This window comes from Vibrio sp. 1562, assembly GCF_033340155.1.
GTDB lineage: Bacteria > Pseudomonadota > Gammaproteobacteria > Enterobacterales > Vibrionaceae > Vibrio > Vibrio alginolyticus.
Genome location: NZ_JAWOVY010000019.1, coordinates 1 through 56062, shown reverse-complemented (window position 1 = coordinate 56062; position 56062 = coordinate 1). Strand labels below are relative to the sequence as shown.

Here is a 56062-nt window from a genome sequence, read left to right as displayed (position 1 = left end):
GCTTCTTCTAAATCAGAAATCAGGCCCATTTTTAACGCGCCATATGCGCGGATGGATTCGAACATCGCTAATGCTGTGTCATCGTTGTTGACATCGTCTTGCAGCTCGGTGCCCTGATATCCTATCGATTCAGCATCAATAAAAATGGTTGGTATGCCCGCGTTAATAAAGGTCGCGTTGAACGTACCCACATCCGGCACCACCAAATCATCAACTAAGTTGCCCGTTGGGAACATACTTCCTTCGCCATCGGAAGGATCAACAAAATCCACTTGAATCTCTGCCGCTGGAAACGTGACACCATCGAGTTCAAACTCTCCGGTTTCTTGGACGAAACCATTGACGATTGGCACGTGAATCAAAATCGTTTTGCTTATGTTCACTTGCCAAACACGCACCGTCACAATGCCATTGTCTGGAATACGGTCTTGTGGGATCAGACCAGCATGAATGGCGAAAGGACCGACAGCGGCAGACAAGTTGCCGCAGTTACCACTCCAATCGACGAATGGTTTGTCGATCGACACTTGGCCAAATAAGTAGTCAACATCGTGATCGGCTCTGCTGCTGCGCGAAACAATCACTGTTTTACTGGTGCTTGACGTCGCGCCCCCCATGCCATCAATTTGCTTCGCGTAAGGATCAGGGCTGCCAATAACGCGTAGCAACAGTTTGTCACGTGCGGCTCCAGCCACTTGCGCTTCTTGAGGTAAATCCTCTAGGTTGAAAAAGACACCTTTACTCGTGCCGCCACGCATGTACGTCGCGGGCACTTTTATTTGGCTTGTTTGATTCGGAGTATTATTTGACATACGCACTCCTTATTGTGCCAAGAAATCTTGCGCGAAACGCTGCAGAACACCGCCCGCGTTGTACACGTGAACTTCGTCAGCGGTATCTAAGCGACAAGTAACCGGAACATCGACTCTATCGCCGTTGCTGCGTGTGATAACCAGCGCTAAATCAGCGCCCGGCTTGATTTCTCCAACCACGTCGTAAAGTTCCGTACCATCCAGCTCTAGCGTATTGCGGTTAACGCCTGGCTTAAATTGCAGTGGTAGTACGCCCATGCCAACCAAGTTAGTACGGTGAATACGCTCAAAGCCTTCAGCAACAATGGCTTCTACGCCTGCCAGTCGAACGCCTTTTGCTGCCCAGTCACGGGATGACCCCTGACCATAGTCAGCACCTGCAACAACAATCAGTGGTTGCTTGCGGTTCATGTAGGTCTCAATCGCTTCCCACATGCGTACAACCTGACCTTCCGGCTCGATTCGCGCCAGAGAACCCTGAACCACTTCACCGTTCTCTTTCACCATTTCGTTAAATAGTTTCGGGTTAGCAAAGGTCGCGCGTTGCGCCGTTAAGTGGTCACCACGGTGAGTCGCGTAAGAGTTGAAATCTTCTTCTGGCACACCCATTTTCGCTAAGTATTCACCTGCTGCGCTGCTTGCGAGAATCGCGTTGGATGGTGATAAGTGATCAGTGGTGATGTTGTCGCCCAGAATCGCCAATGGACGCATACCAGACAATGTTCTTTCTCCCGCTAGCGCACCTTCCCAGTACGGTGGTCGGCGGATGTAGGTACTCATCGGACGCCAGTCGTACAGCGGGTTGGGATTTTGCTCTTGATCATTCAGCTTAAACATCTGAATGTAAACTTGCTTAAACTGCTCAGGTTTAACATGAGTACCGACAACTGCATCGATCTCTTCATCGCTTGGCCACAAATCATTGAGATAAATTGGTTTGCCGTTTTGGTCCGTGCCAAGCGCATCGCGCTCGATATCAAAACGAATTGTACCGGCTAGTGCATAAGCGACAACCAATGGTGGTGAAGCCAAGAAAGCTTGTTTGGCGTACGGATGGATTCGACCATCAAAGTTACGGTTACCAGAAAGCACCGCTGTCGCATATAAATCACGGTCGATGATCTCTTGTTGGATTTTTGGATCCAGCGCACCACTCATACCGTTACAAGTTGTACATGCGTAACCAACAATGCCAAAGCCAAGCTTCTCTAGCTCTGGTAATAAGCCCGCTTCTTCCAGATACAAGCGTGCAACTTTAGAACCCGGAGCAAAAGACGATTTCACCCACGGTTTACGTACAAGACCAAGTTCGTTGGCTTTCTTCGCCACAAGGCCAGCAGCAACCACGTTTCTTGGGTTACTGGTATTCGTACATGAGGTAATAGCAGCGATGATCACTGCACCATCTGGCAACTCGCCTTCTTTCTCTTCCCACGCTCCAGAAATGCCGCGCTGTGCCAACTCAGAAGTTGGTAAACGACGATGAGGGTTTGACGGACCAGCCAAGTTACGGCTAACTGATGATAAATCGAACTCTAGTACGCGCTCGTAAACGGCGCTATCAAGATCGTCTGCCCAAAGACCGGTTTGTTTTGCGTAATTTTCTACTAGAGCAACTTGTTCTTCATCTCGACCAGTTAGTTTCAAGTAATTGATGGTCTGCTCATCAATATAAAACATGCCAGCTGTTGCGCCGTATTCTGGTGTCATGTTTGAAATCGTTGCGCGGTCTCCGATCGTTAGATCACGTGCGCCTTCTCCGAAGAATTCAAGATATGAAGATACCACACGCTCATTACGCAGAAACTCAGTAATCGCGAGGACAATATCCGTTGCGGTAATGCCCGGTTGACGTTTACCCGTCAGTTTGACACCGACAATATCTGGTAGACGCATCATTGATGGTCGGCCAAGCATGACGGTTTCTGCTTCCAGACCACCGACACCTATCGCAATAACACCAAGAGCGTCTACGTGAGGCGTATGACTGTCCGTACCCACACAGGTGTCTGGGTAGGCAATGCCCTGCTTTGCTTGTACCACAGGAGACATTTTTTCCAAGTTGATTTGGTGCATGATGCCATTCCCAGCTGGAATCACGCTGACGTTTTCAAACGCTGTTTTACACCACTCGATAAAGTGGAATCGGTCTTCATTACGGCGCTCTTCAATCGCGCGGTTTTTGTCGAAGGCATCAGGGTCAAAGCCCGCATGTTCAACCGCTAAAGAGTGGTCAACGATCAATTGTGTCTCAACCACTGGGTTCACTTTTGCAGGATCGCCGCCCTGATCTGAAATGGCATCGCGCAGACCCGCTAAATCGACTAGAGCGGTCTGACCAAGAATGTCATGACAAACAACGCGTGCTGGATACCAAGGAAAATCAAGATCGCGTTTGCGTTCTATTAACTGTTTCAGGCTATCTTTCAATGTGTTCGGGTCACAGCGACGGACCAGTTGCTCAGCTAGCACGCGAGAGGTATAAGGGAGTGTTTCATAGGCTCCAGGAGAAATGGCATTGACGGCTTCGCGTGCATCAAAATAATCCAGTTGAGTTCCCGGAAGCGGCTTACGATATTGGGTATTAATATTTGTGTTCATGGTTTGCTTCCATTCAGTCTTTACATCTTGCCTTCATCAAGGTTTTCTATTGCTCCAGAAACACAGTGATGAGAGGTTCTCCTTCCTCTGTTAGAGAGAATGACAAAGGAAGGAGGTGGTCAACCAAAGCATATAATGCCCTCGTTGACCTTCGCGCTAGCGATTCTCGATAGGCACCCATTCTTGATGATCTGGGCCCGTATAATCGGCACTTGGGCGAATAATACGGTTATTGGCACGCTGTTCATAAACGTGTGCAGCCCAGCCCGTTAAACGACTCATCACAAAGATTGGGGTGAATAGTTTGGTTGGAATGTCCATGAAGTGGTAAGCCGATGCATGGAAGAAGTCCGCATTACAGAACAGACCTTTCTCTCGCTTCATCACTGATTCAACACGCTCAGAAACCGCATATAGATGTGTATCACCAACTTGTTTCGATAGCTCTTTGGACCAGCGTTTTATTAAGGCGTTGCGAGGGTCACTTTCACGATAAATCGCATGACCAAATCCCATTATCTTGTCTTTATTGGCTAGCATTTTCATGATGTTCGCTTCCGCCTCATCGGGCGTTTGCCAATCTTCAATCATTTCCATCGCCGCTTCGTTTGCGCCGCCGTGAAGTGGTCCACGAAGCGTACCGATTGCTGCCGTGATACAAGAATGGATGTCTGACAACGTTGATGCACAAACGCGTGCTGCGAATGTAGAAGCATTAAACTCATGTTCAGCATAAAGAATGAGCGAGCAATGCATCACTTGTTTGTGCAGCGCAGATGGCGCTTTGTCTGTAAGTAATCGCAAGAAGTAACCACCGATGCAATCTTCAGTCTGATCCTCGGTGTTGATACGCACGCCATCATGACTAAAGCGGTACCAGTAACAGATGATGGCAGGGAACAAGGCTAGCATACGTTCGGTTGCTTTCAGTTGCTCCTCGAAGCTCATTTCCTGCTCTAGGTTACCCAATACAGAACAACCCGTGCGCATTACGTCCATTGGGTGTGCGCTTGCAGGAATCAACTCTAAAGCTTGTTTTAGCTCGGCTGGCAAACCTCTAAGGCTGAGTAGGTATGTCTTGTACGCATCAAGTTCTTGTTGATTCGGCAAGTGACCGCGTAACAGAAGATGAGCCACTTCTTCAAACTGTGCGTTGTTCGCAAGATCAGTAATATCGTATCCACGATAAGTTAAACCAGTTCCCGTTTTTCCGACAGTACATAAAGCTGTGCTTCCTGCGCTTTGACCACGAAGGCCTGCGCCACCTAATTCTGCTTTCTTTTCTGCAGTTTGAGACATTGTTTGAACTCCTTTTCTGTCTGACTTTTCCCTCTCTGGGGTGTTTTTAGCCAAACGAATTTCACGTTATTAGATGAGATAAATTCCGATTATCTTTTTCTTGGGCTTCCGTCTATTTTTGCTTTTCCCCGCTATTTCCCTTCAGAGAATAACTGGTCAAGTTTGTCTTCGTAGTCGTGGTAATTCAGGTGCTGATACAACTCTTTACGTGTTTGCATCGAATCAACCAGTGCTTCCTGATTACCCACTTCTAGCAAATGTTTGTAGACCGTTTCAGCAGCTTTGTTCATGGCACGGAACGCACTTAATGGATAAAGCACCATGTCCACTTTTGCTTTCGCTAGCTCATCGCAGCCATACAGCGGTGTCGCGCCAAATTCTGTAATATTCGCTAGAATAGGAACGTGCTTTCCGGTCGCTTGCTCAAGCGCATTTGAGAACTGAAGGTACTGGTCCAGCTTGTTCATCGCTTCTGGGAAGATCATGTCTGCGCCAGCTTCCACACACGCAATCGCGCGCTCGATTGCGCTGTCCATGCCTTCAACAGCTAACGCGTCAGTACGAGCCATAATCACGAAACTTTCATCATTGCGTGCATCAACCGCGGCTTTTACACGATCAACCATCTCTTGCTGGCTGACTATTGCTTTGTTCGGACGATGACCACAACGTTTCTGTGCGACTTGGTCTTCCATGTGCACCGCTGCCGCGCCCGCTTTTTCCATCGCTTTGATCGTGCGAGCAATGTTAAATGCACCGCCAAAGCCCGTGTCGATATCAACCAAAAGAGGCAAATCACATGCGTTAGTAATACGGTCAACATCAACCAAAACGTCGTTTAATGTTGTGATACCGAGATCCGGCAATCCGTATGACGCATTTGCGATACCGCCACCAGACAAGTAAATCGCTTGGTGACCCAAGTTTTTTGCCATCATGGCGCAATACGGGTTTATAGTGCCGACAATTTGTAGTGGATTATTTTGTTCAATGGCGAGTCTGAATTTCGCTCCCGGTGTTAAGCTCATGACGAATTCCTTCTAGTCTTTGTCTAAACTTTCTGCATGTATAATTTGAGATTGGATGAGCTTTCGACTTCCTGATATGTGTCTTCTCATCAACATTTCTGCAAGCTCTTCATCGCGATTGCGAATGGCTTCCAAAATGAATTTGTGTTCGGTGAGCGCCTCATTCGGGCGAGATTGTGCACGTGGCGACTGGTAACGATACATCCGTAATAAGTGATAGAGTTCATCACACAGCAGAGATATTAACTTACTGTTTCTGCTCGCTTGGATGATGCGATAGTGAAAATCAAAGTCACCATGTTGATGGAAGTAAGACGCGCCTTCCATTTGGTCTATATGCTTGGAGTGTGTCGACAATAGCATTTCCAAGCTTAAGAGCTCTTCTTGCGTAATGTGTCGCGCAGCTAACCTTGCCGCCATGCCTTCCAATGCTTCTCGAACGGCATAAAGTTCTATCAGCTTTTCCGGAGAAAAAGTGGTCACTCTAGCCCCAACATGAGGAATTCGCTCGATGAGCCCTAGCCCCTCTAAGCGCATCAATGCTTCACGCAAAGGCCCACGACTGACTTGATATTTCTTTGCTAGCTCAGGCTCTGATATCTTATGGCCAGGCTTCACGTCGCCATTAACAATGACTTCAATGAGTGTTTCGGTCAGCGTTTCGGATTTGGTGTGTTCTTTCTCAGAACCCAGCACTTTATAACGAGCTTTCAACTCAGAGTTCATATTCAGATACTCTTGTTACCGACATCGAAATGTCTACAATTTCTTAACCTGAATATAAAGTAGTCGATCAAAGTGTCGACAATCAAGCAAATTGTCGACAATTTAGACTAAGGTCGTAATTTAAATTGGCCTAAAATGCCTATTAAGTGCCGTTTTTAGCAGAAATAAAGAATGGTGAGTTCACATTGTCGACAACTTATAAACCTTTAAGCTTATGATCTAAAAACTAAAAGCTCAGCTTTCGAACAATAATCGGATAAAAAACTATTCTTTAGGTACAAATTGATCAAAGACTTGTTGCGAAGTCATCTTTTGTGAAGCGGAATTGAGGTCATAATAAGCTGGCTTTTCATCGGTAAAAATCTCTAAAGTGAGTTTGAAATCTGGGTTATCGAACAAACCAGCGGAAAGAATGTACTCACCTGTCGGCAACAAATGATAGAAAAGGTTTGTGCCGCATTCGCCACAAAAACCTCTCACCGCCCAGTCTGACGACTGATAACGTTTAGGTTCGCCACCTTTAAACGTCACGTTAGGCCCACAATGCACCGCATGAAGTGCGCCACTCGACCATTTTCGACACATAGAGCAATGGCACAGGCTAACCTCATTTTTAACCTCAGCGATGACTTCAATTGCGCCGCACAAACACGTCCCTTTCATTCTATTTTCCTCGTTCATTTTCCGTCATTTTATTATGGCCTACCAAAGCGTAAAGCCGCGTGACCTAACACCAACTTCTCGCCGTGAACTTTATGAACAAAATAACCGAAATGCTCAATATTCTCTTTATATCTCTTTTACAGACAGATATTTAACACTTAATTAACCTTTACACCAAGTTCAGCTTTAACGCTTACAAGGCATGACAACTGAGCAAAAACAATAAGGCTCAACTAAATAGAGTCGCTAACATAAGGAACGTGAACATGTTAAAGGTACTCAAACCAACGCTCGTCGCTTCAATCATCGCAGCTTCATTTTCATTCAACGCTCTTGCTGCAGATATTGAAAAAATGCACTTTCTTATCCCTGGAGGTGCCGGTGGCGGTTGGGACATGACCGCCCGAGGTACTGGTGATGTATTAATAAAATCAGACATCGTCGAAACCGTATCATTTCAAAACCTATCTGGTGGTGGCGGTGGCAAAGCAATCGCACATTTGATTGAAACGGCTGATCGTCAAGAAGATACACTCATGGTGAACTCAACACCGATCGTCGTTCGCTCGCTCAGTGGGATCTTCCCACAATCTTTCCGCGACTTGACTCCTGTTGCCGCAACGGTTGCCGATTATGGCGCCATTGTTACATCAGCCGATTCTCCTTATAGCTCTTGGGAAGATGTCGTTAAAGCTTTTAAAGAAAACCCACGTAAGGTGAAGGTTGCTGGTGGCTCTGCTCGTGGTTCTATGGATCATTTGGTTATAGCAGCAGCTTTCAAAGGTGAAGGTTTTGATGCGCGTAAAGTTCGTTACATTGCCTATGATGCAGGTGGAAAAGCCATGGCAGCCCTACTTTCAGGCGAAACACAACTGCTCTCTACAGGGCTAGGTGAAGTACTCGAAATGTCTAAGTCTGGGCAAGTGAAAGTGTTAGCGATTACAGCACCAAAACGTTTAGAAGCTGCGCCTAATATTCCAACTCTCACCGAATATGGTAATGAAACTGTCTTTGCTAACTGGCGTGGATTCTTTGCAGCACCAGGCACAAGCCAAGAAAAGCTAGATGAATGGAATGCCGCATTTACTAAAATGTATAACACCGACGAATGGCAAGTCGTTCGAGACCGCAATGGTTGGATCGACAACTATAAAGCGGATAAAGCATTCTTCGCGTTTCTTGAAGATCAAGAGCAACAGATGGGTGACTTAATGCGCGAGTTAGGCTTCCTGAAGTAACAGTCGAATTGGGGTCCCTCAGATACCAACCTCAATGAACAACGTAGGTTGGTATTTCCCCATTGTATTTGCACTCTAAGTTTCACCGCATATGGACATTGTCGACAATCGGCATGCACACTCCTTTGTTTATATACCCAAAGCGGCTCGACTAGCAGCGAAATGCTTAATTGTTAATGGTTTAGTTTATTCATTGACGTCCATATGCGGTCTTTTTTACTTTTGTTAGGAGTTGAATATGCCTCGTTCAACCAACTTTTTCACCAAAGAGTATTTACTCTGTCGTGACCGCGTCGGCGCAATGATCTTTCTACTTTTCTGTCTTTGCTACGGTTATCAAACCTCACAAATTCCATTGTTTCCAGGTGATGAGTATGAACCATTCACCGCACGTACTCTGCCAACCATCCTGACTTACGTTGGTGTCGGCCTTTCTTTGCTATTGCTGGTGACAGGACAACCAGATAAACAAAGTGGCGCAGTGCTGACCTTCAATTGGAAGTTACTGATTGCCTTTTTAATTTTAATGGCGCTCTACGGCGTGGGCCTGACTTACTTAGGTTTTGTGATAGCTACTGGCTTCTTTTTATTGGCTGGCTTTTATCTGCTCGGGGAAAGACGTAAACCCGTTCTGTTTGGCGCGTCGTTTCCATTCGTGATCGCGTTCTACTTATTACTCACTCAAGGTTTGGACATCTATCTCGAACCGGGTTTGATTTTCACCATCTGGTAGTCAAAGAAAGGACTGAATTATGTTAGATGGAATTCTACAAGGTTTATCCACCGCAGTAATGCCAATGAACATTATGATGGTGATCGTTGGTTGCTTCGTCGGTACATTTATCGGCATGTTACCTGGACTTGGGCCGATCTCAGCCATTGCTTTGATGATCCCAATTACTTATGGCCTAGAGCCCTCCTCTGGCCTTATTTTAATGGCGGGTGTTTATTACGGTGCGGTATTTGGTGGATCTACATCGTCGATTTTAATTAACGCGCCGGGTTGTTCTTCAACCGTGGTCACAGCATTTGACGGCTACCCAATGGCCCAAAAAGGCCAAGCAGGTAAAGCATTAGCTTTGGCAGCTTATTCGTCTTTCACTGGCGGTACGCTATCTGCCATTATGTTGCTTGTTGCCGCACCAGCATTGGCTAGCGTCTCCCTTAGCTTCCAATCGTCGGACTATTTTGCGTTGATGCTACTTGGGTTATCAGCTGTCGCGGCTTTTGCGGGGAAAGGTCAGGTAATCAAAGCGTGGATGATGACCATTCTTGGTTTGATGCTATCTACAGTTGGAATCGATAAAGGCGTAGGCGTTGAACGCTTTACCTTCGGTTTAACGGATTTAATGGATGGCTTTAGCTTCTTGTTGCTTGCAATGGCGACATTCGCACTGGGTGAGACACTGATGGGCATCCTTAAACCATCAAAAGACACCAGCGATGAAGAACAAGAAAAGCTGAGCAACATTGGCTCAATGAAAGTGACCAAGGAAGAAATCAAAGATGTTGCGCCTGTTTCAATTCGCTCTTCAATATTAGGTTTCTTCACTGGCGTTCTTCCTGGCGCAGGGGCAACCATTGCTGCTTTTTTAAGCTATGGTATGGAGCGCAACCTCGCACCTAAAGAGAAAAAGGATGAGTTCGGTAAAGGCAGTATACGTGGTTTGGTTGCGCCAGAGTCTGCGAACAATGCAGCATCTAGTGGTTCATTTGTACCGCTATTAACGCTTGGTATTCCGGGCTCTGGTACAACAGCAATAATGCTCGGTGCGCTGATCGCTTATGGTATTCAACCTGGCCCTCGCCTGTTTGTTGAACACCCAGATGTGTTCTGGTCAGTGATCATTTCCATGTACTTCGGCAACATCGTACTTGTGATCCTGAACTTACCGTTGATTCCGTACATTTCAAAGCTTTTGGCGGTTCCAAGAACGGTGCTTCTACCGATGATTTTATTCTTCTCAATCACCGGGGTTTATTTGGTCTCCTTTAACACTATGGATGTGTTCGTGATGCTGATTGTTGCTATGGCTGCCATTGCACTTCGGCTCGCTAACTTCCCGCTCGCACCTTTATTGCTGGGCTTCATCCTTGGAGGATTAATGGAAGAGAACTTACGCCGCGCATTAATGATTTCAGATGGAGAACTGAGTTTCCTATGGGAGCGCCCTATTACCCTTACCTTTACTGTTTTAGCTGTATTGGTATTGGCAAGTCCACTAATCGTAAAGCTGATTCAAAAGTTTAAAGCACAGCCAGTCAGCGTTGAGCAGTAATCGCTGTCTCTTTCAACCTAGATAAAGCCATCCATCGTGATGGCTTTATCTTCCCCCTTCCAAATCGTTCGCTTGTTGTACAGATGGTATTGACAAATCAGTGTCGTTATATGAAGGTGATTGTATGAACACACACTTAGCGCAACTTAACCAACGAATTATCATCATTCCATAGGAATGGTGGGATTTTTTGATGCGCTCAGTATTTATCGAACCCACCCATAGCGGTGGGTTTTCTGTCTCTACCGTATGGGAAAAGCTCTCTTGGAGGCGGTCACAATGCAAAAAATAGCAGTTTTTGGTAAACCCGGCAGTGGAAAATCGACGGTAAGTAAAGTAATCGCGTCGGCTACCGGTCTTCCTCTTCATCAATTAGATTCAATAGTCTATAAACCAAACGGTGATCCCGTTGAGCGTAACGTTTTTGATGAAGCCCATAGCAATATACTAAGCTCAGATCGTTGGATTATAGATGGCCTTGGACCGATCAGCTCTTTCAACGCTCGTTTAGATGCAGCCGATACTCTCATTTATATTGATCTACCATACTCAGTAAGCTATTGGTTTGTGACGAAACGTCTCCTTAAAGGACTATTCATTAAACCTGAAGGTTGGCCTGATGGTAGTTCGGTACTGAAAGGAACGTTACAAAGCTACAAAGTTCTTCAGCAATGCCCCGCATTCTGGAATGATGACTTTATGTATCGCCTCGAAGGGTACTCTCAAAGTAAAGCCGTTCATGTCATCAAAAACGTTACAGAACTGAACAATTTTGTTTTAGAGCGGGTAAAGTAAACCTCATATCAGAACATTAGAGCATGTGGGTTAGAGCATCTGAAGCTCTAACAATGAAAAAGAACATAACAAGGATTGTTTATGCTTTTAGAACTCTCACTTTTATTCATTGCTGGCGTAATTGGTGGGATCATTAACTCCATAGCAGGAGGCGGAAGCTTTATTACTTTTCCGGCTCTATTGGCAGTAGGTGTTCCTCCTATTATGGCTAACGCAACAAACACGTATGCTTCATGTGCGGGTTACATTAGCGGAGCCGTCGGGTTCAGAGAAGAGATCATGAAGAACAAGCATGAACTGCTGTTCACAGTCTCATTCAGTTTAGTCGGCGGCGCTGTCGGAGCATATCTGTTGCTCAACACGCCAGAATCGCTATTTATGGAAGCTATCCCTTGGTTACTCTTATTTGCCACCGTGCTTTTTCTCACCGGTTCTCGTTTAACAATGCTAATCAAAACTGTCGCGAAAGAGCACAAACATGCTGGCATACTCGGAGCAATCGCGTTGGGTTTATTACTTGTTGGTGTCTCTGCTTACGGTGGTTTTTTCAACGCAGGTTTAGGGGTTATTGTTCTGAGCTATCTGGTAGTAGCGGGCCACCAAGACATTAATTTAATGAACGGTTTGAAATTGCTCGTATCTACGTGTGTTTCACTCATTGCTATCGTGATTTTTGTTGCCAATGGCTCCATTGACTGGCACACAGGTAGTGTTGTTTTGGTCGGTACGTTGGTAGGTGGGTATCTTGCAGCTCGTGTCTCTCGTCAACTGAATCCCAATCATGTTAAAGGGTTTGTTGCTCTTTCTTCTATTCTCATCACTATCTACTTTTTCATTGATGTTTATGTTTAAGCAAAACTTGTACAAGTGGATAACAATCCTACAAAAACACCAGCGCGAAAGATTAATGCAGATAGCTTAACGATTTTTTGTGTCACTCCAGCGAGGTTAGGAATCTAATAGCACTACACTGAGCGGCTAATGAAACCATTTTGATCACAAAGTGCTCGGATAGAAGATCCTGTATCACGCTCCTTCGTCGCTGTACAGGATGACGAGAAATAGAAATATGCCACTCGCGGTTAAACGAGTGGCATTGATCGAGAAAGATGGCGTTTTACATCAATAATAAGAGAAAGTAACGCTTACTTAATCAGCCCTACTTCTTTGTAGTATTTGAGCGCACCTGGGTGAAGAGGCGCAGATAAACCGTCTTTTACCATTTCCTCTTTCTTCAAGTTTGCAAACGCTGGGTGGAGACGGCGGAAATCATCGAAGTTTTCAAATACCGCTTTAACCACGTTATAAACCACATCTTCTGGTACCGCAGTAGAAGAAACAAACGTCGCGCCCACACCAAAGGTTTGAACATCACTATCTGTGCCACGATACATACCACCTGGGACATTTGCGACACGATAGAAGCTGTTGTCTGCAACCAGTTTTTCTACATTAGGTCCAGCTACCGTTACGATATTACTATCACACGACGTAGTGGCTTCTTTAATCGCTCCACTTGGGTGACCAACGGTATAAATCATCGCATCAATTTTGTTATCACAAAGTGCTTTTGATTGCTCTGCTGCTTTTAACTCAGAGACAAGCTTAAAGTCGTCGTTACTCCAACCATACTGGTTCATTAGCACTTCCATAGTACCTCGCTGACCAGAACCAGGATTACCAATGTTAACGCGCTTACCTTTCAAATCATCAAAAGTTTTGATGTTCGCGTCTTTACGTGCAACGACAGTAAACGGTTCTGGATGAACGGAGAATACGGCGCGTAGCTCTTTAAAAGGCCCGCTTTCTTCAAACTTACTGGTTCCTTTGTAAGCATGATACTGCCAGTCTGATTGCGCGATACCGAGGTCCAATTCGCCAGCACGAATAGTGTTGATGTTATAAATCGATCCCCCAGTACTTTCTACCGAACAACGGATACCGTGATCTTCTCGCGATTTGTTAACCAAGCGGCAAATAGCGCCACCAGTCGGATAATAAACCCCTGTTACGCCACCGGTACCAATCGTGACAAACGTTTCCTCCGCAGACGCAGAAAAGCCTGTTGTGAGTGCAGCCAAAGAAGCCGCAAGTGCGATTTGCTTAAACTTAAACATTGAACATCCCTTTTACTTGTGTTGATGACCGTTTAAGTATAGCAATCGTTAACAATTTGATAACGTTTAAGTTCTCATCCTTGGCGGTTAGCTTAGTAATCACCATTTTATCGGCATATTCTGCCGTTATATAATGGCTCTATATAAGCGTAAACCGTATAGTCTAGAAAATTAAATCTTTAGACTGATATGTCCATTCTAAATTATCTATTAAATAGAAATACTCAGGTCAAATTACTATAATCTTGTTAAATAACCTTTATTCTATATAAATATGATGAATTATAACTCCAGCCAAAAGACATGATGCACTTGAAATAAATAATACGAATGAGAGAACAAACAATCGTTGAATATGAACTGGAACCTTATCCCTCTTCTCTAACATTTTATATCGTTTCGCATGAAAAGTGCTCAGAAAAACAGTTCCATATTGTAGTACTCCGTGACCTGATAAGAATATATTCAGAGTGTAGTATCGAACTCCATTATCAAGAGCATCTTCAAGATACTTCAACCACTTGGATTTCAAATAAATAACAAACAAAACCCAAGTAAATATACCTAAAATTCCAACCGTAGTCAGATAAATCACTAAATCTGATGCTAAACTGATATCTTCCATCTTCGACTACTTATTAAGTTGAGTTTTATATAATTCTGTTCCCAAATACTCACCAGTCGAACCTCCATACTTTCCTCCTAAGTATCCCCCAGTGCCTCCTGCTACAACAGAGCACCAAAAAGCACTAGTTCCACCTGATGGTAATCCAAAAACTAAAGTACACACTCCCCATGTAGCAAGCATGCCTCCAGCAGTTCCTCCCGCAATACTCGCAGAAGCCTTGCCTATTTGCGAGTACTTGGTTTCAGTGCATTGTTTTTCGTCTTTTACAGTACACGCTTTCTCGATAGATGCCGCAGCTTCAACTCCAGTCAAAGCGATACTAACATAACCAACACGTTTTAAATTCCGTGACATTTTAGCAACTGCTGCATAGTTTTTGGCAAAATCAGGAATGGCAGTTACCGTGCCTTGCTGCTTTCCCCAGCGATGAAGAATACTCTTGCTACTTAAGCCCAAGTTTTTCTTAATATCACCGGCAAGTAAATTATCATTTATTGTTGGCTGTCCAAACCTTTTTAAAGCTGTATTTAAACGCTGAAATTGTATATTACGCTTAGAAAAAAATTGTTGGTTATTTAAATTTCCACTACGGTTAAAACTTGATATGTAAGTTTTTTCGATATCTTTTAGGATTGACTTAACCTGAGTTACGTGAGAATTCCACACATTATTACTAACCCCTAATAGCAAACCGTTATAGCTAGCAACATTAGATAAAAAATCATAGCGTTTTACGAGGATCTCACGCTCAGCTCGATCTAATTCCATAAGAGATTTATCTACTGCATTTGCAAGACTCAAAAACTGAGCTTCCTCTAGCGTACATTCGATTGAGTTAGCTGGAGATAGCAAAACAACTTGTCCAACTTTAACCATATTATCTTTCAAATGAGGGTTAACAGCTCTAAAGTGTTCGTAAACTATCTTATCTGGTGAGTTATACATGATCATTATTAGCCGATCTATTGACATCGTTTTTTCGACTATATGTATCGCCATATCCTTTTTGTGTGATGAAATATCCATTGTTACTCCTCAATGTTGCTGATCCATATCCACACTAGTAAGCTTGCCGTCTTAAAAAGAAATTAGTTGTGTCAAACAACCATCAGATTCGCAGTCATCATCCGACAGAAAAGAACATTTAAAACACTTTCTTCGTAAGTTCAATGGCATTCTAACCCAGCAGTATGCAACAAGACCAATATCAGATGGTAAACTTTGAGCTGAGTTCAACAAAAACAGTAACTTTTATGCAATGTAACTCACTACGTTATATTGCTTTACAAACAAATCACCCAGTAAATATCCGTATCTAGTTTAGATAGCTGAAATAAAAAAAGCGTTGTATAAACAACGCTTTGTAGTTAGTGAAACGGATGGTTACACCGTTGGGACTGACGCTCGCCACGCTTGGTTCTGGCTATCTGAGATAGATCGGAACAAGTCACGTAGCTCTTTCAATAAACCTTCTTGGAAACCAATGTTTTCATCGGCTTTCTGTTTGGCTGCTTGTGCGCGAGTCGCTTGTACTTCATCATCTTTGCTGCGCGCTTGCGCTTTGGTTTGCTCTACATTCGATGCTGAGTTTGCCATCTGGCCCAAAGCTTGAAGAATCGCGTTCTTCGCTTGGTTTGAGCTCATCAACTTATCGAACTTACGGCCACCACTTGTCAGCTGCGCTGTCGTGTCTGCGATATTGTCTTTCGCTAGTGAGTGCGCACGCTTAACCTGATCTTGCTGAGTTTTAGACAAGCTATTGTTATTTAATAACTCTTCTGCTTGATCGAAGCCAGCTTTTTGCGTTTTCAGTACATTATTGCTCGCCATTTCATTCTTGATTTCTTTCCCTGCTTTGAAAGAACCAAGGGCACCAATAATTGCGGTAGCTCCCGCTAATACACCCGAAACGACTGCCATCGCGATCATTGCGCTTGCCGAGTTGTTGAGTTCTGCCGCTTGGCTTTCTAAACTCGCGACGTTTGCTTCAACAGCAATTTCACGTTGTAGCACTTGCTGCTCACGGCTCAGCTTTGATACTTGATACAACAATGTTAATAGCGTCAACGATTGTGATACCGCATCTGATGGTGACTTGATCACCTCCTCACCGTTAAGCGCTTTCATCGTTGTGCTCATTAATGAGCTCACCGTCGGTGCAAGAGCGCTCATTAGGTTTGCAACAACTTGAGCTTGGTTACTCACTGTAGGAGCTTTAGGTGTCTCTAACTGGTAGCGTGCTGCACCAGAAACACCTGACTCACTTTGGCTTTTAACGGCGCCCGCTTCAAGCTTTGTTTCCGGCGCTTTTTCTGCTTTGTTGGTTTTTATGGTATCGCCTAAACCGTATAGTTCACCACGACCCGTTCCGCCTACTTTATCTAGCATAATAAACTCCTTATACCGTTGCAGGACGGCTTAACACCGTTTGCATAGTTTCACTTTTCGCTTGAATCATTTGCATGATGAGGCTCATCAACTCTTGGAAGTCTTCCATCAACTTACCAATCTCTTCTTTGAGCTTATCAATGACAGCCTGGCTTAACGTCATTTTGGCTCGAAGGTCTGTGATATCAGCCTGAATCTCTGTCACGTGAGCATTGTTAGCAGCATGGACACTGTCCGTTGCGCCTTTCCCCACATTGACGGCAAGATCGACGGTTTCTGCGCCATAACGAATCGCTTTCGCTGTTGTTGTCGCAGCTTTTGTGCCCATATCCGCCACTTTCGCCATGTTTGCAGCGGCTTTCGTAGCGATTTCCGTGACCTTTTGAGCTACCTTACCAGCACCTTTTGCTGCAAGTTTCGCGATACCGCCAGCTGCTGCACCACCAAACGTCACAACAGCTCCAATAACCGCGACGGCGATTTCTAATGCCATTACGACTTTGTTTAGCACATCGACATTTACGCCCGCTTCTTTTAGCGCATCTTGAACGGCTGGCTCTTGCAACGCCATGCTCACTGCTCCCATAACGCCACCAGCGATCATAAGTGCACCGGCTGCTGCACCAACACCCGTTGCCACCATTACGGCACCAACAACAATAGAAACCACCGCACTGATCCAACCAAAGATCTTCGCTGCTAAGCCTGATTTTTGGGCTTCTTTTGCAGCGGCTTCTGATTCTTTGATTTTGTCTTGGTTTTCCACCATCTCTTTTTCGTGCTTAGCTTTTGCGACCTTCACTTCCTGAATTTTCAGCTCGTTTTGAGTACTTTTCAGTTTATCCGTGATAGCAGCAAGCTCTACTTCAAAATCATCAGCAGATCCTGCGATGATTTTGACGGCAATCGAACCTGTTTGGTCTGCAACTGCATGGAGAGATTTTGCAATGGTATCGACGATCTTTTGCAGCTGTGCCATGGCTTTTAGCGTCAAATCATTCACTTTGTCACTAACAGCTGCGTTAGGTGCATCTAACTGAACTTTTACTTTTCCGGTGTTCAGTACATCTGCATCTTTACTCTTCACGTTTTCTACCGTCACAGAAGGCGTCGCTGTAGACACCGTTTTCTGCACGTTATCTAACGTGGCTTGGCCAGATTCAGGGCTATAAACCTGTGTCTGGATGCGGTCAAGTGCAATAGAACTCATAGTCTAATTACTCCTTTTTATTTCTCACCGCTTCTAACATGATGCCTGCACGCTCATGCAAATCTGCATATTGTGATTTTCCGGCAGACATCTCCTTCGCGCTATAAAACCCACTCTCTGCTTCTGTCAGTTGTTCCAGTTTCAGGTGACATTCAGCAGAGTGAAAAGGTGGGCGTGGATCATTTACGTCCACTAGCGCTGCGTAGCTGTAGGCGTCTATTGCCTGCAGATACTCACCCAACTCCTGACGAGCCGCGCCAAGGCCAATGAAAAATCGCGCCTGATAATGATCAAGCATGCTGAGTAATTGAAATACTTTCGCTGCTTGCTCAATCTTTCCCGATTGGAAAAAGTTGTAACCTACGGCATAAATATGTTCGATGGTGTCCTGAGACACATCGTGCAACATTTTTAGCGTGCCTCCCTCTTCCAAAAAAGACAGCAGTTCTTCTGCTTGCATTTGAGATGGATCGGTCGCGTTTGTTTTAGTCATGGTTGGTTATCCTTAAATGGCTCGTAGGATTTCTTGTAAAATACTGTGGTACTTCTGAACAAACTTGTTCATCGCTTCAACGGTCGAGTTGTATTGAGAACTGGTGTCGTTCAGCTCAGTGGTTTTGATTTGCACTTCATCGTTAAGCAACTTGGATTTAGCACTGACAGAACTAGAAAAATTAGACAGTTTTTTAGACTTCTCTTCGTCTTGGTACGACGCACCATCACCGATAGTAATACCTTGTGTTTGAAGGAAGTCTCGATGGTTTGTTATTTTATTATCCGTCAAATACTTGTACTCAGGTGAAGCTTCAAAATCCGTTTGATTGCTGTAGTTAAAGTCACTCGCTTTGAAGTTACTTTCTGGATATCCCGGTTTATAAACCCCATCAACACTTTGCGTAGAGTGAATTTTTGATTGCACAACACCAAAAACTTTAAGCTGTATTGTGAGATCCTCTAATGCCTCTTTCTGGTCATTACGTTTCTCTAAACGGTTAACACGACGCTCATTTAGTGCAAGCAGAACTTGCTCATCAAAACGGTCTCCAATGCTGGACTCAACAACGGCCAACAAATCACGAGCCGTTAGAGAGTGCTCTGCTCTCACCTCGCGATCCGCTTTCTCTTTATCGGTGATATTGAGTAGACGCTCTTTCAATGCCCCTAAGTTCTTGCGCAATGCCTCGTATCGCTCAGTAAATGAAGCCCCGGTAGATTCACCTTTTACTATTTTTTCAAACTGTAATCGGATATCTCGTTCGGTGTTTTCTTTGATCAAATTAACTTGAGCTGCCGTTATTTGTGTCTTTTGGACATCGGCTATCGCTCTGTCCTGGTAAAAGTCGTCGATTTCTATATTTGTTAAACTCACCGCGAAGTTGGCGAACAGACTAGAAAGGGTCAAAGGCTCAGTTCCACCAATGACAGTATTAAGTGCTGCTTTTAGATTGTTCGTTCCACTCGCCTCACCATAAGCTGCGCTATATTGGCCTTTCACTTGAGCGGCCATTTCATCTAACGCTTCTTTAAGCTGCTGTTTAGAAATACCAGGAGTCCAGGTAATTCTGCTAGCTAGCGCACTTGCGTCATCGGTGCTTAAAGTAATACCGATGCCTTGAAAACTACTTTTTAATTGAGCTGAGACTTGAAGAGCGAAACTCTCTTTAGTCAACAGGAAATCCGAGCTCTTCAGTTGCGCGAGATTAACGGAACCTAAGCTACTAAAGGCATTGCGAAGAAAAGAAATAGAAGCATCTCTCACTTCACGGGAGCTCATTTGATTAGCAAGCTCTGCAACAAAAAGAGAAATTTCTTTGGTGGCATTAGCCAGACCTGTCTCGGAGAGGTTGGCGATCTGCTCCGCTTGGTTACTCTGAGTCCCCAAATTGAATTGACTAACAAACTCAGTAGATAACGAGCTATCTACATTGTCCGTCAGTAACTGACTAAACCAAGCCTGAAACTGATTTGATAGCGTTTGGTTTGTTTGAGCATTAAACTCGGCTGCGGTTAATTCGCCATCTGAGTTAGCACTTTGTAGCGACTTTAGACAAACAGATGCGGTGTCGGTCAATGATATACCAGCAAACGCGTTATTTTTCGCTTTTAGGTTTTCAAGCGTATCAACATAAAGCGCGATGCTTTGTGATTCCGTTTGTCCCGAGATAGTTGGCAATGAAGAGACTATCGAGGCAAGTTGCAGAGTCTCTGCTTCACCCAGTACAGGGGTAAATGCCTCTATCAAGTTTTGTTGGAAAGTGGGTAATGGTGCACTACTCGCAGCTGTGTCTGTTGCTCCTGTCGTAGAGCCAGTCGTTTTCATATTCGTCATTTCCAAACCTCTAAATCATCATGCCGCGCATCACTGTGGGACGCTTTCTGCGTTTACCTGACGTACCTTGTAGCTGATTTTGTTGTTGCCGGCGGCGCTGGACTTCGTCTATTAGCTCTTGCTCTGCACGTTTCATGGTATCTACTGGTGCTTTTATGCCGCCAAGTAAAACATCACCCGCAACAGGACCAACACCTAAGCCTTCCAATAGCTCGTTAAAAATATCGGTTCTGTCTTCAGCTTTTCTAATGGCAAGCTCAGCGTTCTCAATCGCATCGGTAAACGGTTGCTTCATCTTGATTCCTATCTTAAAGCGGGTCATCTCATCGGTGCTGTCAGTAACAGTCGCGAGTTTTTACTTTTTCAACTTTTTCAAAGGTCTATAATCTGCTAGGCGTAAACAGTACCAGTCTTCTAGCTCATCATGGCTTGCACCGCATGCTTTTAGATAGAACTGTGCCAATCGCTGGCTGCTCATGTTGCTACCACGTAACACATCGACGTTGCCGCGAATGACCCAATCGGAGGGATAAAGTTGAATGGCATGTTCAGCCAAGAGAAATAAGCCGGCAAAGGGGTTACTCAACCCCAATTTTGGACGAACGCGTTTCAGAAGAACGATGATGATTTCACCGTCCTCCACCCGAAAAACGAGCTCTAAGCCTTCAACTTCAATTCGATAACCAAGTTGAATTTCACTTTGTTGCCAAAAGTATGGCGTCACTTCGATCCCCGCTTGCGCCAGCGAGAGTATTAGTTTTGTTTTCATTACATCCCCACCCTTCCAAGTGGCTGAATATTGATTTGCTGGGTTAGTTCTTGAAATGACAAAACGGGCAGATCGTAGTATTCCGATTCAATAAGCTTTCGCACATATCGGCGTACATCCATAGACACAACTAGCACAGGTTTATTCGGCATGCGGCTTAAGTCACCAATGGTTTGTTTCACATCACTGACAAATTGTTGCGTTACTGACGGGTCTAACGCCAAGTAACTCCCTGCTGAGGTTTGACGAATACCGCTGCGTATTGTGTCTTCGAGACTTTGATCCAATAAGTAAGCGGGCAACATGTTTTGTCCGCTCGCGTATTTGTAGCAAATGTAACGTTTTAAGCTGGAACGAATGTACTCCGTCAGCTGTACAACATCTTTCTCTTTTTGGCCCCACTCAACCATCGCTTCCAAGATCACGCGAAGGTTTCGGATAGAAATGTCTTCAGAAACCAAGCGTTGCAAGATTTCCGTCATTTTTTGCAACGGAACAATACGCTGGGCCTCTTTGACTAGCTCCGAATAACTGCCTTCCATCTGCTCCAACAGATAACGCGTCTCCTGAATACCAATAAAGTCTTGCGCGTACTCCTTAAGAACATGAGACAAGTGGTACGTTAAAATTCTGTCGGGTGTGAGAAAACCTACATGACTGGCTACGAGTTTTTGCTCATAACTCTGTGCCACCCAAATGCTAGAAATACCAGGTAGAAAATCTTCATCTTGCTCATAAGGCACGCCTAATAAATCGATCTGTTCATTCCCTTCTGTCACCAAGAGTTGATCTTTAACAATTCGTCCTCGTGCAACCGGGACTTCTTGTAACTGAATTAAGTACTCGCCATTTTGCATCCCCTCGTTAAAGCGCAGGTGGATGCCTGGGAAAGGCACGCCTAGGTCGAGATATAGTGCGCGTCTAACCCTTGCTAGCTCTTCATTTAATGCGACCGCTTCCAAGCTTTCCTGAAGGCTCGCGTCAAGATCGATCAAGAGTGGGACCGTCATGGCAAACTCTTCTTGCTCACCTAATTTGCCTTTACTGTTTCTAGATGGAGTGGGTTTGTTTGGCTTCGCTGCTGGCGAACCGGCCCCTTGCGAAACAAAGCTTGATAAGTCGGTGCTATCTGATTCCGCTTGTTTTTTCTGTTGATAGAAAAGGAAGAAACCACCACCACCAACCACGGCGGCCAAGACCAGAAAAGTGATTTTTGGAAACCCAGGGATGAGTGCGAACAGCACCAAAAGCACACCACCAATAAGAAGCGCACGTGGCTGAGCAATGACCTGCCCACCAATGTCCGACCCAAGATCAGAAGAATCTTCATGAGAAACACGCGTCACGATAATACCGGCGGTAATCGCGATAAAGAGTGCCGGGATCTGCGATACCAAACCATCGCCAACGGTCAAAATCGAAAACAATTCAAGTGCTTCAGAAGCACTCATGCCTTTTTGCGTTACCCCGATCGTGACGCCACCTAAGATGTTGACCACAATGATGACCAGACCCGCAATGGAGTCGCCTTTAACGAACTTCATCGCGCCATCCATCGAGCCATACATTTGGCTTTCTTTTTCAATCAGTGATCGTCGGTGCCTAGCTTCGTGTACGTCAATTACTCCGGCACGCATGTCACCGTCAATACTCATCTGCTTACCAGGCATCGCATCGAGTGAGAAGCGCGCACTAACTTCTGCTACCCTCTCTGAGCCTTTGGTGATCACCATAAACTGAACAATGGTAATGATCAGGAACACAACGATACCGACCACTAAGTTACCGCCCACAACGAAGTTACCGAATGTATAAACGATTTGACCAGCATCGCCTTGTAGCAAGATCAAACGGGTTGTCGTGATAGATAAAGACAGACGAAACAATGTCGTGATCAATAGCACTGCAGGAAATGCAGAGAACTCAAGTGGCGTGGTGATGTAAATCGCTAACATAAGCAGCACCACCGCAATGCTCATGTTGGTGCCAATCAGCACATCCACCAGTGCGGTAGGAAGTGGCAATATCATCATAAAGACGATCGCGAGTAACATCACCGCAAGCATGATGTCTTTGCGTTGCCCTACTTTGTTTAGAATATCGATCAAATTATTCATGTGATTCACTATTTAAAGATTGCAGATAGCGTCGGTGCGCTTGGCGTGCCCCATCGACGTCATTTTGTTTCCAACGCGCTTGGCTTAAACAAAACCAGAGTCCTGCCGAATCAGGATGAAGGTCGGATTTTAATAGGTGCTCACACACCTCAATCGCCCGGGTATATCGACCACTTTGTAAACACGCCACAGCAAGTGTTTGCATCGCCTCTTTGTGCTGCGGTTCTATTTCTAGAACCACATCGAGAATAGAAATGGCATGCTCTGGCTTTTGGTATTGAACTTGTAGCGCAGCGTGAACAAGTAAGAGTTCAATGTCTTTGGATCTCAACATGTTGGTTAGACCTGGATAAGGAGATTGAGCGCCATAGTGAGGTAACGCTGATCAAGTTGTGTACTTTGTAGCGTTTCAGATGCTTTGATAAAAGAAGCGGAGCCTGAATCCTGTGCAAGAACTTGCAGCTGAGCTAACGTTTCATCAAATTGTTGACGGTACTTTTCTGGACGCAACAACTCTGAGTGCAGCAGCTTGGGCTTAGTTAACGCGATGAGATATTGGTCTGAAGGCCGAAGGTCATAGAGCTTCTCTAAATGTGTAGCGACCGCCTGACCATCAGGAAGCAATTGAAATCGCTCTGGGAAATCGGCCTTAACTTCACTATGAGTAACATGCGTAAAGGCTTCGATGCCTACGTTTAAAGTGCTGACTCGAGTCATGAGCCTGCCACATCGTTATGTAGACGAGCCAAAAGCGTAAACGCTTGCTCTAAGGTCGGAAGTGTTACTTCTTCTCCTTTTAGCCTTGCTGAAAAAACCAGAGTTTGCTCATCTAACAAGCCGGTTTTAATTTCGAAAGGCCAGCCTTGATCGGCATGACACAAACACAGTGCACTTTGAATCATGTCACTGATTTGATGCCAAGATAACGCTCGAGACAACATCAAGAATAACTGCTCACCCTGTCGCTCAATATGCAGCGTACCACTTTGCTCAAAATCCAGCTGCACCCGTCCAGCTGATGAGAAATCGACGGCATCGAGCCCCATTCCTCGGCAAAATTCATCGACGGATGCATCAATCCAACTCATCTTCCCACGCTTCCTCTTCTTCTATATCAATGGCTTCGTCTAGCGCCTTTTGTACCGCTTGGATTAAATTCTGTCGTTGTTCTTCATCGGCGAATACGTCAATTGGGATTGCGCGAACTAACTTATGGAACTCTCGAAAAAAATCGATTTTTTGTTCTACAGCCGTCAATTCCATTGCGTTGGCGACTTTCCATATCTCATCACTGCTTACCCATCGCTGCTCTACCAACGCAATCACATCAGCCATCAAATTAGAAACTTGATAAGCCATAATTCGTCCTTTCCGGTTTAAACATTTGGAACAGCTGACTCACACGATCTTGCAACGTATTCAGAGTTTTGAGTTTTTGCATATCGGACATCAACCACTGCAACTTAACCGAATCGATACTGCTACCTTGAACACTAAGATCTGCACTCATGCCTTGCAGCATAAAGTCAACAGCAGTCGATACCTCCTGCTCACCAAAGCGCGCCACTACATCTTGATAAGCCGCGCCGAGCCCTTGATAACTATGAACGGTATCGCGGTAGAAGCCGCGCAGCTGATGCAAAGAGCTAAACTCTTGCTCTTGGCTGTATTCATCAGCAAAATTTGAGACACGGATTTCCGTATCAATTTGAGACCATGTATCTGGGTTTTGCTCGATTCTTAGAAGTGCTTGGTCAATCAGCGCTAGTAGGTGTTTACTTTCTGGACTCGCACTCAAAAACTTTTTCACGGCTTTTAGGGCGAGGTATTGATGGATTTTCTCCTCGGAAAACCCATTCAAGTAGGCTTGTAATTGCGCGATGGTCGAGATATTTCCTCCCGCCATTTTTGTAGCCAAATCTTTGATCTTTTGATTCTTTTCAAGATCAGGGACTTTTCTTAAATAGTCCGAAACGAGTTCATGTGCTTCATTAACTCGAACACCACTGTCTTTCACTTTGCGCTTAGTCAGATCTTTCTCTGCTTTTTCGGAACCGAGTGAAGTGAGTTCTTCCATCGCATCAAAAAGTGATTGTGTGGCATTGTGAACACGGACGGTTTCACCGCGATAATTGCCTTTTTGTGAAACGTCGGGACGAGACGATTCCAACCCGCTTTGGATAGACGCATCAAACTTTGGATTTGTTGCGATATGATTGTTGATAATACTCATTCACTTGCACTCCTTCCGCACAATACAGGCGAATTATAGGAAGTGCGCTTTTTTGAAGCTGTCAAAATCAGACGTGTTTTTTTAGTGCGCTTTCAGTTTTCTAAAAACTCCCGACTGATATTCACTATAAATTGATTCTTATACTTTCTATTCTCTCAGCATCAATCATTGCGCATATTTTTACCTTGAACGATTTCTCATACATCACTGATATCCAACAATCTGCGGTTAAACACACGCGTTTGATCCAAATTCGCGGGCGCGTTACACAAGTCACCGGCACCATTATCAAAGCTGTCGTCCCTGGCGTTCGTGTAGGTGAACTGTGTGAGTTGCGTAATCCCGATCAAACTCTGTCTTTGTTAGCGGAAGTGGTTGGCTTCCAGCAGCATCACGCTTTGCTCACCCCATTAGGAAATATGTTTGGGATTTCCTCAAATACAGAAGTAAGCCCAATGGGCAAAATGCACGAAGTGGGTGTTGGCGACCACCTGTTAGGTAAAACGCTTGACGGGCTTGGACGTCCTTTCGATGGTACGCAAAGTCAGGAACCAAGTGCTTGGTATCCTGTTTATCGCGATGCGCCACCACCAATGCAACGTAAACTAATTGAAAAGCCAATCTCTCTTGGCGTTCGATCCATTGATGGGCTACTGACCTGTGGTGAAGGTCAGCGCATGGGTATTTTTGCAGCGGCTGGCGGGGGTAAAAGTACCCTACTGGCAAAACTGATTCGCTCCGCAGAAGTTGACGTGACCGTTCTCGCCTTAATTGGTGAACGCGGACGCGAAGTGCGCGAGTTTATTGAGCATGACCTAGGCGAAGAAGGAATGGCCAAATCGGTTTTAGTGGTCGCTACCTCTGATCGCCCAGCAATGGAGCGTGCCAAAGCCGCTTTTGTTGCCACTTCTATCGCAGAATATTTTCGTGATCAAGGTAAACGCGTGCTACTGCTGATGGATTCTGTAACGCGTTTCGCCCGCGCACAGAGGGAGATTGGACTAGCCGCAGGCGAGCCACCAACACGACGTGGCTATCCGCCTTCTGTTTTTGCCGCTTTGCCAAAGCTGATGGAACGAGCTGGACAATCAGACAAAGGATCAATTACAGCACTGTACACCGTGTTGGTGGAAGGTGACGACATGACGGAGCCTGTCGCGGATGAAACTCGCTCAATTCTAGACGGGCACATCATTCTCTCGCGCAAACTTGCGGCAATGAACCATTATCCCGCCATTGATGTACTTCGCTCAGCAAGCCGAGTGATGAATCAAATCGTTGAATCCGATCATCAGGCGTCTGCTGCTCATATTCGCGAAATGTTAGCTAAGTATGAAGAAGTTGAACTGCTAATCAAAATTGGCGAATACCAACATGGCGCAGATAGTCGAGCGGATTTGGCCATTGCACAAAGTGATGATATACGCGCCTTTTTACGCCAAGGCACTCATGAACCAAGCGATCTTGATGGCGCTATCGCTCAACTTAAAGGGATGGCGAAACAATGATAGAACGCTTATTAGAAATCAAAAAAATTCGCGCTGAACGTGCGGATAAAGCCGTCAAGCGTCAAGAATACCGAGTGTCAAACGCCGCAGCACAGGTTCAAAAGGCCGAACGTTCTGTCGCGGACTATCACGTTTGGCGCCAGGAAGAAGAAGAGCGACGTTTTGCTAAAGCAAAACAACAAACGCTCGTTCTCAAAGAGCTAGAAACATTAAGACAAGAAGTCGCGTTGTTAAGAGAGAGAGAAGCCGAACTTAAACAACGTGTGGCCGAATCAAAAAAAGCGCTTGAAATCGAACGCTCGGCACTTAAAGAAAAGCAAAAAGAGGCGCGACAAGCCCATAAAACCAAAGAAAAATTCGTTCAGTTGCAGCAACAAGAAGTCGCGGAAAAATCGCGAGAAAGGCAATACCAAGAAGAACTCGAACAGGAAGAGTTTCGCACTGTCGACATTATCTAAAGGTTCACTATGCGCATTACCACAACAACTGAAACATCGAATACGCTGCACAAATCAACGCCAGAACAAGCGCCTCTCGAGAAGGAGGCCGAGCTTCAATCACAATTCGAGCATGCAATGACGAAGAAGCCTAGCAAGGGAAAGGAGTCTATCGTTGCGAATCCCCAAAAGAATCATACTGGCGAAGAAGACATACCGCTAAGGCATAAGACATCTCAAGGTCTAGATAAGAAACATAACCTATCGAACCAAGAAGCCAACGCTGACAAAAACATCTCCACTTTAAAAGGTAAAAGTGACGTCGTCACTAAGAGAGACGTAGAGAAATCGAAAGACGACGCAGCAAATAGCGAAGAAATAATTAGTGAAAACAATAAATTGCTTAAACATGATGGAAAAAGCGATGGCGACACAGTTCTAAGCTCCCCTTCTACCGAGCGTGTTGATTCTCACTTTCAAGCTCAAGCTCATTTGAAAGATGATAAACCGACGCCGATGGATAAACATACCTCACCGGATTGTCTCTCTACGCTTGAATCTGGCTTGCTCCCCCAAAGTGCGACAGCGACAGAGCTCGCTCAAGATGGGATTAACATTGTTGGCTTAACGAAAAAGCAAACTGAAACAGCGCACAATAAGCGTGCAACTCCGCCGCTACAGAATACAGGCAAACGATCAGACCAAACTGATGGCCTGCCTGAAACCAAGCCCCTTGAAAAAATCGAGACGAAAAGCGCACTAGTCGCCGTGAAAACGGATGAAGAAAAAGTACCTTCTCAACCCTTTGCAAGTGCGGTAACACAAGGCGATGTCATCCTAAAAAGTGTTGCTTCGCAGGCTCAACCAAGCCCAACGCGAGACGTAAACCAATTACTCCAGCAATTGGTGGATAAAATCTATGTTGCTCTGCCAACCGCATCGGACAACAAAGAGGTTCGGCTGTTTCTAAGTGAAGGACAATTAAAAGGTGGCGAAATCCACATCAAGTTGGACGCTCAAGGGTATAGCGTGACGATTCGACAAGAGCATGCCCTTTCCATTATTAGCCAGCAAGCTAGACAAGATCTTGCTGAACGGCTAAACCGATTCGGTGGTGAGCAGCCACTTCGCTTAGCGATCAGCGAACAAACTCAACAGCTCGATCAACAACAACATGAACAACAACACTCACGCCAACAACGCAGCGTGTATGAAGAATGGCAAGCGGAGAATGACCTATGACACCGTTAATAATACCCAAAGTGGATGCAGAAAGTATCGCGCTCAGCAATCAACTTTGTGCAAAACAGTGCCACTTCCAAGGGACTGATGGTCAGAGCGTATCGATTACTGTTGCTCAAATCCCTTCATTTGAAGGGTTCCGTTTAACCACGTTGATTGGAGGGCAAACCCTACAAGTAGACTTTTCTCGTGCGCAGCTCCAACATTGGCTGAAATCGACCTTAAATGCTACTGCGTTTGAGTCCCTGCCTAACTCCCTCCAGTTAGCACTTTTGAGCTCACAGATAGAACCGCATAGTGAGGCAATCAAAGCGCTATTTGGTCAGTTACCCATTCTTAGTCAACTACAGCCGTTAGAGGCGAGCCAGGCCCAAGAGCATACTTTAATGTTAACCCTCAATAAGCCTAACGGCTCTCTTTGTTTGTGGGTTAGCGAAGGATCAGACGTGTTGTTGGATGCGCTACCAAACAGCGCTGCTCTACAAGCTCGACACCTCGCTTTACCTGTGTGGTTAAGTCTTGGAAGGACCCATTTGACGTTAAGCGAATTTAATTCGCTCGAGCTGGGAGATGTCATCTTTTTTGACGATGGTTACATCGCCAAGCAACAAGCCATTTTTCAAGTATCTAACCAGAATCTCTGGCGCTGCCAACTGGATGACCAAACTCTTCACATTATGGAAAAAGAAACCAATATGAATGACGTAAACACTTCAGAAATGTTAACCGACCACCAGCAACTGCCTGTGGAACTCACGTTTGATATCGGCCATCAAACCATCACGCTAGAGCAGCTTAACCAGCTTCAGCCAGGGTACGTATTCGAGCTAAACCAGCCTGTATCTAAGCCGGTAACATTGCGTGCCAACGGCAAAATCATTGGTGAGTGTGAACTGGTTAATGTTAACGAACATTTAGGTGTGCGCGTACTGGAGCTGTTCGGTGGCACGCAGGAGCCAGCATGATCCAGTTACCCGACGAGCTCAATCTCATTGTCAGCTTAGCACTGCTGGCACTGATCCCATTTATCGCCATGATGGCGACGTCGTTTGTGAAACTGGCCGTTGTATTCTCACTGCTGCGTAACGCTCTCGGTGTACAGCAAATTCCGCCGAATATGGCGCTTTACGGATTGGCCATCATTCTGTCAATTTTCATCATGGCTCCCGTCGGGTTTGAAACCTACGACTACGTAAAGCAGCATGATATCTCCCTTGAAGATTCTGCAAGTGTAGAAGGCCTCATTGAAAGCGGTTTACAGCCTTATCGAGAATTTTTGAAAAAGCATATTCGGGAAACCGAAGCCATATTCTTCACTGATGCTGCACGCACATTGTGGCCACAGAAGTACGTAGACCGTTTAGAGTCGGACAGTTTATTGCTCTTACTGCCCGCATTTACCGTCAGCGAGCTTACTCGCGCTTTTGAAATTGGCTTTCTGTTGTACTTACCGTTCATCGCTATTGACCTAATTGTGTCGAATATCCTACTCGCAATGGGGATGATGATGGTATCGCCAATGACGATTTCCCTCCCCTTCAAATTGTTGCTTTTTGTCTTGCTTGACGGCTGGACAAAGCTCACCCACGGCTTAGTGTTGAGTTACGGTTAATCACGGAGAAAGTATGCATTCTGCTGAAATCATTCATTTCACGACTCAAGCATTAACCCTAGTGTTGTACTTGTCATTACCGCCGATTTTAGTCGCAGCATTGGTTGGTACATTGGTGTCGCTTATTCAGGCGTTAACTCAGGTCCAAGAACAAACGTTAGGCTTTGTGGTCAAGCTTATCGCGGTCATTATTACACTGTTCGTCACAACGCAATGGCTAGGGGCAGAGCTCCACGCCTTCGCCTCGCTTGCTATGGATAAAATTCCTCAAATACGATGAGTTATCACGACTTACACCAGGTTTTATTTTTGTACAGTCTGACGTTACCTCGGTTAATGGCATGCTTCATCTTTTTGCCTATTTTGAGCAAGCAAATTCTAGGCGGCACCATGGTGAGAAATGGTGTGCTTTGCTCACTCGCGCTGTTTATATTTCCGATGATTAATCAGCAAAGCTTGCCCGCAGAAACCGACGGCATTTGGCTGATAGTGATTTTGGGTAAGGAGGTATTAATTGGGCTATTGATAGGGTTTGTTGCTGCTATCCCCTTTTGGGCGATAGAAGCGGCCGGTTTTCTGGTCGACAACCAACGTGGTGCTGCCATGGCAAGTATGTTTAACCCAACGCTAGGCTCACAATCCACACCAACAGCCGTGTTGCTGACCCAAACGTTGATTACCCTGTTCTTCTCTGGCGGGGGCTTTGTCACTTTTATCTATGCGTTATTCAAAAGCTATACATCTTGGCCGATCGTGGACTTTTTCCCAACCGTTAGCGACGCATGGGTTAGCTTCTTCTACGCGCAATTTGAACAGCTTATGTGGCTTGGTGTGTTGATGTCCGCTCCACTAGTGTTGGCAATGTTTCTTGCTGAGTTTGGTCTGGCGCTTATCAGTCGTTTTGCACCGCAATTGAATGTTTTTTTCCTTGCCATGCCAATAAAAAGTGCAATCGCGAGTGTTTTACTGATCGTGTATCTCGGAATAATGATGGATCACTTTGAAGTACAGTTTTACGGCATTACCCGATTCGCAGAACAACTCAATACCATTTGGCAATAACGCTTAGGATTCTTTATGAGTGCAGAAAAAACTGAGCAACCCACCGCAAAAAAGTTACGCGATGCTCGACAGAAAGGTCAGGTTGCCAAAAGCCAAGAAATCGTATCGTCTGCATTAATTTTGGCGCTCATAATTGTACTGTTTGCGTTCGCCGATTATTACATGTCGCACATCTCAGCGCTTATTCTCCTACCAAGTAAGCTTGCTTATCAGGGTTTCCAAGATGCGCTAGTCGATGTCGCTATCGCCATCGCAAAAGAAATTGCCTATCTACTCGCTCCGATTATTCTGGTTGCTGCACTCGTCGCCATCTTTTCCAATATGGGGCAGTTCGGGTTCCTATTTAGTGGTGAATCCGTTAAACCCGACATCAAAAAGATCAATCCCGTCGAAGGTGCCAAACGCATTTTTTCCCTCAAGAGTGTGATTGAGTTTATCAAGTCGATCCTTAAAGTCTCTCTTCTTTCCTGCATTATCTGGGTGACATTACGCGGTAACATCAACGCTTTAATGCAAATTCCAACTTGTGGGCTAGAATGTGTCCCGACCATTACTGGCGTCATGATTAAACAATTAATGATTATCTCTTCGGTAGGCTTCATCGTCATCGCTGCCGCAGATTTTGCGTACCAGAAGTTTGATCACACGAAAAAGCTCAAAATGAGCAAGGACGAAGTGAAGCGCGAATACAAAGAGATGGAAGGCAGTCCAGAAATAAAAAGCAAACGTCGTCAGTTACACCAAGAGCTACAAGCCTCTAATCAACGTGAAAACGTTAAACGTTCTAATGTATTAGTTACAAACCCAACACATATCGCGGTTGGCCTTTATTACAAGAAAGGCGAAACGCCCCTGCCCGTCATCACTTTGATGGAAACCGATGCGGTAGCCAAACGTATGGTCGCAATCGCTAAAGAGGAAGGCGTGCCTGTGATGCAAAAAGTCCCTCTTGCTCGTGCACTATACGCCGACGGTAACGTCGACCAGTACATCCCAAGCGATCTTATTGAGGCAACTGCGGAAGTGCTTCGTTGGTTGGCTTCGTTAGAGTCCGAGGCGGACTAACAAACCACATCCCATTCAAGATCTGGGCTTACAACTGCCCAGCTTTCAACCTCGATACTTTCAACGCTATAATGCGGTATCCTTTAACTGTATGTTGTTTTTATGAAATCTAGCTTAAGCATTCGCTCCTACACGAAACGTATGAGCCGACATACTCATAGTGATTATCATCAACTGGTGCTTCCTCTCCAGGGCAACATACATATTGATATGGATAGCTATGTCGGAAAGGTGGCGGTTGGCGACTGCATAGTCATCCCCAAAAGTTGTGCTCACGGGTTTAATGCCGAAGAGTCATCACGCTTTATTGTTGCGGATATGACCACTTTGCCCACTCATTTGATGGATAATAGTGTGGCTGTGTTTTCGATTAGCCCGCCTCTACTGAGCTTTATCCAGTTTGTCGAAAAGCAACTTGAGTATCAGGTTAATGATGAAATTGAAAACTCAATGGTTGCAACCTTCTATCTGTTGCTGGAGCAGCAAAAGCGGTCTCGCTCCGTGGATTTGCGTATTCGAAATGTACAGGTTGTGATCGCGGAGCAGCTTGATCAGCCACTCACCATTGCCTCATTAGCGAATGCCGCTTGCTTGAGTCCGACGCAGTTTAAAAAGCTTTTTAAAGAGCAGCTAAAAGTGAGCGTCCATAAGTACATTACACTACAACGTATGGAAAAAGCCAAAGCACTACTGACTCATACAGACCTTCCAGTTCAGTTGATAGCTGAACGAGTTGGTTATAGTGACCTTTCCGCGTTTAGTCGACGGTTTTCAATGCATTTTGGTATGTCTCCTAGAGAGTTTTCCCGATAGTCACTAAAATAGTCTTCTGGAACAAGTATTCCGTCTTTTCAGCACAAAAATCTCTATCGCTTTCTTTTATTCTTTCTACCCTAAAACAGCCATTCACTAGGTAGAAATTACAGTGTTAAAAAAACATTTCACCGACTATCAATTAGGAACTTTATCCATACTTTTTGCTTCAACCCTGTGGGGAACGACGGGCACCGCTGCCAGCTTGGCACCGGATGTCAGTGCTCTCGCCATTGGCGCATTTTCTATGGGTATTGGTGGGTTTATGCAAGCATGTCTATCTGCGAAGTCACTGAAGAGAGATTTTCGAAAAGTCGTACATAAGAAGAAAACGTTACTGATTAGTATTATCGCCTTAGCCACCTACCCACTGGCTTTTTATTCATCAATGCGATTCGCTGGTGTGGCTATTGGTACGGTTATTTCTATCTCCACTGCTCCTTTCTTTTCTGCTTTGTTAGAGTGTCTCTTTAGCCGAAATCAGACCATAACCAAGCGCTGGATGATGAGTTTCGCAATCGGGGTCATTGGCATTACCTTGTTGCTGGCTTCTGAGTCATCCGCAAATAGCTTATTTGATCAGGATATGAAGCATTGGGGTGTATTACTTGGCCTATTGGCAGGTTTGACGTACGCCATTTACTCATGGGGAGTAAAGGCTATGATTGACCACGGCATTGAATCGCAAACGGCCATGGGAAGTGTTTTTGGTATTGGTGGAGTTTTGCTTCTACCAACACTTTTCATCACGGGTGATAATCTATTTGCATCGTCAACTAATACGGCGGTCATGCTCTACATGGCCTTGATTCCAATGGGGTTAGGTTACGTCGCTTTTGGGTTTGGGCTACGGTTTGTTACAGCCAGTGGAGCTAGCATACTCACGCTATTTGAACCTGTTATCGCAGCAGCACTAGCAGTTGCGATTGTTGGGGAAGAAATTTCTTTCATTGGTTGGGTTGGTATAACGTTGACACTTGTGTGTTTGTTTCTTCAGTCGAAAAGTTAAATTAAACCGATATTAGCCAGCCCCAAAAAGGAACGCTGACGGTAGATAAAGTAAGGAGCAGCACCTACTCCCTACTTTACCATTTGAAATTACACCCAGCCTTCTGCCAAGTACATCAATCGCAATTGACTTGGTGAGCCTAGTTTTTCTAGCGCATCTAATTGGACGTCACTCAGGTTTGGGCATTTATCAAGATAAACTCGTCCGTTTGCTGCATCTAGGGGGAGCTTGTAGGTTAGCTTTTCGTTTATTTTACTTGCTTCCCCTTTATCAATCGCTCGAACAGCTGGCATGAGCCAATCCCAATCTTCTCCTAACAGTTTTTTAAACGCCCCGTTAGCAATAGACTCGGTTTTACTTGGTGCATCCTCTGGGCTTAGCTTCAAGATAGAGTCTACGTCAGGAACCAAGTGCTCACTTGGTTCTGAACCCAACATCTTTTTCAGTGTTAATCGAGCGGCTTCCATCTCTTGTGCCTCTTTAGGCGCTTGAGGAGAAGTCATTTCAGTATTCTCCTTAGGACCAAGGTACGCCATTAATGCGCGGACAGAAGCCGGATCTTGCATACTAAAGGTAAAGTCTCCTTTGGCATTAGAAACTTCAAGCCTTGGTAAAACACCAGACATCTCACCTTGCATGAGTTGTTCTTTGACTTCTGTATTTAGTCCGTATGCTCCAGCTTGGTTCGCAACAAAACCACCACCACTCATGATAGCAGTCGTTGCCGCAGAACCGATTGCCTCTTTTGCTATCGGTGTGACGCCCACCGTTGCTACAGAGCTAACACCGAACGTGCCCAGGCTCCCCGTCGCCATACCTAATGTAGCTCCAATGCCACCTTCAGCCGACAGTATCGCATGACCTTGAGCCAAGGTTTGCTGCATCGGCATAGAAAGACGTTGATCTCGCCCTGGCAGCTGTGAAATTTGTTCTAACTGATGATGGTAAGCCTCAGCATCACCATTTACGGCCGCTTTGTGCAGCTCTCGACCTGTAGAAATCAATAAGCCAACGCCAGGTAATGCCAAGTTAATAACGGCGTTAACACCAGAACCTTTTAGCTTTTCTTTGCCCATCTGCAGCAGTTCAGCAGCAAAGCCATCCATTTTTCCCGGATACTGGGCTTCTAAGCTCACCTGCATACGCGGATCTTTGCTGATCGCATCAAACGTATTTTTAAGCTGCTGGTACGTATCGCTGCTCACTTTTATTTCATCCAATAGGCTGACAACTTCTAAGATTTTACGCTCAGTAAGTGGCTCACCGCGATAGCCTGAAGGACTCACTAGGGAGTAAGCCAACAGCGCAACCTCAGGTTTTTCTTGCTTAAGTAGCGCTTGTTTTAAATCAAGGTGAGTTTTGATGTTTTCTTGGAAAAACTTAGTGTATTTGCTTCTCAATACGCCTTCGTGAATAGAAGCAAACTTGTGACCTTTGTGGAATGTGGAAGGTTCTTTTACTTCACCTCTTTTACTGATCACTCGGTCATCTTTTTGCGCAGCAACTGCACGAAACTGCTCTAGATCAGGTACTGGGCTTTGGCTGATTTTTTGTGTTGTATTAACCATTTTTCTCTCCTACACACGAAGTGATTGAACATGAGCTTGTTCATGATTAGAGGTGGTTGGAATCGCTTGATCCAACATTGCGAAACGCGCTTGCCACAGCTCGGCCTGTTCAATAACTTCGTGAAACCAAGCGGTAAGGTTCGTCGTATTTAGATGCTCAACGGGTTTACGTCCTGCTAAGACAAGCTGTCGACCGTTTGGAGCCAAAGCAAGTGCGAGGTTGCCACTACCAATTCCTTGATAGTTCGCATGAGCAAGAAGCTCTAAACCTTTTAGTCGTTGTTCACCGGATTTTTCTAACCCTCCGAACGTTACAGACAACATCAAATCATCCGTATCTGTCGCGATGAAATACAACATGTAGCGATCATCGACCAGTAGCTGACAACGTTCATTTTCTTCAAAATTCAGTTCGGGCAACTCATTGAGTTGGCAAAACTCCAAGAGCAGTTGTTGAATCGTGTTCATAACTTTTTCCTTTTGTTTCAATAACTCTATTGAACAACGATTGCAGATTGAACGATGTCGGTAATGGCTTTATTTTTGTCACTTTTTCGCCTTCATTGTGAGGTTTTCCGCAGAAATCTCGCTCTAAAATCGAGTTGCCAGAGTAATAAAAAAGAGCAGCTCAGAGCTGCTCTTTCAATAAAGGTTAGATGCTTAGCATGGTGTATTTGCTCACTTCTTTTGCAGAGTGACTAACCCAGTTTATGGCTATCAAAAATGACTTCTGTTGGCGGGAACATATTCGAAACAGGTGGTCGTTGTGCATCTCCAAACATTGGTGCACCGAATGCAGATGTCGCCCAAGGGTCAACAATTTTCACATCCTTACTCCACGTTGATGGATCTTTTATGTCGCTCCCCTCTTGTCGACCAACCAGTACATAAAGGTGTGTACCTGAATGACCCTTTTTAAACGCAACCACTTCTACTTTGGGTTCACTTTCAGGTGTTCCTGACATGCCTTGAATCATCTCAGCGGCGGCAGCAAAGGCAAATGTAGTACAGCAGCCGGCTTTCGCGGTTTGTACTGCCTTAGCAATGTTCTGTAGAGTGCTTAATTGCGGTGCGGTTCCTCTTTGTGCTGCAGCTTGAACTCCGTTTGCGGACATCGTCGCTCTGTGATCTTGCATGATTCGCGCTTGATCCGCGTGAAGCTCTTTTAGTCGTGGCTTTCCTTTTGTTTCATAAAACTGTGACCCCTTAACACCGAACGTATTTAAGTCCGTACAGGCAAAATCACCAAGCTTTTGAAGGTTGGCTTTATGTTCGTTGATAAGCGCGACACTCGATGAGGCTTTATTGGTTTTGGAAGAAGAGGCTGCCGTTTGTGCAGTGGGCCAATTTGAGCTAGGACCAGACGACAATCTCTCAAGATTTTTCAGGCTCCCAAGCGTTAACTTGTTTTCACCGTTCAACACATTTTTCAGCATCAGCTTCGCAACATCTTTAGGAATACCCTGCTTAGTAAGCAGGTTCACTACAATATCTTTCGCTTTATTCTGGTGGCTAATACGCGCGCTGATACTTTTATTTTTTGGTGCGCCCTCTTTAACAAAAATATCTTTACCGTTGTGTGCTCGAACCTCTTTGTCGTCAGCTTGATTTTGTGTCGCCAAATGTGACGTTAACTGACTCAACGAGTGCATTTGCGATGTATTAATATTGACCATGTGTGATGCCTTAAACTTGAATAAATGCGTGTACGTCTGTTTGGCTAAAATCTACAACCGTGTTGTTTTGAAATAACTGTCCCCAAGTATCAACTAATTCGTTCAACTGAATGATTAAGTTAGCAATGTTGGTGAGTTCACTTCCAGCCGCGATAGCAACTTGAAGAACAACGTCTTTGCGTGTTGGATTCACACAAAACTGCACACCACCTGTTTCTCGATACAAGAAGTTGTATTCAAGTAAAACTTGAAGTTTATCTAGCGTAATATCATCTTGTTCTATAAGCAGGTTTTTGGAAATCAATAACTCGCCTTTTTCCTCTACGAGCAGAACATCGACACTGTTGTTTTCAGCAAAATGCAGTGACCACATTTGATTGTCATACGCTGTCACGCGCTCAAGGTTCAGCACTTCTCCTAGCTCAGAGAGAAGCATATTAATCTTTCCTGTATCCATGTTGTGTCCTGTCTAATTTATTATAACTAAGTGACATCGATATATTTATTGCAGCGAAGCCACTTGGGTATAACGGCTCATTTAAATAAGCGAATAAGGATAAAAGAGATTTTATGGCGAGATAGAAACCGACACTTTATTTCAACGTCTCATTTTTATTGCTATTAGCCGTTTTATTGAGAAGAAAAATTAAGGTTAAGCTGGAAAATAAAAGAGCGGCAATCGCCGCTCCAAAAATTAAATAGAAGTAAAAAATCACTTAATACCGTGAAGGCTATTTTCTGCATCCATAGCTAAAGGATTGAACGAGTCGTTACGAAGTTCTGCTATCGCGTATAGCATGCGACCCATGCGACCATTTCCATCGGTAAAGCCATGGTACCCGATAACTCCGGCGAACAAATGCTTACCTAAGTCTTTATCTTCTGCAGGGTTCTCTTTCAAAAAGCCTTCAATGTGCTGCTTTAACATGCCCTCACCGCCAATACTTGAAGGCAAAGTGCCACCCGAAATATTTGGCCCTCGGTAATCACGCTCAACATTAGGCACCAATCGAGCGTGTAGCTCTTTTAGGTTTTCCATATTCAATAAATCTTTACCATTAGACGCGTATTCTTTCAGTAAAGACGTAATATTTTCGGCATCGTTTCCTTTAGAGTTAGAAGCATTAATGATCCACGCCGCAGCTCTTTCAACATTATTGGTTACGCCACTTTTGTTAAACGCGTCCTCTGCCAGTCCTTCAGCGTATACACCTTGGCTTAGATCGGTGCTTGCTAGACCTTCGATATGACGTTGCGCCGATTTAAGATGCATCACCTCCATATCAAACACCGCTTGCATTTGATTAATGCTACCTGCCGGGTTTTTCTGCGCTGCAGATACACCACCGCCGTAGTCTTTTACTACACGTCCAGCAAGCAACTTCGCTGCACTTTCGCCAATCAGTGATGTGAGGTTTTTACCAGAATCGGTTTCTAACATAGCCTCTGTCATCGCTCGCTCTGCTAACTGGTTTAGCTCAGCAGAGTTCGACTGAACTGATTTACTGTCTAACTTCGCAAAGGCATTTAAGACATCTGATGCGGTTTTTATGCTTCCATCTTTGAAGAACATTTGTCCATGCTCAACAGAAGAAGCAGCTTGTAAACGCTGAGCTTGTCCTTGCTCATTATCAAATACGGCTTTTGTAAGGGCTTTCGCTACCGATTGTGGGCTACCTTCGCGAAACAGTTTTCCTGTCGCTTCAAAAAATCGCGCTACCGCACCATTCGTAGGATTGGCGCGAGTAAATTCTTGGGTCGCTGCGTTGATTTGGTATTCTTTGCCACCAATACTCAGCTTACCTTCGTTAAGTATCTCGTTACGAGCTTGCGGCATGGCGACCTGCAACGCGCTAACACTTCCAAAACTGATCATGCTTTAAACCCTTAATGTGGAAAAATGAGTGGTATTCGTTTCCGGTACTTCGATTGTTTTATTGGTTACTTCTTGTGTATTCGCACTTTTTAACCACTCGATGAAATTCGCAAATGACTCATCGAAAAAAGATGCAGTTAGCAGTTGCTGAGGCAGGTGTATGAAACCGATATATCCGGTCTCTTCCTCCCAGCATACCGCTGGAGAGCCTTGCGTTAAGGCACCTTTCATATGTTGATGCAAAATATCAGCACTCGGTTTATCACCTGAAATTAGCCCGATAAGCGTCACACGATCTTCTTGTGCACGAATTGTGATTGCTGTGTTTTGCTCAACGAGTAGATGGCAACAATCATCCTCATCAAAAACCAACGGCTCCAATTGGCAGCGGCTGGCAAAATCTGTCAGTAAAGAAGTTATAAATCCATTAGCCATTCGACTAAATAATCCTATTTTTGTTGTTTTAGAGGCGCTGCTTGGTTGCAACACTTATCAACTAAGCAGCTTTCTTAGGTGTATTCTTAAGGATTTATGGCAGTGAATATTTTAGAAATGGTCGGATTTTTTTTGTTTAAAGGCATTAAAATGAAAAAACTCAGCAAGTGCTGAGTTTTTGAGGTTTATTCATGAATCGTAATTTTACGCTCGCTGAGCTGCTTCACCATGGCTTGCTTTAATGCATGCAGCTGTCCATCAATACTGGCGTCGATGATCCCAACTTCTGTTTCCAAAATGCAGCCTCCATTTTTCAAGCGCGCATCTGCTACCACGTCAACGTAACCGACTTCAGGGAAATCACTTAATACACCAGCCACCTTTTCTCTCACCTCAACAACCTGCTCTGGGTGGACATGTAAAATGACCTGCTTTTGGTTACTCACCAGTTGCAAAGCTTCTCGAACTACACTCACCGTGGTATCGACATCATCGAAGGTATCGATGATCTTACGTACTGCTTCTAACACCACACCTGTCATTTTTTCTTCGACTTGCTGATAGTAGTCATTACAACGTGCTAAGGTTTCAACCATCGTTTGCGCATTTTCAATCTTGGCTTGTGCAAGGCCATCTTGATAACCACGTTGTTTTTCGGTTTCGTAGGCTTGTTGGGCATTAGCAATGATGCTTTCAGCTTTGGAGTTCGCGGCTTCAACTAAGTGTTGCGAATCCAGATAACTGGCATAATCTTTCGCTTTCAGCACCTTTAAGCCAGGTGCCAGCTGCAAATTGTCTGTTTTTATTTCAACAAATGAAACCATTGAGGAATAACCTGTTTTGCGATTTTTTTTGTGAGTCGATACGCCAGATCTCGTTGATCCGCTTCCAACCAGTTAGCTGTTTCTGCGTTTTCGCTAAGTTGCTTTTCTAATTTGAATTGCCAACGAAGAACAACATCTTCCGGTGAGTTAATCAAAATAAACCTCATCCAAAAATATCCCAGCGCCCTCATACTTGCTTCAACAGACCTTTCATCCAATAGTTCTGGTAACGAACGCTGCCAGCCTTGCGGCCAGCTGGATAACAGCATAGGCCCGTTTTGAATTAAGAACCGAGCGCCTTCCAAACCAAAAACGTTGTTCAGAACCTGTTTCGGGCGTTTTAAAACAACGCCTCGCATTGCCACACAATGTAAAGCTCCGCCCACCATCAATACGAGTTGGTTCAACGCATCCGCTGGGAGCAACGCCAAGCTATGGCAAGGTTTGTTAAAAGCCGTCTCAGGAACGGGAGATAACGCCCACTCATTGATGCACCATTGGTTAAACATGGGGTTATCTCTCCAGCCTTCGATATTTAGTAACCAAGGCTGCTTTTGCTCTATCCAACTTCTATGGATGTACTGGCAAGGCGCATAGTTAAACTGGTGTTGTACCTGCGCGAGTGGTGTTTCTGGTTTAACCACGCTTCGTGTTCCTACGACACCATGTAAAAGTAGCGATATTCGAGCCGATGAGTGCCGCTACCAAGAACACCAAAATGGCGATAAGATTATTCGCCGTCTCTTTGGTGACCTGAACCGACAAAATGCTTTTAAATTGATTGTTTTGAGTAGCAACTCGAACCTCTGATGAGGGTACCATCACTACGCTGATTCGATCGTAGTTCAGCCCCTCAATGCTATTGTTCACTAATAATTTGATCTGCGGAACATATGAATCAAGCGCAATATCTGCTGCGTGTTTAATAAATACGGAGGCAGAAGCTGGAGTTGGACGCTCTCCTGGACGCAGATCTTGATCTTCCAAAACAACATGAACACGTGCCACTAGCACGCCATCAATCTGAGATAAGGTTGAGGAGAGCTCTTGAGATTTCGCGTATACCAAACGTGCTCGTTCTGCTAATGGTGACGAGATCAAATCGTCTTTGGGAAACACTTCTTTCAGTGTGGAAAACTGCTCTCTTGGATAACCTTTTCGCTTTAGCGCATCTACCGCGAAGGCGATTTGAGAACTGTCTACCATTAACTTGACGGTGTTGTCTTTGTCAGGTTCTTTTGTTGCAACGACACCTTCGGATAGTAAGATCGACAACATCTCATTACCCTCTTTCTGAGTAACGTTGGTGTATAACTCGGTCTGACAACCTACCAGAAACAACGTGAGCATGATGAAAACTGCTCTCATTTTATTCATCATCACTATTGTGCCTTCAATAAGGTTTCTACGTTTTGTGTGGTTTTACCCACGGTTTTCGCGATCAGCTCTTCTTGAAAAGTAATGCGTGTCAGCGCCCACTGCATTTGCAGTAATTGCGCCGGATCATCACCCACCATCTTCATGTTGTCTTGCAGGTTACTTTTCGCGTTATCGATAGTGTTTTTCAACTCGCTGATGTTTTCTAGCAAACCTCCCTCCAGGCCATTACTTGCCTCGGGAACCGACATGGCTTGCTCAAAACGTTCGCTTAAACCGTCTTCGACTTGCGCATCCTGTAACTTATCAATGTTGGTTTGCATCACCTCGGTGTACTGCGTGTTTATCATATGTACTCCTAAGATAAATCTAACTTGTGACTGTGAGTCATGATGTTTTTCACCATCGCATTTTTTTGGATCATGAAGCTAAGTTCATCACGAACCATGTCCAGTGTTGATGCCATATCAGGTAACGACTTCAACTCTGCCCAGCAATGCCATAAGGCTTGTTCTTTCTGGGCACCCAGTGGAAAATGCTGCGCTAGCATTGCTTTTAGTGCTGTTTTATCAGCAGGTGGTTCGGCAATAAGCTGTCCCGAAAAATTCCCTAGTAACTCCTGCTTCAACACCTTTAACAAATCAGATTGTGGCTGCTCGTTGCCTTTTGCACTCTTCGCCTCATGAAAGGCGTACCACATTGCCTCTCGTTTAACTTGAGGGTCGGAAAACGCTTCATTTAACGATGATAAGACACTTTGTTTACTGACAACCTCTGCGTCTTTTAATGATTCGTACCACGCTTTAATCTCCGCCAGTTTGGCTTCTGTTTTCTCTAGCGTCTCTTTTGGAGAAACATGTGAAACTTGCTCTTGCTTGTCACTTCGCTCCATGAGTGCTTTCATCTTGTCTTCATCGCTCCGCTCATAATGGCGCGACTCCAACTGACGCAAAGATTGGTGTTGAAGACTTAGGTTACTTGAATCAATGATCATCCAAGATTCCTAATGTCCTGAGAAAAGCTCGCAGCAAATGCTTGGCTTTCTTCGCTTCCTTGTGACGCAAGTTTTACCCAGCTTTCCGCTTTGCTCAGTAAACCGGCTTTGGCAGAAGCAAGAGCCGCTAAGCTGATCAGATCTGGATAGGCATTACAAAGTGGTTCGAGTAATTGATGAGCCTCTTCATACAAGCCTTTATTCATGAGGCTCATTGCACGAATCATCGCAACGGTCTCTTCAGAACCTGAGCTTGCTTCAAGGCCATCTGCAATCGTGTTGGCTTCTTGATGACGATGCATACCTGTTGCCATCAGCGCGATTTCAGCCAGCAGTTGGCGCGTTTCTCGTTCCATGCTTTACACCTTCTGGAGAATCGACTGCATCACATCTTTAATCGCACGAGTGGTGGTCGCATTGATATTGTAAACAACAGACCATTTGTTGATCGCGTGCTGAAGCTCGGCAAGCTTTGATGGATCATCGGCATTGGTTTCTAGGTTCTTGATGGCTGCCGTCACTTCTGTGTTGGCATCTTTCGCTTGTTGTTCTAACTTAGCTTTAACATCATCAAGGTTTACACTGTTACTAGCATCGTAAAATGACATAAGACTTCCTCGTATTTTTTAGTTAGCTTCGTATGATTCAACGACCGCATGGGCGGCTGTGTAAGCTTCATACTGTTTGAGTAGCAATTGGTACTGCTGCGGTGAGCACCCTAAATCCAACTGACGTTTCACCACCGCTTGTGCTTCTAAGAGCTTGCTCTTAATCTTGTGCACTTCCGCACCGTTTGTGTCGTTATTTAAAATTTGTTCAAGATTTGTCATTGTTCGTCTCACCTTCATATCCAAGTTCTATTGTTATCACCCGCCCGCCATTAACCAACTCAATACCAGCAGGTGTAACACTGGATATTCGGTAGCCCTGAGGCGTTCTTGCACCGACCATATAGCGAACGTTATCGGTCAGAATCACATATGGAACCTGGCCAAAGTTAACGCTACGAAACGGGAAATCGATGTTGGTGCCTTTACTCACCTTAGGTATGGATTTCAAAACTAAGTACGGTTTCTCACCATATTGTTCCCGGAAGTCTCGGGTCACACCGTAAAATCGAGTCGTTTCGATATCATCAAGCTCACCACGAACTTCGATGCGATCACCGCTGGTGACCAACTGGACTTTTTTCAGTAACTCCGCATCCGTTAATAACGCTTTTAGCGTATCCATGTAGGCACCCGCTCGCTGCAGTTCAACCTTCCACGCAATAAGACCAGGCACGTCTCGCTCCAAGATTTGTTCAACTTGGTTCCAGCGGCTTGCATCATCGATATAGCCCGTCAGCAGCAGTGTGCCGATCTCATCGCCATTTTCGACTTTCACTTGGTGATAGCCGAGGTTGCGCAAAATAAATCGAACCCCGCGACGGATTTCTTCCATCGTTCTTAAGTCACTTTTGTAATTGATGCCCAATACATCAATTCGACCAAGCAGATCGAGTTTCTGTGCTCGGTCTTCAACATAGCCCTCTAAGACTGCTTGGCGTGCGGCGGCATTCCATTCCACACGAACGTCGCTAAGTTTGAGCTCGCCTAAGATGTTACGTACCAAAACAATGGGTTCTGCTTCTGTAACAATTTCATTGTTGTTTCCGTTAGCTTGGCTGTACCACATACCGGCAAAAATGACACTCGGGACAAAACTACAGAGCAAAGCGATGAGCGTTGTTTTTTTCCAGCTAGAGCGTTGCACAGCAACCACAGGTGTATTCTGTTGGCTAGATTCGTCGCTGACGTTACTCACAATTAACGCATCTTCCGCGTATCCCAGAGCGAACTTCACAACGCCGACCGAGACAACAGCATGGCGTGACAACTCGATACCATCACCTGCAACAGCGATGTCTTCACTGTTAATATTTGCCTCTTCGCAACCTCGTAAAATGACCGAGTCTTGCTGGCAAACGAGGGTGAAATGGTTCGCTTCGACCCCAGCATCAGACAGTACAAGATCAGCAATAAAGTCGTCACTGCCAAGCACGAGAGCACCTTCAGGTAAGGTGACTTCTACTCCGGTATGCACGCCTGATAAAATACGAATTTTCCATTGCTGCATCGCGGTTAAGACTCCTCTGAAGGGCGCACACACTCACTTTGTGAGTCATCACATTCCAATACTTTCACCCGCCAACCCTTTTGCCCTGTTGGTAATTGGCACTGCGTTAATTGAGACGACTTTTGCTGTGACAATAAGTCTTGTTGATAGCGCTCGGCTTGAACCCTCGATGTGCAGCTATATACTTCCACTACCGATTTAAATTCAGCGCTATTGTTGGAGATGTTGTTAAGCTTGCCGATACTTGGTCGCAAGTCATATTCGTTGCCAATCAACACACTATCGCCAATACCATCCACAACAATTCGAGGTTCTAAAATAAACATTCGTACTGTGCGGCGCTTAGTGTTGGTATTACTTCTAAACAGCGCGCCTAAATATGGGATGTCTCCTAGCAATGGCACTTTACGTAACTGATGGCTCACTTCATCTCGGTACACACCACCGATAAGTAAGCTTTGCCCTTGTTTAACCGTCGCTAAGGTGCTGATTTCAGTTTTACGAACGGAAGGAAGATCATCGACGCCACCATCAGCGATTTTTGCACCGTCTTCGAGATGAAGGCTCAGGTTAATTTCAGGTCGTGCAGCAAATCTATCACCAACGATACGTGGGACAATTCTCAGTAACGTGCCATACGTGACCTCTTCCAGCGCTGCGGTTTCTTTACCAACCAGCTTGACGTAAAAAGTGCTGCTGTTGTTCAGTACCGCTTCGACATTTTCCTGAGTTAACAATGTTGGTCTTGAAACCACTTGAGCACTGCCTTTGGATTCCAATAAACGAATTTGAGCCAGCAAGTAATTTAGGTTGGTTGAATCAAGCAAGGACTTAAAGTTCTGTCCACTGCCGAGCGTCACATCCCCCGAATTCACATCACCTGTTGTTTTGATATCGACAATGCGGTTGTTTCCGACAGACACTCCCGCTCGCCAATCCACGCCTAACTGACTTAAATCGTTGGCACTGATATCGACAATCGATAGCGCGACTTCAATTCTTGATTGCGGCTGGTCTAATTGCGCGACCAGTTTACGATAGAGCGGTAATCGTGCTTGAGTATCACGAACGATAATCGCATTAAGACCCGGCTCTGCTTCAACTGTTGCGCCACCATGAACTGAGGCGGTTTTATTACTTTTTACAGGCTTATCTGGACTGGTAACTTCTTTGCTAGACGCACTCGCCACTTGCGTTTGAACACCAGACACGACCCGTTTTAACACCGATGCGATGCCCGGGACCGTAATTGTCTGATCTCGATATGCAATTTCTCTATCCGTTGCAGAAGCGTACTTCAAAGGAATTATCTCAACGAATAATTCGTCGGTTGAATTTGATTTCTGCAGCAAGCGCGTTTCCAATGCCTCCGCCGTTTGTACCACTAAGTCGACATAACGTGGAGGACCCGCAAGATAGACTAACCCTTTGCTCTCAGCCGCTCTCCAACCATAACGAGAATCCCAAACGCCGGTGGAAATTAACGTACTGCGTAGCTCTCTAGCCGTAAGTAATTCCAATTGAAGTAAACGTGAGCGAGTTTCTGTCGCCTTATAGACATGTAAGACGGCACCATCGAAATACCACATCAAGTTGTACACTTGCGATAAGTAATCGAGGAATTCCGCCGGATCTTCAGGGGTAAAACGCCCATTCACTCGATCGTTGACTTTGTCACTAACAGAGACCGAGACACGATAATTTGCACCGAAGTTATTCAACAACTCTTTTAATGAGTCGTTATCTGCATAGTAGCGGAACGGTTGTTCGGGCCAGTGTAAGTCTGTTGCTTGCGCATATCCCAAAGGAACAACACTCACTGCGCATAACAATGCCTTTGTTGCAGCACGTCTAATGTTGGGAAAGATTTTTAGCATCATGGTAACCACACTGTATGGTTGATTGTGTGGTTCACACGTTCTTGTTCCAATAATGCAATGTAACGCTCACATAGATTGACGTGCTTAGAAAGCAAAGCAGAGAACCGTTCCACCGAACAGTCCTCAACCCGTACTTTACTTTGCAAAATCAATTGCTGATCATCATTGGTTGTCAGTACGCCGCCATCCGCACGAATGGTTTTTAATGAGAGCTGCATGCAACGTTGTAACGCTTGTTCTTGTTGATAATCTAGATGCTCTTTAAACTGGAAGGGTAACGTCGCTTCCCATAAAATCCATGACGCACGTTGCTTGATGGTCAGTGATAACTGGTCAACCTCGATGTTGTAAGAACCATTTTCTGAGGCAATAAAATCCCCTACCTTTAGCGCTTCCGCTAAAGATTTCATCATCTTATCTAACATTTAACGCCCTATTTAGATCTGGCTGAGGTGATTGCAAGCCTGGCCGCACTGACCACTTTGAGTATCAAAATAGTAGTGATCGATATCACCAACAGTTTGCATGTTCTTGAACCATTGCCATACTTTCGCAACCGCATTTTGGTCGTTGTAAACCACATCGCATGCATCCCAAACTTCGTTCAGCTCAGGGGCTTCAAGTCGTACTTCCGAACACCAATTTTTCCACTCAGAAATAAATTGTTCGGTTGTCGAGGTGTACTCCGCGAACCCTTTCAGCTCGTCTAAAGACGGTTGCCACTTCTCAATTAACAAACGATGACATTCAATCACTTGCAACTGTTGTTCGCTTAACGTCCCAAGTTGCTTTTTAAGTTGATGCTGCTGGCTCTTAATAAGATCGAGTTGCTGTTGAACAAAGACGGCACTGGTGTCTTCCCCTGATAGCTTCGACCAATATTCCTTCTGAATATCGAGTTGATTGATAAGTTGTTCAACTTTAATCGAAGCATGAAGAGCACTTTGATCGACTTGTCGGTTAATCCACTCGTTGAGTGATAAATGGAAACAAAGCATCAACGTTTTTGGGACAGCCAAATTAAAGCGAAAGCCCAGACGAGAGTTGATGTAGTCCAGCCTTTGTTCGAACGTTGTGATTGTGCTGCTATCACTGAGCTGCGATCCAATTTCCAAAAATAAACGCATAGCAAACCGGTCTATCGAAGCACCAAGTTTTTGATACGTTTTTACTAACTGGCTAGCGCACAGGCTATCGACGACATTTCTATCCAACAAGCGTTGAAGTAAAGATAACTGCTCATAATTTATGACGCCTTCACTCAACAATTGTCGGTGATTGACGTGCACAACATTGAGATCCTGCGTAGGTTTCGAGGCGCTTTCATAACGAGCTCCTCTTTGTAAAACAGTCACTTTCCGCTGTGTCACTATGCTGTCTGGAAAAAGCGAACGGCGTCGCCAATGCTGCTTTTTCATTTATGTTCGTCTCCGCACCCCTTTCGAACAATCCAGAAAGAAAGAGATGTAATAATTTTTAATCGTTCGTTGTTACACGATACATAATAGAATTTACACTGGTGAGTGACTTTCAAAATTAGTCAGAAAATTTTAGTCCCAAGTCATTTCATTTCGCGATAGCCACTTGATCGTCTCCCGAACGTACGCGGCTTGGGGTCGTTCCAAAACGACGACGGTAACTCTGCGTAAAGTAAGACTGGCTGGAAAACCCTGCCTCCATCGCCACATCTACGATGCTCATCTTGCTCGTCAACAGCAGTTTGTGAGCATGCAGTAGTCGACGCTCACTGATCCAAGCTCTTGGAGAAATGCCATAGTGCTCATTAAAAAGCTCTTTAAAAGTGGTTAAGCTGGCACCAAACTCCTGCGCGTAGTCTGTCAACTTCCATTCTTTTAAGTAATGCTGTTCCATAAATCGACGTAACCGTTCCGACGTACGGTTTGTTTGTTGTGACAGCAACGCATACAGTGATTCTCCTCCTTTGCTGTGTAGCAAGAGAATGAGTAGTTCTTCGTATTTTAGGCACATAATGGCATCAGGGTACGCTTGTTGCTCAAGCGTCTGCATGCTGGAAAGCACTTGTTCAACGAGTATGTTCAAACCAAAAGTAAACAAACCAGAACAAACTTTGTCTACCTTAGGCAGCATCATCAAGAGATCACTGTGTTTTTGCAGCAACTGACTAACGAGTTCATTGTCGTAGGCAATAATCGACGCTTTGTATGCCCCATCTAGCGGAGAGTACTCTAACAAGTAATCTCCTTGGGATAGAAATACCCCATTTTCTGCAGCAACATCGATTGTGCAATCACCTGTTTGAACTCGAAGCTGACCATTGTGAACGACAACAATGTGAGACTGGTCTGAGTGAAATACTTCGTCAGATTTTTCATAGCAGGAAAAACTACGAATTTTTCGTGAACTCGAGTCGACCCTTTCTGAGTTTAGTTGGCCTGACACATCCATTTTCTACCCTTCATTATTTTGAGTTTCTCAGTGCAAATGTTGAGAAACTTTCAAAGCACTACTTTGATTGTTGTTATTTCTAAGTACTGCTGTATGAATTAAAGAAGCAAAGAAAAGAGCATAGAAGTTCTATCACTTACCATACCCCCCGAATAATTAGCAAATAACCCAAGCATTACCTTTACCTAAAGGTAAAGGTTTGACTTAGTAAATTTCTGCTGTCCGTCTTTATTATTTTTATCAGATAGCGTTTATCATTAGCCAAAACTTAAATATCATTTCGTTATTTAAGTTTGGTTGTTTTGTTATACATTAGAATACAATTAAATAGATTTCGGCATCGTTTCGAGAACAAAATTAAATTTCCAAAATCATAAAAATGTATGTTTTATAGCCTAAAACGCCAAGCCAACGTGTTCAAGGAGCGAGATATAATCATAAAAAATACTGTTTTTGCAACAAGTATGAGTCTAAAAAACAACTGACCCGATGACTTCAAAGTCATGTAATTAATGTTTATAAAAGACAACAAATCTTTCACAACAGGAAAGATATAGTCTTTATTTTTATAAATTAGAAAATTCTAATAAAAATGTAGTACTTAAAATTTTATCTGTTTATTTTTGGAACAAGAATCAAGTTTTCTTGTTTATTTCCCTCTAAAAATAAATAGTTCTTTTCTTTTTCCGCAACGAGCTCACCGTTTGAATAAAGCTTTCCAATAATCTTCATTTTTCCTTCACCAGCTTGAATTGGTGCAATTAAAAACGAATACTGCACAGGCAACTGAACGCCTTGGTAGCTCTGAGATGCCGATTTAAAACATTGATTATCAATAACTTTACATATTTCCACCTCAAGAGAAGTAATCGAAGGTGGAAAGTAGCCGTCGACAGAAACCCAACCATAGACTGATGCCTGACTCTGTGTATCAAAGCCATCCACCCCATTGACGGACACAGTCTGACTGCACCCACTCAGTATGAATAACCCAATAAAACCAGCCCATATAGAATTGTTCATTATGACCCCATAAACGTATTTTATATAATCTAGCTCATTTGAAATTCACACAATTCTTTATGTAAAAATATAAAAGATCAACTTATATTTATACTACAAGCGGACAATAAATCGCATTTTTCAACAACACGTAGTTAACATGGACTGTAATTTCAAAAGCAGTTTCTGTTCTCTTTCATTCCTTCCTTAATTGAAGTTTATTAGAGAAAAGTGATATTCATATATATCATTACCATCGAGATATGCATCTGAACACATTTACTTTTGCCTTTCTATTTCTCTCAACACATTTAAAAGCCAAAATATAATAACAACCGACTAATATTGATAAACATGAAGAGATACATCTAATATTTTCCTTGATAAAATTTCAAAAGGGACTATTCCTATGTCAGCACGCCAAACTATCGATGAGATTTTGCTAAAGTTTGCTCATCAAATAGGCTTGCCTGCACTGCATCTAACGGAAAATGAAGTAAGCTTAGCCTTTGATGATAATCTAAGGGTGCATATCATCTTTCATCCTGAATCGACAACTCTGCAGCTCGAAGCTGAGATTGTTGGCCTTCAAATTGTAAATTCCGATCTTTATCGCTCTTTCTTGGCCTTTAATTATCACTGGCCTGAGCACCAGTTATTTTTTAGTTTAGATAACCACCGACATGTCCTATGTTTAAACCGACTCATTAACATTAGGCGACTGGATTACGAATATTTTGAAACAGCTTTAGCAGAATTGCTGACGCACAGCGAGTCGTGGGAAGCGTTATTGTCTTCTCATGTAACCATTGATGAGGCACCACCGATGCCACAAACTTTAGACTTGAGAGTTTAGGTGTCTTTATGTCCAATGACATCCAATCCACATACACCAATTCATCGGTTCATGACGTTCAACAAGCGCAGCAAAGTGATGCAGTGCCGCAAGGAACGTTTCATGGCCGTAAAGTCACCCTACTCTCCTCATCAGAAAGCAGTATGACGCGAACAAGCTCTAAAAGAGAGCTTGGTGAATGTTTAAATCAATTTGCCAGTCTCGAATCTTGCAATCGCGTTTTGGACTTTGATCCGCAACTCAATATTGACAAGCAAAACGCCGCCGTAGAAAAGCTTATGGAACGAAAAGTGGCGATAATTCAACGTTCCTGATATCACAATATAAGCGGGTTAAACATCTAAGTTAACCTTCAGCCGACAAGCTCACGCTAATAAAAAACCCCGAAGATTCGGGGTTTTGATTCATACTGCTTTTTCTTTATTAATTACTTAGTTTTACTAGAAGAAGCCTAACGGGTCGATGCTGTAGCTAATCAGCAAGTTCTTAGTATTCTGGTAGTGGTCCAGCATCATCTTGTGCGTTTCACGCCCGATACCCGATTTTTTGTAACCACCGAACGCTGCGTGTGCAGGGTAAGCGTGGTAACAGTTAATCCAGATTCGACCAGCTTCAATATTACGGCCCATACGATATGCGACGTTCGCATCACGTGTCCAAACACCTGCGCCTAAGCCATATTCGGTGTCGTTTGCGATTTCCAACGCTTCAGCCTCATCTTTGAATTTGGTGATAGCAATCACTGGGCCAAAGATTTCTTCTTGGAAGATTCGCATCTTGTTGTGGCCTTCCAACATGGTTGGCTGAATGTAGTACCCCTGGTTGATAGACTCTGGCTGTTCTGACACTCCACCACCAAAGACCACTTTTGCGCCTTCTTCACGGCCGATTTCCAGGTAACTTAAAATCTTATCAAACTGTTCTTGAGAAGCCTGAGCACCGACTTGAGTATCGGTATCGAGCGGATTACCTTGTTTAATCAGCTGTGCACGTTCCGTCAGTTTCTCTACAAACTTGTCATAAATCGCTTCATGAACCAGTACGCGAGATGGACAAGTACAAACTTCACCTTGGTTGAAGAAACCAAGTAACGTACCTTCGATACACTTATCAAGATACTCATCTTCGTAATCGAAGATATCTGAGAAGTAGATGTTTGGAGATTTACCACCTAACTCAACTGTCGATGGGATCAAGTTGTCTGCTGCACATTTCAGAATGTGGTTGCCAACTTGCGTAGACCCGGTAAAAGCGAGTTTCGCAATGCGGTTGCTGGTTGCTAATGCTTGACCCGCTTCAGAACCATATCCGTTTACAACGTTGATGACACCAGGAGGAAGAAGGTCACCGATTTTTTCCATCAGAACCAGAATGGATGTTGGGGTTTGCTCTGCTGGCTTCAATACCACACAGCAACCCGCCGCTAGTGCCGGTGCTAGTTTCCAAGCCGCCATCAACATTGGGAAGTTCCACGGAATAATTTGACCAACCACACCAATCGGTTCTGGGAAGTGGTAGCTTGCGGTGTGCTCATCCAGTTCTGCCGCACTGCCTTCTTGTGCGCGAATACAGCCAGCGAAGTAACGGAAGTGATCCACTACTAAAGGTAAATCTGCCGCCAAGGTTTCGCGAACTGGTTTGCCGTTTTCCCAAGTTTCTGCAACTGCAAGCTCTTCTAGATGCTGCTCAATACGGTCAGCAATTTTCAGCAAGATGTTCGAACGTTCTGTCACGCTGGTTTTGGCCCATTTTGCTCTGATGTTGTGCGCGGCATCCAGTGCTAAATTAATATCTTCCTCGCCAGAGCGAGCAACTTTACAATACGCTTGTCCGTTGATTGGTGAGATATTGTCAAAGTACTCACCACCCGTTGGTTTTACCCATTCCCCACCGATAAAGTTATCGTAATGCGATTTAAAGTTAACAATGGCATTTTCACTACCTGGCTGTGCATAGATCATAACTCTTCCTTTTGTTTCTCGTTCAATGTGTTATTGCAGTGTCGTATCGCACTGTTCACAAAGAGCATTACGCAAGTCACACGCCAACTACGCCACACTTGTTGTTAATTAAATGTAAAACTATGATTACCAAGCGATAACAAACCAAGTGAGCGATGTTTGAGCGGATGTATGGTGTGAACACCAATGTTCAAGTGTTCCAAAATGGCACACCCTCACTGTGACAAAATGGTACAGTCATGGAACTTCAACATATTAGCGATAACAATTGGCTTTCAACTTCATGGGTCAGAAGTGAACAAGCGGGTTTAAAACAGCGTCGACGCCCTGAAGATATTCGAGTAACGCCAGCGACGCTCCAAGATAGGCGTCACCAACTCAATTTTTTGCTAGAGACAGTCACTCAATTTGCGCTCCCTTTGTTTAATCAGCTATTTGCTCATAGCGACAGTCGCTTAATTTTGACGGATTCAGATGGTGTCATCATCGGCAGTTGGGGACAGCCTAGATTTCGTGAAAAGTTAACGGAAATCTCGCTAAGCTCTGGTGCATGCTGGCAAGAAAAGGTCAAAGGCACCAACGCGATTGGTACAGCCTTGGTTGAAGCAAAGCCCGTTTCTGTTATTGGTGATCAGCACTTTATCCAACACCATCGTTTTATTAGCTGTTCGGCTAATCCTATTTTCGATCATCTTGGTAACCTCATTGGCGTATTAGATATTACGAGCGAGCAAAAGAGACATGACTTCTCAACGCAAGTACTAGTACAAAACATGGTCCAGCAAGTGGAGAATCAACTACTTAACTTGATTCCACAAGGGCATATTCGTGTGGATTTAGCGTGCGAAAAAGGTTTACTGAATAGTGGTTGGCAAGGAATTATCATTGCAAATGAAGACGGACAAGTTTTGGCTCACAATCAAGTAGCCTCTCAACTTTTTGCGCAAAAAAGTATCATTGGGCAATCCTTAGACGACATTCTATCCACTCGGGGAAATGAGCACCCTTTCGTTTTCAAAACAAAACCGCTTACCGATAAAGATAGCAAGGTCAAGTCTCGTGCTGTAGCGGCGTCCAATGATCTTCATTATGGCGACTCCGCAGTTGAGCACTGTTGGCAGCAAGCCAATCGCGTCATCGATAAAGACATCAGTTTGTTGATTCTCGGAGAGACTGGTGTTGGCAAAAACGAGTTTGTGAAAGCGCTTCATAAAAACAGCCAGAGAAAAACGGGACCGTTGGTTTCCGTTAACTGCGGAGCGCTACCAAAAGATCTGGTTGAATCTGAATTATTTGGCTACGTAGCCGGTGCCTTTACTGGCGCAAACAGCAAAGGCTATCAGGGGAAAATTCGCCAAGCACACAAAGGGATTTTGTTTCTGGATGAAATCGCAGATTTACCCTTGGAAGCTCAAAGCCGCTTGCTCCATGTATTGCAAGATAAAACCGTGCTTCCCGTGGGTTCAAACCAAAGTATTCAAGTCGATACGCAAATCATTGCAGCCACGCATAAAGATCTGGAACATTTGGTCAGCGAAGGATTGTTCCGCCAAGATTTGTATTATCGCCTTAATGGCTTGATCATTGAGCTACCTCGCTTTGAGGAACGTGATGACAAACGACAACTGATTGAGAACATTCATCGGCGTCACGCCGAATCTGAACAACAGCTTTGCCCTCACCTACTTTCTCTGATGCTGTCTTACTCATGGCCAGGAAATTTGCGTGAACTCGATAGTTTAATCAAAGTATCCGCCTTAATGGCGCAAGGTGAAGAAATATTGGAACTCACACACGTCCCAGCCCACCTAAGTAAGAAACTCAGCCAAGCTCAAGAAGGAGCAGCATCCGCTGAACCAACTTCAGAACTGCGTGCAACCGTCGAAGATAAGTTGCTCAAAACATATCAAGCCAACCAGGGGAACATTAGCAAAACGTCTCGTATGCTTGGTGTGAGCCGAAATACCATTTACAGAAAGTTGAAAAGCCTTGGCATATTAAGTTAATTCTACGACCTCAGATACAAAAAGAGCACCGTTGCGGTGCTCTTTCTCTTTGAAACCTAGCTTACAGGCCGCCTTGTTGTTGTGCCTGTTTTACTAATGCCTGACGTTGAGTTTCCTTCTCAGAGATCACTTGATTGTCCTTGTGCATTTCCTGTTCCAATTCTGCTGGAATGAAAACAAAGTACTTGTTAAGAGTCATCTTAGAACCTCAATTTGCTGTGTTAATTACCTTCTTGGTCGACGTAAACAAAACCAGAAAAACATGTTTTACTGGATCCTTGTTGCTAGTTTCAAAAAATAAAGGATGTTCATATAATAAACATCCTCCATGTGGGCGCTAATTATAGGCGTAGTTTAGAGGCTTACCTAGCACTCTTTTTCACCTTTTGTGCAATCTGAGTTTCGATCGAAAAACAGATTTAATTGCCCGTAGTTACTAAGGTATTGTTAAACAGAGAAAAAAGCTTTTACTGTAACTGACGACAGGGATGAGCTTACGAGTGTAGGTTCACTTGCAATTGTGTATCGTAGAGTTCGAATACGATAATAATAGCGCTACATGCCCTTAATCTGCGTAGTTAAAAACTTTGAAGTGATAGACAACCGAAGTCATATCTGTGCAACTCAGTTTAACGATTTGTCTACCAGTTCAATATTTCACCTTTTTTGAGAAATCTTTAGCCACTTTTTTGTGTGAAACGTCCCAAAAGAGCAGACAATTAAAAGTGTAGCATATGACCACAATTGTCTATCCCCACTTAGCTTCGGGAGGCGTTTATGAAAAGTAACAAACTTGGCCATGTGATGTCTTTCAGCAGAATGTTTTCCTTCATTGCATTCTTGACGGCCACATTCGCATGGATTCTCAGCATGTACGCCCTATTCACTGTTTCTTTAGTGGCTCTTGTGGTCAGTGCAATTCTCTACCTAAAAGACAGGTTTTATCAAAACAAGAAAACGACCACTGAAAAGAGCGCCTAGGCGCTCTTGAAGTTCCGTAAAAGCAAAAGTAAATTACCACCTTCTAAAGAAGGTGGCTTTGTGTGAGCCCCCTAAAAGGGGGCCTTTGTTTAGTCCAGCGC

At 44.5% G+C, this 56062-nt stretch carries 62 protein-coding genes (1 of these 62 cut by a window edge); 19 read left to right on the top strand and 43 right to left on the bottom strand.

The window, feature by feature from the left end:
• The 6 genes from prpF to R7Z49_RS17875 form a co-directional block, all read right to left on the bottom strand.
• Positions 1–812, bottom strand: partial view of a 2-methylaconitate cis-trans isomerase PrpF gene (prpF, locus tag R7Z49_RS17900; RefSeq protein ID WP_186585009.1) — the 5' portion only. The gene continues 385 nt to the left of window position 1, outside the view; 812 of the gene's 1197 nt are visible here — the first part of the coding sequence; it begins with the start codon at positions 810–812; its stop codon lies beyond the left edge, outside the window.
• Positions 813–821: 9 nt separating this feature from the next.
• On the bottom strand, positions 822–3413 hold the full coding sequence (acnD, locus tag R7Z49_RS17895; protein ID WP_186585008.1) for a Fe/S-dependent 2-methylisocitrate dehydratase AcnD: 2592 nt from the start codon (positions 3411–3413) through the stop codon (positions 822–824).
• Between the two features lie 156 nt (positions 3414–3569).
• On the bottom strand, positions 3570–4712 hold the full coding sequence (gene prpC / locus R7Z49_RS17890; RefSeq protein ID WP_053307033.1) for a 2-methylcitrate synthase: 1143 nt from the start codon (positions 4710–4712) through the stop codon (positions 3570–3572).
• Between the two features lie 131 nt (positions 4713–4843).
• Positions 4844–5740: a methylisocitrate lyase gene (gene prpB, locus R7Z49_RS17885; protein ID WP_005388185.1), complete on the bottom strand. Its 897-nt coding sequence runs from the start codon at positions 5738–5740 to the stop codon at positions 4844–4846.
• Between the two features lie 12 nt (positions 5741–5752).
• Entirely contained in the window at positions 5753–6466 is a 714-nt protein-coding gene (locus tag R7Z49_RS17880; RefSeq protein ID WP_005388183.1) for a GntR family transcriptional regulator, read from the bottom strand.
• A gap of 264 nt (positions 6467–6730) precedes the next feature.
• Positions 6731–7129: a GFA family protein gene (locus tag R7Z49_RS17875; protein WP_053304399.1), complete on the bottom strand. Its 399-nt coding sequence runs from the start codon at positions 7127–7129 to the stop codon at positions 6731–6733.
• 266 nt (positions 7130–7395) lie between these two features.
• On the opposite strand from R7Z49_RS17875, the gene R7Z49_RS17870 reads away from it, so the two are divergent.
• The 5 genes from R7Z49_RS17870 (at position 7396) to R7Z49_RS17850 (ending at position 12293) form a co-directional block, all read left to right on the top strand.
• Positions 7396–8367, top strand: a complete 972-nt coding sequence (locus R7Z49_RS17870; protein ID WP_238854697.1) for a tripartite tricarboxylate transporter substrate binding protein — start codon at positions 7396–7398, stop codon at positions 8365–8367.
• A 238-nt stretch (positions 8368–8605) separates the two neighbouring features.
• Positions 8606–9100 (top strand): tripartite tricarboxylate transporter TctB family protein, encoded by a 495-nt coding sequence (locus tag R7Z49_RS17865; RefSeq protein WP_005388179.1) that lies wholly within the window; start codon positions 8606–8608, stop codon positions 9098–9100.
• A gap of 19 nt (positions 9101–9119) precedes the next feature.
• A complete protein-coding gene (locus tag R7Z49_RS17860) occupies positions 9120–10646 on the top strand; it encodes a tripartite tricarboxylate transporter permease (protein ID WP_005388177.1) in 1527 nt (508 codons plus the stop codon).
• A gap of 279 nt (positions 10647–10925) precedes the next feature.
• Positions 10926–11441, top strand: coding sequence for a hypothetical protein (locus R7Z49_RS17855; RefSeq protein WP_064353969.1), 516 nt, complete (start codon positions 10926–10928; stop codon positions 11439–11441).
• A gap of 81 nt (positions 11442–11522) precedes the next feature.
• The gene (locus R7Z49_RS17850) at positions 11523–12293 is read left to right on the top strand and encodes a sulfite exporter TauE/SafE family protein (protein WP_047102688.1); all 771 of its coding nucleotides are present in this window, start codon (positions 11523–11525) and stop codon (positions 12291–12293) included.
• A 293-nt stretch (positions 12294–12586) separates the two neighbouring features.
• On the opposite strand, the gene R7Z49_RS17845 is transcribed toward R7Z49_RS17850, so the two are convergent.
• From R7Z49_RS17845 to sctW, 15 genes are all read right to left on the bottom strand, one after another.
• Positions 12587–13558 carry a TAXI family TRAP transporter solute-binding subunit gene (locus R7Z49_RS17845; RefSeq protein WP_005388171.1) on the bottom strand — a complete coding sequence of 324 codons (972 nt, stop codon included), beginning with the start codon at positions 13556–13558 and terminating at the stop codon, positions 12587–12589.
• Between the two features lie 259 nt (positions 13559–13817).
• Positions 13818–14183 carry a hypothetical protein gene (locus R7Z49_RS17840; protein WP_053350348.1) on the bottom strand — a complete coding sequence of 122 codons (366 nt, stop codon included), beginning with the start codon at positions 14181–14183 and terminating at the stop codon, positions 13818–13820.
• A gap of 6 nt (positions 14184–14189) precedes the next feature.
• The gene (locus R7Z49_RS17835) at positions 14190–15212 is read right to left on the bottom strand and encodes a hypothetical protein (protein WP_047009803.1); all 1023 of its coding nucleotides are present in this window, start codon (positions 15210–15212) and stop codon (positions 14190–14192) included.
• 357 nt (positions 15213–15569) lie between these two features.
• On the bottom strand, positions 15570–16574 hold the full coding sequence (gene vopD, locus R7Z49_RS17830; protein ID WP_005377262.1) for a type III secretion system translocon subunit VopD: 1005 nt from the start codon (positions 16572–16574) through the stop codon (positions 15570–15572).
• 10 nt (positions 16575–16584) lie between these two features.
• A complete protein-coding gene (gene vopB, locus R7Z49_RS17825) occupies positions 16585–17784 on the bottom strand; it encodes a type III secretion system translocon subunit VopB (protein WP_318111877.1) in 1200 nt (399 codons plus the stop codon).
• 7 nt (positions 17785–17791) lie between these two features.
• Positions 17792–18277, bottom strand: coding sequence for a SycD/LcrH family type III secretion system chaperone VcrH (gene vcrH, locus R7Z49_RS17820; RefSeq protein ID WP_005377258.1), 486 nt, complete (start codon positions 18275–18277; stop codon positions 17792–17794).
• Between the two features lie 12 nt (positions 18278–18289).
• Complete coding sequence (locus R7Z49_RS17815) at positions 18290–20113, bottom strand: virulence-associated V antigen (RefSeq protein WP_318111876.1); 1824 nt, start codon at positions 20111–20113, stop codon at positions 18290–18292.
• A 10-nt stretch (positions 20114–20123) separates the two neighbouring features.
• Positions 20124–20408, bottom strand: coding sequence for an LcrG family type III secretion system chaperone (locus R7Z49_RS17810; RefSeq protein ID WP_005395092.1), 285 nt, complete (start codon positions 20406–20408; stop codon positions 20124–20126).
• 60 nt (positions 20409–20468) lie between these two features.
• Positions 20469–20882 (bottom strand): LcrR family type III secretion system chaperone, encoded by a 414-nt coding sequence (locus tag R7Z49_RS17805; RefSeq protein WP_005377252.1) that lies wholly within the window; start codon positions 20880–20882, stop codon positions 20469–20471.
• Entirely contained in the window at positions 20882–23008 is a 2127-nt protein-coding gene (gene vcrD, locus R7Z49_RS17800; protein WP_318076504.1) for a SctV family type III secretion system export apparatus subunit VcrD, read from the bottom strand. Before vcrD ends, R7Z49_RS17805 begins: the two co-directional genes overlap by 1 nt.
• Positions 22992–23333 (bottom strand): type III secretion system chaperone VscY, encoded by a 342-nt coding sequence (vscY, locus tag R7Z49_RS17795; protein ID WP_318111873.1) that lies wholly within the window; start codon positions 23331–23333, stop codon positions 22992–22994. Before vscY ends, vcrD begins: the two co-directional genes overlap by 17 nt.
• Before the next feature lie 5 nt (positions 23334–23338).
• Entirely contained in the window at positions 23339–23716 is a 378-nt protein-coding gene (gene vscX, locus R7Z49_RS17790) for a type III secretion system protein VscX (RefSeq protein ID WP_005377246.1), read from the bottom strand.
• Positions 23713–24087, bottom strand: a complete 375-nt coding sequence (gene sycN, locus R7Z49_RS17785; protein WP_017634544.1) for a type III secretion chaperone SycN — start codon at positions 24085–24087, stop codon at positions 23713–23715. The genes vscX and sycN overlap by 4 nt, the downstream gene beginning before the upstream one ends.
• Complete coding sequence (locus R7Z49_RS17780; RefSeq protein ID WP_005377239.1) at positions 24074–24358, bottom strand: TyeA family type III secretion system gatekeeper subunit; 285 nt, start codon at positions 24356–24358, stop codon at positions 24074–24076. Before R7Z49_RS17780 ends, sycN begins: the two co-directional genes overlap by 14 nt.
• Positions 24339–25232, bottom strand: a complete 894-nt coding sequence (sctW, locus tag R7Z49_RS17775; RefSeq protein WP_318076503.1) for a type III secretion system gatekeeper subunit SctW — start codon at positions 25230–25232, stop codon at positions 24339–24341. The genes R7Z49_RS17780 and sctW overlap by 20 nt, the downstream gene beginning before the upstream one ends.
• Before the next feature lie 185 nt (positions 25233–25417).
• Between sctW and vscN the strand changes: the two genes are divergently transcribed.
• The 10 genes from vscN to R7Z49_RS17725 all read left to right on the top strand — a co-directional run bounded on the left by vscN (position 25418) and on the right by R7Z49_RS17725 (position 33980).
• Positions 25418–26740, top strand: coding sequence for a SctN family type III secretion system ATPase VscN (gene vscN / locus R7Z49_RS17770; RefSeq protein WP_318111871.1), 1323 nt, complete (start codon positions 25418–25420; stop codon positions 26738–26740).
• Positions 26737–27198, top strand: a complete 462-nt coding sequence (locus R7Z49_RS17765; protein WP_047102696.1) for a type III secretion protein — start codon at positions 26737–26739, stop codon at positions 27196–27198. The genes vscN and R7Z49_RS17765 overlap by 4 nt, the downstream gene beginning before the upstream one ends.
• A 9-nt stretch (positions 27199–27207) precedes the next feature.
• Complete coding sequence (locus tag R7Z49_RS17760) at positions 27208–28419, top strand: type III secretion system needle length determinant (RefSeq protein ID WP_318076500.1); 1212 nt, start codon at positions 27208–27210, stop codon at positions 28417–28419.
• Entirely contained in the window at positions 28416–29384 is a 969-nt protein-coding gene (gene vscQ / locus R7Z49_RS17755; RefSeq protein WP_017634547.1) for a SctQ family type III secretion system cytoplasmic ring protein VscQ, read from the top strand. The genes R7Z49_RS17760 and vscQ overlap by 4 nt, the downstream gene beginning before the upstream one ends.
• A complete protein-coding gene (gene vscR / locus R7Z49_RS17750; RefSeq protein WP_005377232.1) occupies positions 29381–30031 on the top strand; it encodes a SctR family type III secretion system export apparatus subunit VscR in 651 nt (216 codons plus the stop codon). Before vscQ ends, vscR begins: the two co-directional genes overlap by 4 nt.
• Before the next feature lie 13 nt (positions 30032–30044).
• On the top strand, positions 30045–30311 hold the full coding sequence (vscS, locus tag R7Z49_RS17745) for a SctS family type III secretion system export apparatus subunit VscS (protein ID WP_005377227.1): 267 nt from the start codon (positions 30045–30047) through the stop codon (positions 30309–30311).
• Complete coding sequence (sctT, locus tag R7Z49_RS17740) at positions 30308–31093, top strand: type III secretion system export apparatus subunit SctT (RefSeq protein ID WP_171346037.1); 786 nt, start codon at positions 30308–30310, stop codon at positions 31091–31093. Before vscS ends, sctT begins: the two co-directional genes overlap by 4 nt.
• 15 nt (positions 31094–31108) lie before the next feature.
• Positions 31109–32158, top strand: coding sequence for a SctU family type III secretion system export apparatus subunit VscU (gene vscU, locus R7Z49_RS17735; RefSeq protein WP_005387129.1), 1050 nt, complete (start codon positions 31109–31111; stop codon positions 32156–32158).
• Positions 32159–32260: 102 nt separating this feature from the next.
• A complete protein-coding gene (locus R7Z49_RS17730) occupies positions 32261–32971 on the top strand; it encodes an AraC family transcriptional regulator (protein ID WP_318111870.1) in 711 nt (236 codons plus the stop codon).
• Positions 32972–33077: 106 nt separating this feature from the next.
• The gene (locus R7Z49_RS17725) at positions 33078–33980 is read left to right on the top strand and encodes a DMT family transporter (protein WP_373417447.1); all 903 of its coding nucleotides are present in this window, start codon (positions 33078–33080) and stop codon (positions 33978–33980) included.
• A gap of 89 nt (positions 33981–34069) precedes the next feature.
• Here the strand turns inward: R7Z49_RS17725 and R7Z49_RS17720 are convergent, their stop codons facing one another.
• The 20 genes from R7Z49_RS17720 to R7Z49_RS17625 all read right to left on the bottom strand — a co-directional run bounded on the left by R7Z49_RS17720 (position 34070) and on the right by R7Z49_RS17625 (position 50178).
• Positions 34070–35548: a hypothetical protein gene (locus R7Z49_RS17720; protein WP_017821337.1), complete on the bottom strand. Its 1479-nt coding sequence runs from the start codon at positions 35546–35548 to the stop codon at positions 34070–34072.
• 9 nt (positions 35549–35557) lie between these two features.
• Positions 35558–36016 carry a CesT family type III secretion system chaperone gene (locus R7Z49_RS17715; RefSeq protein ID WP_005377211.1) on the bottom strand — a complete coding sequence of 153 codons (459 nt, stop codon included), beginning with the start codon at positions 36014–36016 and terminating at the stop codon, positions 35558–35560.
• 230 nt (positions 36017–36246) lie between these two features.
• Entirely contained in the window at positions 36247–37224 is a 978-nt protein-coding gene (gene vopR / locus R7Z49_RS17710; RefSeq protein ID WP_017821338.1) for a type III secretion system effector VopR, read from the bottom strand.
• Positions 37225–37234: 10 nt separating this feature from the next.
• A complete protein-coding gene (locus tag R7Z49_RS17705) occupies positions 37235–37681 on the bottom strand; it encodes a type III secretion system chaperone (RefSeq protein WP_021707758.1) in 447 nt (148 codons plus the stop codon).
• Between the two features lie 255 nt (positions 37682–37936).
• A complete protein-coding gene (locus R7Z49_RS17700) occupies positions 37937–39100 on the bottom strand; it encodes a VopS family T3SS effector adenosine monophosphate-protein transferase (protein ID WP_318111869.1) in 1164 nt (387 codons plus the stop codon).
• 3 nt (positions 39101–39103) lie between these two features.
• Positions 39104–39589, bottom strand: a complete 486-nt coding sequence (locus R7Z49_RS17695; RefSeq protein ID WP_238972255.1) for a type III secretion system chaperone — start codon at positions 39587–39589, stop codon at positions 39104–39106.
• A gap of 131 nt (positions 39590–39720) precedes the next feature.
• Positions 39721–40359, bottom strand: a complete 639-nt coding sequence (locus tag R7Z49_RS17690) for an HrpE/YscL family type III secretion apparatus protein (protein WP_005387146.1) — start codon at positions 40357–40359, stop codon at positions 39721–39723.
• On the bottom strand, positions 40338–41003 hold the full coding sequence (vscK, locus tag R7Z49_RS17685; RefSeq protein ID WP_005387147.1) for a SctK family type III secretion system sorting platform protein VscK: 666 nt from the start codon (positions 41001–41003) through the stop codon (positions 40338–40340). Before vscK ends, R7Z49_RS17690 begins: the two co-directional genes overlap by 22 nt.
• Positions 40996–41742 (bottom strand): type III secretion system inner membrane ring lipoprotein SctJ, encoded by a 747-nt coding sequence (gene sctJ / locus R7Z49_RS17680; protein WP_086012989.1) that lies wholly within the window; start codon positions 41740–41742, stop codon positions 40996–40998. The genes vscK and sctJ overlap by 8 nt, the downstream gene beginning before the upstream one ends.
• Positions 41742–42086: a type III secretion system inner rod subunit SctI gene (sctI, locus tag R7Z49_RS17675; RefSeq protein WP_005387149.1), complete on the bottom strand. Its 345-nt coding sequence runs from the start codon at positions 42084–42086 to the stop codon at positions 41742–41744. Before sctI ends, sctJ begins: the two co-directional genes overlap by 1 nt.
• An 8-nt stretch (positions 42087–42094) precedes the next feature.
• Positions 42095–42730 (bottom strand): YopR family T3SS polymerization control protein, encoded by a 636-nt coding sequence (locus tag R7Z49_RS17670; RefSeq protein ID WP_053307006.1) that lies wholly within the window; start codon positions 42728–42730, stop codon positions 42095–42097.
• Positions 42727–43086: a YscG family type III secretion system chaperone gene (locus tag R7Z49_RS17665; RefSeq protein ID WP_170893413.1), complete on the bottom strand. Its 360-nt coding sequence runs from the start codon at positions 43084–43086 to the stop codon at positions 42727–42729. Before R7Z49_RS17665 ends, R7Z49_RS17670 begins: the two co-directional genes overlap by 4 nt.
• A gap of 3 nt (positions 43087–43089) precedes the next feature.
• Positions 43090–43338 carry a type III secretion system needle filament subunit SctF gene (sctF, locus tag R7Z49_RS17660; protein WP_005377199.1) on the bottom strand — a complete coding sequence of 83 codons (249 nt, stop codon included), beginning with the start codon at positions 43336–43338 and terminating at the stop codon, positions 43090–43092.
• 18 nt (positions 43339–43356) lie between these two features.
• Entirely contained in the window at positions 43357–43560 is a 204-nt protein-coding gene (locus tag R7Z49_RS17655) for an EscE/YscE/SsaE family type III secretion system needle protein co-chaperone (RefSeq protein ID WP_005377198.1), read from the bottom strand.
• Entirely contained in the window at positions 43547–44848 is a 1302-nt protein-coding gene (sctD, locus tag R7Z49_RS17650; protein WP_318111868.1) for a type III secretion system inner membrane ring subunit SctD, read from the bottom strand. The genes R7Z49_RS17655 and sctD overlap by 14 nt, the downstream gene beginning before the upstream one ends.
• Before the next feature lie 5 nt (positions 44849–44853).
• A complete protein-coding gene (sctC, locus tag R7Z49_RS17645; RefSeq protein ID WP_005377196.1) occupies positions 44854–46728 on the bottom strand; it encodes a type III secretion system outer membrane ring subunit SctC in 1875 nt (624 codons plus the stop codon).
• Positions 46725–47153 (bottom strand): YscB family type III secretion system chaperone, encoded by a 429-nt coding sequence (locus R7Z49_RS17640; protein WP_053307002.1) that lies wholly within the window; start codon positions 47151–47153, stop codon positions 46725–46727. Before R7Z49_RS17640 ends, sctC begins: the two co-directional genes overlap by 4 nt.
• Before the next feature lie 12 nt (positions 47154–47165).
• Positions 47166–48146, bottom strand: coding sequence for a T3SS regulon anti-activator ExsD domain-containing protein (locus tag R7Z49_RS17635; protein ID WP_005377193.1), 981 nt, complete (start codon positions 48144–48146; stop codon positions 47166–47168).
• A 148-nt stretch (positions 48147–48294) separates the two neighbouring features.
• Entirely contained in the window at positions 48295–49155 is an 861-nt protein-coding gene (locus tag R7Z49_RS17630) for an AraC family transcriptional regulator (protein ID WP_005377191.1), read from the bottom strand.
• Positions 49156–49764: 609 nt separating this feature from the next.
• Positions 49765–50178, bottom strand: coding sequence for a YscW family type III secretion system pilotin (locus tag R7Z49_RS17625; RefSeq protein WP_154204533.1), 414 nt, complete (start codon positions 50176–50178; stop codon positions 49765–49767).
• A gap of 388 nt (positions 50179–50566) precedes the next feature.
• Here R7Z49_RS17625 and exsC point away from each other — a divergent pair, with 388 nt between their 5' ends.
• Both exsC and exsE2 read left to right on the top strand, forming a co-directional pair.
• Positions 50567–51013 carry a type III secretion system regulatory chaperone ExsC gene (gene exsC / locus R7Z49_RS17620; RefSeq protein WP_005377174.1) on the top strand — a complete coding sequence of 149 codons (447 nt, stop codon included), beginning with the start codon at positions 50567–50569 and terminating at the stop codon, positions 51011–51013.
• An 8-nt stretch (positions 51014–51021) separates the two neighbouring features.
• Complete coding sequence (gene exsE2, locus R7Z49_RS17615) at positions 51022–51327, top strand: T3SS regulon translocated regulator ExsE2 (RefSeq protein WP_005377171.1); 306 nt, start codon at positions 51022–51024, stop codon at positions 51325–51327.
• 126 nt (positions 51328–51453) lie between these two features.
• On the opposite strand, the gene R7Z49_RS17610 is transcribed toward exsE2, so the two are convergent.
• Entirely contained in the window at positions 51454–52974 is a 1521-nt protein-coding gene (locus R7Z49_RS17610) for an aldehyde dehydrogenase family protein (protein WP_005377169.1), read from the bottom strand.
• A gap of 239 nt (positions 52975–53213) precedes the next feature.
• Between R7Z49_RS17610 and R7Z49_RS17605 the strand changes: the two genes are divergently transcribed.
• The gene (locus R7Z49_RS17605) at positions 53214–54980 is read left to right on the top strand and encodes a sigma-54-dependent Fis family transcriptional regulator (RefSeq protein WP_064368463.1); all 1767 of its coding nucleotides are present in this window, start codon (positions 53214–53216) and stop codon (positions 54978–54980) included.
• Between the two features lie 61 nt (positions 54981–55041).
• Here the strand turns inward: R7Z49_RS17605 and R7Z49_RS17600 are convergent, their stop codons facing one another.
• A complete protein-coding gene (locus R7Z49_RS17600; protein ID WP_005377165.1) occupies positions 55042–55179 on the bottom strand; it encodes a hypothetical protein in 138 nt (45 codons plus the stop codon).
• A 578-nt stretch (positions 55180–55757) separates the two neighbouring features.
• Here R7Z49_RS17600 and R7Z49_RS17595 point away from each other — a divergent pair.
• Complete coding sequence (locus R7Z49_RS17595; protein WP_005377162.1) at positions 55758–55961, top strand: hypothetical protein; 204 nt, start codon at positions 55758–55760, stop codon at positions 55959–55961.
• Positions 55962–56062: the final 101 nt, after the last annotated feature.

What these genes read in the sequence shown, in the direction of transcription:
- sctF (WP_005377199.1), bottom strand. Translation starts at nt 43,338, where the DNA reads ATGTCATTTTACGATGCTAGTAACAGTGTAAACCTTGATGATGTTAAA.
- vscU (WP_005387129.1), top strand. Translation starts at nt 31,109, where the DNA reads ATGAGTGCAGAAAAAACTGAGCAACCCACCGCAAAAAAGTTACGCGAT.
- R7Z49_RS17760 (WP_318076500.1), top strand. Translation starts at nt 27,208, where the DNA reads ATGCGCATTACCACAACAACTGAAACATCGAATACGCTGCACAAATCA.
- R7Z49_RS17805 (WP_005377252.1), bottom strand. Translation starts at nt 20,882, where the DNA reads ATGAAAACAAAACTAATACTCTCGCTGGCGCAAGCGGGGATCGAAGTG.
- R7Z49_RS17850 (WP_047102688.1), top strand. Translation starts at nt 11,523, where the DNA reads ATGCTTTTAGAACTCTCACTTTTATTCATTGCTGGCGTAATTGGTGGG.
- R7Z49_RS17635 (WP_005377193.1), bottom strand. Translation starts at nt 48,146, where the DNA reads ATGAAAAAGCAGCATTGGCGACGCCGTTCGCTTTTTCCAGACAGCATA.
- R7Z49_RS17860 (WP_005388177.1), top strand. Translation starts at nt 9,120, where the DNA reads ATGTTAGATGGAATTCTACAAGGTTTATCCACCGCAGTAATGCCAATG.
- R7Z49_RS17880 (WP_005388183.1), bottom strand. Translation starts at nt 6,466, where the DNA reads ATGAACTCTGAGTTGAAAGCTCGTTATAAAGTGCTGGGTTCTGAGAAA.
- acnD (WP_186585008.1), bottom strand. Translation starts at nt 3,413, where the DNA reads ATGAACACAAATATTAATACCCAATATCGTAAGCCGCTTCCGGGAACT.
- vscR (WP_005377232.1), top strand. Translation starts at nt 29,381, where the DNA reads ATGATCCAGTTACCCGACGAGCTCAATCTCATTGTCAGCTTAGCACTG.
- R7Z49_RS17655 (WP_005377198.1), bottom strand. Translation starts at nt 43,560, where the DNA reads ATGACAAATCTTGAACAAATTTTAAATAACGACACAAACGGTGCGGAA.
- R7Z49_RS17730 (WP_318111870.1), top strand. Translation starts at nt 32,261, where the DNA reads ATGAAATCTAGCTTAAGCATTCGCTCCTACACGAAACGTATGAGCCGA.
- R7Z49_RS17690 (WP_005387146.1), bottom strand. Translation starts at nt 40,359, where the DNA reads ATGGTTTCATTTGTTGAAATAAAAACAGACAATTTGCAGCTGGCACCT.
- R7Z49_RS17670 (WP_053307006.1), bottom strand. Translation starts at nt 42,730, where the DNA reads ATGATCATTGATTCAAGTAACCTAAGTCTTCAACACCAATCTTTGCGT.
- vopB (WP_318111877.1), bottom strand. Translation starts at nt 17,784, where the DNA reads ATGAGTTCTATTGCACTTGACCGCATCCAGACACAGGTTTATAGCCCT.
- R7Z49_RS17715 (WP_005377211.1), bottom strand. Translation starts at nt 36,016, where the DNA reads ATGAACACGATTCAACAACTGCTCTTGGAGTTTTGCCAACTCAATGAG.
- exsC (WP_005377174.1), top strand. Translation starts at nt 50,567, where the DNA reads ATGTCAGCACGCCAAACTATCGATGAGATTTTGCTAAAGTTTGCTCAT.
- R7Z49_RS17815 (WP_318111876.1), bottom strand. Translation starts at nt 20,113, where the DNA reads ATGACGAATATGAAAACGACTGGCTCTACGACAGGAGCAACAGACACA.
- R7Z49_RS17640 (WP_053307002.1), bottom strand. Translation starts at nt 47,153, where the DNA reads ATGTTAGATAAGATGATGAAATCTTTAGCGGAAGCGCTAAAGGTAGGG.
- vscY (WP_318111873.1), bottom strand. Translation starts at nt 23,333, where the DNA reads ATGTTGAGATCCAAAGACATTGAACTCTTACTTGTTCACGCTGCGCTA.
- R7Z49_RS17595 (WP_005377162.1), top strand. Translation starts at nt 55,758, where the DNA reads ATGAAAAGTAACAAACTTGGCCATGTGATGTCTTTCAGCAGAATGTTT.
- R7Z49_RS17720 (WP_017821337.1), bottom strand. Translation starts at nt 35,548, where the DNA reads ATGGTTAATACAACACAAAAAATCAGCCAAAGCCCAGTACCTGATCTA.
- prpB (WP_005388185.1), bottom strand. Translation starts at nt 5,740, where the DNA reads ATGAGCTTAACACCGGGAGCGAAATTCAGACTCGCCATTGAACAAAAT.
- sctD (WP_318111868.1), bottom strand. Translation starts at nt 44,848, where the DNA reads ATGCAGCAATGGAAAATTCGTATTTTATCAGGCGTGCATACCGGAGTA.
- R7Z49_RS17870 (WP_238854697.1), top strand. Translation starts at nt 7,396, where the DNA reads ATGTTAAAGGTACTCAAACCAACGCTCGTCGCTTCAATCATCGCAGCT.
- R7Z49_RS17845 (WP_005388171.1), bottom strand. Translation starts at nt 13,558, where the DNA reads ATGTTTAAGTTTAAGCAAATCGCACTTGCGGCTTCTTTGGCTGCACTC.
- R7Z49_RS17625 (WP_154204533.1), bottom strand. Translation starts at nt 50,178, where the DNA reads ATGAACAATTCTATATGGGCTGGTTTTATTGGGTTATTCATACTGAGT.
- vscQ (WP_017634547.1), top strand. Translation starts at nt 28,416, where the DNA reads ATGACACCGTTAATAATACCCAAAGTGGATGCAGAAAGTATCGCGCTC.
- sctW (WP_318076503.1), bottom strand. Translation starts at nt 25,232, where the DNA reads ATGAGTATTATCAACAATCATATCGCAACAAATCCAAAGTTTGATGCG.
- R7Z49_RS17835 (WP_047009803.1), bottom strand. Translation starts at nt 15,212, where the DNA reads ATGGATATTTCATCACACAAAAAGGATATGGCGATACATATAGTCGAA.
- R7Z49_RS17855 (WP_064353969.1), top strand. Translation starts at nt 10,926, where the DNA reads ATGCAAAAAATAGCAGTTTTTGGTAAACCCGGCAGTGGAAAATCGACG.
- R7Z49_RS17630 (WP_005377191.1), bottom strand. Translation starts at nt 49,155, where the DNA reads ATGGATGTGTCAGGCCAACTAAACTCAGAAAGGGTCGACTCGAGTTCA.
- R7Z49_RS17605 (WP_064368463.1), top strand. Translation starts at nt 53,214, where the DNA reads ATGGAACTTCAACATATTAGCGATAACAATTGGCTTTCAACTTCATGG.
- R7Z49_RS17610 (WP_005377169.1), bottom strand. Translation starts at nt 52,974, where the DNA reads ATGATCTATGCACAGCCAGGTAGTGAAAATGCCATTGTTAACTTTAAA.
- R7Z49_RS17865 (WP_005388179.1), top strand. Translation starts at nt 8,606, where the DNA reads ATGCCTCGTTCAACCAACTTTTTCACCAAAGAGTATTTACTCTGTCGT.
- vopD (WP_005377262.1), bottom strand. Translation starts at nt 16,574, where the DNA reads ATGCTAGATAAAGTAGGCGGAACGGGTCGTGGTGAACTATACGGTTTA.
- R7Z49_RS17700 (WP_318111869.1), bottom strand. Translation starts at nt 39,100, where the DNA reads ATGATCAGTTTTGGAAGTGTTAGCGCGTTGCAGGTCGCCATGCCGCAA.
- vcrH (WP_005377258.1), bottom strand. Translation starts at nt 18,277, where the DNA reads ATGACTAAAACAAACGCGACCGATCCATCTCAAATGCAAGCAGAAGAA.
- R7Z49_RS17765 (WP_047102696.1), top strand. Translation starts at nt 26,737, where the DNA reads ATGATAGAACGCTTATTAGAAATCAAAAAAATTCGCGCTGAACGTGCG.
- sctC (WP_005377196.1), bottom strand. Translation starts at nt 46,728, where the DNA reads ATGATGCTAAAAATCTTTCCCAACATTAGACGTGCTGCAACAAAGGCA.
- sycN (WP_017634544.1), bottom strand. Translation starts at nt 24,087, where the DNA reads ATGAGTTGGATTGATGCATCCGTCGATGAATTTTGCCGAGGAATGGGG.
- R7Z49_RS17600 (WP_005377165.1), bottom strand. Translation starts at nt 55,179, where the DNA reads ATGACTCTTAACAAGTACTTTGTTTTCATTCCAGCAGAATTGGAACAG.
- R7Z49_RS17705 (WP_021707758.1), bottom strand. Translation starts at nt 37,681, where the DNA reads ATGGATACAGGAAAGATTAATATGCTTCTCTCTGAGCTAGGAGAAGTG.
- R7Z49_RS17875 (WP_053304399.1), bottom strand. Translation starts at nt 7,129, where the DNA reads ATGAAAGGGACGTGTTTGTGCGGCGCAATTGAAGTCATCGCTGAGGTT.
- vopR (WP_017821338.1), bottom strand. Translation starts at nt 37,224, where the DNA reads ATGGTCAATATTAATACATCGCAAATGCACTCGTTGAGTCAGTTAACG.
- R7Z49_RS17840 (WP_053350348.1), bottom strand. Translation starts at nt 14,183, where the DNA reads ATGGAAGATATCAGTTTAGCATCAGATTTAGTGATTTATCTGACTACG.
- R7Z49_RS17665 (WP_170893413.1), bottom strand. Translation starts at nt 43,086, where the DNA reads ATGGAACGAGAAACGCGCCAACTGCTGGCTGAAATCGCGCTGATGGCA.
- R7Z49_RS17810 (WP_005395092.1), bottom strand. Translation starts at nt 20,408, where the DNA reads ATGAAGCAACCGTTTACCGATGCGATTGAGAACGCTGAGCTTGCCATT.
- vscS (WP_005377227.1), top strand. Translation starts at nt 30,045, where the DNA reads ATGCATTCTGCTGAAATCATTCATTTCACGACTCAAGCATTAACCCTA.
- R7Z49_RS17780 (WP_005377239.1), bottom strand. Translation starts at nt 24,358, where the DNA reads ATGGCTTATCAAGTTTCTAATTTGATGGCTGATGTGATTGCGTTGGTA.
- sctI (WP_005387149.1), bottom strand. Translation starts at nt 42,086, where the DNA reads ATGATAAACACGCAGTACACCGAGGTGATGCAAACCAACATTGATAAG.
- sctT (WP_171346037.1), top strand. Translation starts at nt 30,308, where the DNA reads ATGAGTTATCACGACTTACACCAGGTTTTATTTTTGTACAGTCTGACG.
- exsE2 (WP_005377171.1), top strand. Translation starts at nt 51,022, where the DNA reads ATGTCCAATGACATCCAATCCACATACACCAATTCATCGGTTCATGAC.
- prpC (WP_053307033.1), bottom strand. Translation starts at nt 4,712, where the DNA reads ATGTCTCAAACTGCAGAAAAGAAAGCAGAATTAGGTGGCGCAGGCCTT.
- vscX (WP_005377246.1), bottom strand. Translation starts at nt 23,716, where the DNA reads ATGACTCGAGTCAGCACTTTAAACGTAGGCATCGAAGCCTTTACGCAT.